Source organism: Streptomyces sp. NPDC002088, from assembly GCF_040296605.1.
Taxonomy (GTDB): domain Bacteria; phylum Actinomycetota; class Actinomycetes; order Streptomycetales; family Streptomycetaceae; genus Streptomyces.
Map to the genome: position 1 here is coordinate 280,532 of NZ_JBEOXO010000007.1, position 57,671 is coordinate 338,202.

General features: G+C 70.7%; 37 protein-coding genes and 1 pseudogene (1 of these 38 cut by a window edge). 25 read left to right on the top strand and 13 right to left on the bottom strand.

The features are described from left to right. Nucleotides 1-55: 55 nt before the first annotated feature. Both guaB and ABT114_RS17880 read left to right on the top strand, forming a co-directional pair. The gene (guaB, locus tag ABT114_RS17875) at nucleotides 56-1,558 is read left to right on the top strand and encodes an IMP dehydrogenase (RefSeq protein ID WP_351143493.1); all 1,503 of its coding nucleotides are present in this window, start codon (nucleotides 56-58) and stop codon (nucleotides 1,556-1,558) included. A 126-nt stretch (nucleotides 1,559-1,684) separates the two neighbouring features. Then, on the top strand, nucleotides 1,685-2,809 hold the full coding sequence (locus tag ABT114_RS17880) for a GuaB3 family IMP dehydrogenase-related protein (protein WP_351143495.1): 1,125 nt from the start codon (nucleotides 1,685-1,687) through the stop codon (nucleotides 2,807-2,809). A 657-nt stretch (nucleotides 2,810-3,466) separates the two neighbouring features. Here the strand turns inward: ABT114_RS17880 and ABT114_RS17885 are convergent. Next, entirely contained in the window at nucleotides 3,467-4,675 is a 1,209-nt protein-coding gene (locus ABT114_RS17885; RefSeq protein ID WP_351143497.1) for a nucleotide sugar dehydrogenase, read from the bottom strand. A 274-nt stretch (nucleotides 4,676-4,949) separates the two neighbouring features. On the opposite strand from ABT114_RS17885, the gene ABT114_RS17890 reads away from it, so the two are divergent. After that, entirely contained in the window at nucleotides 4,950-6,656 is a 1,707-nt protein-coding gene (locus ABT114_RS17890; protein WP_351143499.1) for a glycerol-3-phosphate dehydrogenase/oxidase, read from the top strand. 190 nt (nucleotides 6,657-6,846) lie between these two features. Here the strand turns inward: ABT114_RS17890 and ABT114_RS17895 are convergent, their stop codons facing one another. Continuing rightward, nucleotides 6,847-7,890: a serine hydrolase domain-containing protein gene (locus ABT114_RS17895; RefSeq protein ID WP_351143501.1), complete on the bottom strand. Its 1,044-nt coding sequence runs from the start codon at nucleotides 7,888-7,890 to the stop codon at nucleotides 6,847-6,849. A gap of 239 nt (nucleotides 7,891-8,129) precedes the next feature. Here ABT114_RS17895 and ABT114_RS17900 point away from each other — a divergent pair, with 239 nt between their 5' ends. From ABT114_RS17900 to ABT114_RS17920, 5 genes are all read left to right on the top strand, one after another. After that, nucleotides 8,130-10,199 (top strand): serine/threonine-protein kinase, encoded by a 2,070-nt coding sequence (locus tag ABT114_RS17900; protein WP_351143503.1) that lies wholly within the window; start codon nucleotides 8,130-8,132, stop codon nucleotides 10,197-10,199. Nucleotides 10,200-10,364: 165 nt separating this feature from the next. After that, nucleotides 10,365-12,917, top strand: coding sequence for a serine/threonine kinase C-terminal domain-containing protein (locus ABT114_RS17905; RefSeq protein WP_351143505.1), 2,553 nt, complete (start codon nucleotides 10,365-10,367; stop codon nucleotides 12,915-12,917). 181 nt (nucleotides 12,918-13,098) lie between these two features. Continuing rightward, the gene (locus tag ABT114_RS17910; RefSeq protein ID WP_351143507.1) at nucleotides 13,099-14,904 is read left to right on the top strand and encodes a serine/threonine-protein kinase; all 1,806 of its coding nucleotides are present in this window, start codon (nucleotides 13,099-13,101) and stop codon (nucleotides 14,902-14,904) included. 128 nt (nucleotides 14,905-15,032) lie between these two features. Continuing rightward, on the top strand, nucleotides 15,033-16,613 hold the full coding sequence (locus ABT114_RS17915; RefSeq protein WP_351143509.1) for a serine/threonine-protein kinase: 1,581 nt from the start codon (nucleotides 15,033-15,035) through the stop codon (nucleotides 16,611-16,613). Nucleotides 16,614-16,759: 146 nt separating this feature from the next. Next, nucleotides 16,760-18,397, top strand: a complete 1,638-nt coding sequence (locus ABT114_RS17920) for a serine/threonine-protein kinase (protein WP_351143511.1) — start codon at nucleotides 16,760-16,762, stop codon at nucleotides 18,395-18,397. A gap of 68 nt (nucleotides 18,398-18,465) precedes the next feature. Here the strand turns inward: ABT114_RS17920 and ABT114_RS17925 are convergent, their stop codons facing one another. Beyond that, the gene (locus tag ABT114_RS17925; RefSeq protein WP_351143513.1) at nucleotides 18,466-20,466 is read right to left on the bottom strand and encodes a glycosyltransferase family 2 protein; all 2,001 of its coding nucleotides are present in this window, start codon (nucleotides 20,464-20,466) and stop codon (nucleotides 18,466-18,468) included. 494 nt (nucleotides 20,467-20,960) lie between these two features. Here ABT114_RS17925 and ABT114_RS17930 point away from each other — a divergent pair, with 494 nt between their 5' ends. From ABT114_RS17930 to ABT114_RS17945, 4 genes are all read left to right on the top strand, one after another. Beyond that, nucleotides 20,961-22,424, top strand: a complete 1,464-nt coding sequence (locus tag ABT114_RS17930; RefSeq protein WP_351143515.1) for an integrin alpha — start codon at nucleotides 20,961-20,963, stop codon at nucleotides 22,422-22,424. Next, a complete protein-coding gene (locus ABT114_RS17935; RefSeq protein WP_351143517.1) occupies nucleotides 22,421-26,149 on the top strand; it encodes a LamG-like jellyroll fold domain-containing protein in 3,729 nt (1,242 codons plus the stop codon). The genes ABT114_RS17930 and ABT114_RS17935 overlap by 4 nt, the downstream gene beginning before the upstream one ends. A 105-nt stretch (nucleotides 26,150-26,254) precedes the next feature. After that, entirely contained in the window at nucleotides 26,255-33,115 is a 6,861-nt protein-coding gene (locus tag ABT114_RS17940; protein WP_351143519.1) for an HYD1 signature containing ADP-ribosyltransferase family protein, read from the top strand. A 5-nt stretch (nucleotides 33,116-33,120) separates the two neighbouring features. After that, the gene (locus ABT114_RS17945; protein ID WP_351143521.1) at nucleotides 33,121-33,390 is read left to right on the top strand and encodes a hypothetical protein; all 270 of its coding nucleotides are present in this window, start codon (nucleotides 33,121-33,123) and stop codon (nucleotides 33,388-33,390) included. A 223-nt stretch (nucleotides 33,391-33,613) separates the two neighbouring features. On the opposite strand, the gene ABT114_RS17950 is transcribed toward ABT114_RS17945, so the two are convergent. After that, on the bottom strand, nucleotides 33,614-33,757 hold the full coding sequence (locus ABT114_RS17950; RefSeq protein WP_351143523.1) for a hypothetical protein: 144 nt from the start codon (nucleotides 33,755-33,757) through the stop codon (nucleotides 33,614-33,616). Between ABT114_RS17950 and ABT114_RS17955 the strand changes: the two genes are divergently transcribed. Continuing rightward, nucleotides 33,756-34,235: an ATP-binding protein gene (locus ABT114_RS17955; RefSeq protein ID WP_351143525.1), complete on the top strand. Its 480-nt coding sequence runs from the start codon at nucleotides 33,756-33,758 to the stop codon at nucleotides 34,233-34,235. The two genes, ABT114_RS17950 and ABT114_RS17955, sit on opposite strands and share 2 nt — an antisense overlap. A 92-nt stretch (nucleotides 34,236-34,327) precedes the next feature. After that, the gene (locus ABT114_RS17960) at nucleotides 34,328-34,936 is read left to right on the top strand and encodes a Uma2 family endonuclease (protein WP_351143747.1); all 609 of its coding nucleotides are present in this window, start codon (nucleotides 34,328-34,330) and stop codon (nucleotides 34,934-34,936) included. Here ABT114_RS17960 and ABT114_RS17965 read toward each other — a convergent pair. After that, nucleotides 34,896-35,273: pseudogene (locus tag ABT114_RS17965) on the bottom strand (helix-turn-helix transcriptional regulator); the annotation flags it as partial. The gene ABT114_RS17960 and the pseudogene ABT114_RS17965 overlap by 41 nt on opposite strands. 111 nt (nucleotides 35,274-35,384) lie before the next feature. Here ABT114_RS17965 and ABT114_RS17970 point away from each other — a divergent pair. From ABT114_RS17970 to ABT114_RS17980, 3 genes are all read left to right on the top strand, one after another. Next, nucleotides 35,385-37,121: a serine/threonine-protein kinase gene (locus tag ABT114_RS17970; protein WP_351143530.1), complete on the top strand. Its 1,737-nt coding sequence runs from the start codon at nucleotides 35,385-35,387 to the stop codon at nucleotides 37,119-37,121. A gap of 137 nt (nucleotides 37,122-37,258) precedes the next feature. Then, nucleotides 37,259-38,896, top strand: a complete 1,638-nt coding sequence (locus tag ABT114_RS17975) for a succinic semialdehyde dehydrogenase (RefSeq protein ID WP_351143532.1) — start codon at nucleotides 37,259-37,261, stop codon at nucleotides 38,894-38,896. Between the two features lie 39 nt (nucleotides 38,897-38,935). Further along, complete coding sequence (locus ABT114_RS17980; protein ID WP_502988336.1) at nucleotides 38,936-40,795, top strand: GMC family oxidoreductase N-terminal domain-containing protein; 1,860 nt, start codon at nucleotides 38,936-38,938, stop codon at nucleotides 40,793-40,795. Nucleotides 40,796-40,980: 185 nt separating this feature from the next. On the opposite strand, the gene ABT114_RS17985 is transcribed toward ABT114_RS17980, so the two are convergent. Next, nucleotides 40,981-42,087 (bottom strand): LPXTG cell wall anchor domain-containing protein, encoded by a 1,107-nt coding sequence (locus ABT114_RS17985; RefSeq protein ID WP_351143534.1) that lies wholly within the window; start codon nucleotides 42,085-42,087, stop codon nucleotides 40,981-40,983. 223 nt (nucleotides 42,088-42,310) lie between these two features. On the opposite strand from ABT114_RS17985, the gene ABT114_RS17990 reads away from it, so the two are divergent. Next, nucleotides 42,311-43,462, top strand: coding sequence for a hypothetical protein (locus ABT114_RS17990; protein WP_351143536.1), 1,152 nt, complete (start codon nucleotides 42,311-42,313; stop codon nucleotides 43,460-43,462). A 673-nt stretch (nucleotides 43,463-44,135) separates the two neighbouring features. On the opposite strand, the gene ABT114_RS17995 is transcribed toward ABT114_RS17990, so the two are convergent. Further along, nucleotides 44,136-44,435, bottom strand: coding sequence for a chorismate mutase (locus ABT114_RS17995; protein WP_351143538.1), 300 nt, complete (start codon nucleotides 44,433-44,435; stop codon nucleotides 44,136-44,138). 334 nt (nucleotides 44,436-44,769) lie between these two features. On the opposite strand from ABT114_RS17995, the gene guaA reads away from it, so the two are divergent. After that, on the top strand, nucleotides 44,770-46,350 hold the full coding sequence (gene guaA, locus ABT114_RS18000; protein WP_351143540.1) for a glutamine-hydrolyzing GMP synthase: 1,581 nt from the start codon (nucleotides 44,770-44,772) through the stop codon (nucleotides 46,348-46,350). A 15-nt stretch (nucleotides 46,351-46,365) separates the two neighbouring features. On the opposite strand, the gene ABT114_RS18005 is transcribed toward guaA, so the two are convergent. After that, complete coding sequence (locus tag ABT114_RS18005) at nucleotides 46,366-46,833, bottom strand: pyridoxamine 5'-phosphate oxidase family protein (RefSeq protein ID WP_351143542.1); 468 nt, start codon at nucleotides 46,831-46,833, stop codon at nucleotides 46,366-46,368. 169 nt (nucleotides 46,834-47,002) lie between these two features. Between ABT114_RS18005 and ABT114_RS18010 the strand changes: the two genes are divergently transcribed. Beyond that, nucleotides 47,003-47,797, top strand: a complete 795-nt coding sequence (locus ABT114_RS18010) for a class II aldolase/adducin family protein (RefSeq protein ID WP_351143544.1) — start codon at nucleotides 47,003-47,005, stop codon at nucleotides 47,795-47,797. Here the strand turns inward: ABT114_RS18010 and ABT114_RS18015 are convergent. After that, nucleotides 47,794-48,717 carry a DUF4429 domain-containing protein gene (locus ABT114_RS18015; RefSeq protein WP_351143546.1) on the bottom strand — a complete coding sequence of 308 codons (924 nt, stop codon included), beginning with the start codon at nucleotides 48,715-48,717 and terminating at the stop codon, nucleotides 47,794-47,796. The genes ABT114_RS18010 and ABT114_RS18015 overlap by 4 nt on opposite strands. Nucleotides 48,718-48,917: 200 nt before the next feature. Between ABT114_RS18015 and ABT114_RS18020 the strand changes: the two genes are divergently transcribed. Next, entirely contained in the window at nucleotides 48,918-50,195 is a 1,278-nt protein-coding gene (locus ABT114_RS18020; RefSeq protein ID WP_351143548.1) for a hypothetical protein, read from the top strand. A 222-nt stretch (nucleotides 50,196-50,417) separates the two neighbouring features. Beyond that, complete coding sequence (locus ABT114_RS18025; protein ID WP_351143550.1) at nucleotides 50,418-50,945, top strand: DoxX family protein; 528 nt, start codon at nucleotides 50,418-50,420, stop codon at nucleotides 50,943-50,945. A gap of 25 nt (nucleotides 50,946-50,970) precedes the next feature. On the opposite strand, the gene ABT114_RS18030 is transcribed toward ABT114_RS18025, so the two are convergent. Together ABT114_RS18030 and ABT114_RS18035 are read right to left on the bottom strand one after the other, a co-directional pair. Beyond that, on the bottom strand, nucleotides 50,971-51,213 hold the full coding sequence (locus tag ABT114_RS18030; protein ID WP_351143552.1) for a hypothetical protein: 243 nt from the start codon (nucleotides 51,211-51,213) through the stop codon (nucleotides 50,971-50,973). Next, the gene (locus tag ABT114_RS18035) at nucleotides 51,200-52,729 is read right to left on the bottom strand and encodes a PspC domain-containing protein (protein ID WP_351143554.1); all 1,530 of its coding nucleotides are present in this window, start codon (nucleotides 52,727-52,729) and stop codon (nucleotides 51,200-51,202) included. Before ABT114_RS18035 ends, ABT114_RS18030 begins: the two co-directional genes overlap by 14 nt. 250 nt (nucleotides 52,730-52,979) lie before the next feature. Here ABT114_RS18035 and ABT114_RS18040 point away from each other — a divergent pair, with 250 nt between their 5' ends. Then, a complete protein-coding gene (locus ABT114_RS18040) occupies nucleotides 52,980-54,308 on the top strand; it encodes an ATP-binding protein (protein ID WP_502988337.1) in 1,329 nt (442 codons plus the stop codon). Continuing rightward, a complete protein-coding gene (locus tag ABT114_RS18045) occupies nucleotides 54,305-55,021 on the top strand; it encodes a LuxR C-terminal-related transcriptional regulator (RefSeq protein ID WP_351143558.1) in 717 nt (238 codons plus the stop codon). The genes ABT114_RS18040 and ABT114_RS18045 overlap by 4 nt, the downstream gene beginning before the upstream one ends. A 31-nt stretch (nucleotides 55,022-55,052) precedes the next feature. Here the strand turns inward: ABT114_RS18045 and ABT114_RS18050 are convergent, their stop codons facing one another. Both ABT114_RS18050 and ABT114_RS18055 read right to left on the bottom strand, forming a co-directional pair. Beyond that, nucleotides 55,053-55,820: a hypothetical protein gene (locus ABT114_RS18050; RefSeq protein WP_351143560.1), complete on the bottom strand. Its 768-nt coding sequence runs from the start codon at nucleotides 55,818-55,820 to the stop codon at nucleotides 55,053-55,055. Nucleotides 55,821-55,919: 99 nt separating this feature from the next. Beyond that, entirely contained in the window at nucleotides 55,920-56,987 is a 1,068-nt protein-coding gene (locus ABT114_RS18055) for a C40 family peptidase (RefSeq protein ID WP_351143562.1), read from the bottom strand. Between the two features lie 469 nt (nucleotides 56,988-57,456). On the opposite strand from ABT114_RS18055, the gene ABT114_RS18060 reads away from it, so the two are divergent. After that, nucleotides 57,457-57,671, top strand: partial view of a hypothetical protein gene (locus tag ABT114_RS18060; RefSeq protein WP_351143564.1) — the 5' portion only. The gene runs 139 nt beyond the window's last position; 215 of the gene's 354 nt are visible here — the first part of the coding sequence; it begins with the start codon at nucleotides 57,457-57,459; its stop codon lies beyond the right edge, outside the window.

The window sequence follows — 57,671 nt, forward strand, 5'->3', positions numbered from 1 at the left end:
CGCTTCCCGTTAGCATGGACATCCGCACCGATCAAGGCCATTTGGGGAAGGTGTCATGACTGCAAACGTCGACGGAGTGCCCGGTAAATTCGCGACACTCGGGCTGACCTACGACGACGTGCTGCTGCTGCCGGGTGCATCCGAAGTGCTCCCCAACGCGGTCGACACCTCGTCCCGGATCTCCCGCAACGTCCGGGTCAACATCCCGCTGCTGTCCGCCGCCATGGACAAGGTCACCGAATCGCGCATGGCGATCGCGATGGCCCGCCAGGGCGGTGTGGGTGTACTGCACCGCAACCTGTCCATCGAAGACCAGGTCAACCAGGTCGACCTGGTGAAGCGGTCCGAGTCCGGGATGGTCACCGACCCGATCACGGTGAACCCGGAGGCGACGCTGGCCGAGGCCGACGCACTCTGCGCCAAGTTCCGCATCAGCGGCGTCCCGGTCACCGACGGCAACGGCAAGCTGCTCGGCATCGTCACCAACCGCGACATGGCCTTCGAGAGCGACCGCTCCCGTCAGGTGCGCGAGGTCATGACGCCGATGCCGCTGGTCACGGGCAAGGTCGGCATCTCCGGCGCCGATGCCATCGAGCTCCTGCGCCGCCACAAGATCGAGAAGCTTCCCCTGGTCGACGACGAGGGCGTCCTCAAGGGCCTCATCACGGTCAAGGACTTCGTCAAGGCCGAGAAGTACCCCCACGCCGCGAAGGACGCCGAGGGCCGCCTGCTCGTCGGCGCCGCGGTGGGCGCGAGCCCCGAGGCGCTGGAGCGCGCCCAGGCCCTCGCCGAGGCCGGTGTGGACTTCCTGGTCGTCGACACCTCGCACGGCCACAACAGCAACGCCCTGAGCTGGATGGCGAAGATCAAGTCGAGCGTGCACGTCGACGTGATCGGCGGCAACGTCGCCACGCGTGACGGCGCCCAGGCGCTGATCGACGCCGGTGTCGACGGCATCAAGGTGGGTGTGGGCCCCGGCTCGATCTGCACGACGCGTGTCGTCGCCGGCATCGGTGTCCCGCAGGTCACCGCCATCTACGAGGCCTCCCTCGCGGCCCGGCCCGCCGGCGTCCCGCTGATCGGCGACGGCGGTCTGCAGTACTCCGGTGACATCGGCAAGGCGCTCGCCGCCGGCGCCGACACGGTGATGCTGGGCAGCCTCCTGGCGGGCTGCGAGGAGTCGCCCGGCGAGCTGCAGTTCATCAACGGCAAGCAGTTCAAGTCGTACCGCGGCATGGGTTCGCTCGGCGCCATGCAGTCCCGTGGCCAGGGCAGGTCGTACTCGAAGGACCGCTACTTCCAGGCCGAGGTCGCCTCCGACGACAAGCTCGTGCCCGAGGGCATCGAGGGCCAGGTGCCCTACCGCGGCCCGCTGGCCAACGTGCTGCACCAGCTCGTCGGCGGCCTGCGCCAGACCATGGGCTACGTGGGAGCGGCCACCATCGAGGAGATGGAGTCCAAGGGCCGCTTCGTCCGGATCACGTCCGCGGGTCTCAAGGAGAGCCACCCGCACGACATCCAGATGACGGTCGAGGCGCCGAACTACAGCCGTAAGTGACATCCACGCGCGCGTGAGGTGTGCCGATGTACTGCCGAGGGCGGTCCCGGAGGGTTCCGGGGCCGCCCTTGTCGTACCCGTCGGCGATACTGGAGACGCTGAAACGCAGAGGGAAAGGCCACAGACGTGACTGAGATCGAGATCGGGCGCGGCAAGCGCGGCCGCCGGGCGTACGCCTTCGACGACATCGCCGTCGTCCCCAGCCGCCGTACGCGGGACCCGAAGGAGGTCTCGATCGCCTGGCAGATCGACGCCTACCGCTTCGAGCTGCCCTTCCTGGCCGCTCCCATGGACTCGGTCGTCTCCCCGGCCACCGCGATCCGCATCGGCGAGCTCGGCGGCCTGGGCGTGCTGAACCTCGAGGGCCTGTGGACGCGGTACGAGGACCCGCAGCCGCTGCTCGACGAGATCACCGAGCTGGACGACGAGACGGCGACCCGGCGCCTCCAGGAGATCTACGCGGCGCCCATCAAGGAGGAGCTGATCGGGCAGCGCATCAAGGAGGTGCGCGACTCCGGCGTGGTCACGGCGGCCGCGCTCTCCCCGCAGCGCACGGCCCAGTTCTCCAAGGCGGTCGTGGACGCGGGCGTCGACATCTTCGTCATCCGCGGTACGACGGTGTCGGCGGAGCACGTCTCCGGCGCGCACGAGCCGCTGAACCTGAAGCAGTTCATCTACGAGCTCGACGTCCCGGTGATCGTCGGCGGCTGCGCCACCTACACGGCGGCCCTGCACCTGATGCGCACCGGCGCGGCCGGCGTCCTGGTCGGCTTCGGCGGCGGCGCCGCGCACACCACGCGCAACGTGCTGGGCATCCAGGTCCCGATGGCCACGGCCGTCGCCGACGTGGCGGCCGCCCGCCGTGACTACATGGACGAGTCCGGCGGCCGGTACGTGCACGTGATCGCGGACGGCGGCGTCGGCTGGTCCGGCGACCTGCCCAAGGCGATCGCCTGCGGCGCCGACTCGGTGATGATGGGCTCCCCGCTCGCCCGCGCCACGGACGCGCCCGGCAAGGGCCACCACTGGGGCATGGAGGCGGTCAACGAGGAGCTGCCGCGCGGCAAGAAGGTCGACCTCGGCACGGTCGGCACCCTCGAGGAAGTCCTCACCGGCCCGTCGCACACCCCGGACGGCTCGATGAACCTCTTCGGCGCCCTGCGCCGCGCCATGGCCACCACCGGCTACAGCGAGCTGAAGGAGTTCCAGCGCGTCGAGGTGACGGTGGCGGACTCGCAGCACAAGCGGTAGGTCCTACGCCGTAGGACGTCGGCAAGGGCCGGTCATCTCACATCGGTGAGGTGACCGGCCCTTGTCGATGCCCGGGCGGGCTGTGGGGGCGTGTGGTGCGGGGCGGGGGCGCACGGTTGCCTTCGAGGCGGATGTGGGCTGGTCGGCGGGGTCGCAGGCGCTAGCGTCCACATCGGCGCCCCAGGTTTCTGGAGCGCCCCCTTCCAAGGACATGGTTCCGGACCCCGGCCCTCGGGGCCCGGCCCGAGTTCCAACGGACCGTTCACCGGGCTACTGGGCGGTGTCGTGGAAGGGGGCGCCCATGGGCCGCCACCGCAAGCCCACCCGCTGGGACCGACTCCGTCTTCGGACGGTGCAGTGCCGGAGGAGGTGGATCTTGCGGCTTTTCGGATGGTGAGCGGCCGCCCCCATGACACCTAGGGGCGGACACCCGTGAACCATCAGGAGCCTGCCGCAGCTAGCCACTGCGGTGGGCTCCACCTATTTCGGATGGTGAGCGGCCGCCCCCAAGCTACCTAGGGGCGGACACTCCGTGATCCATCCAGGAGCCTGCCGCAGTAGCCCCTGCGGTGGGCTCCACCTGTTTCGTACGTTACCGGCGGGCAATGCCGTACGCCACCAAACCCCGGAGCTCGGCCCGCACCCGCACGCCCCCGTTCACAACCGGTGCGCCGCTCCCGTGGGCGTCGCGCCACGCGTGTCCAGCAGCAGCTGCGCCTTCACCGACAGGCCCTGCAGGTCGTACGTGCGGTGCTGCTGGAGGAGGATCGTCAGGTCGGCGTGGGCGGCGGCCTCGTAGAGGGAGTCCGCGCGGGGTACCGGGCGGTCCAGGACGCTCCAGGACGGGATGTGCGGGTCGTGGTAGCTGATGGAGGCGCCGAGCTCCATCAGACGGATCGCGATCTCCTGGGCCGGAGTGGCCTGCTGGTCGGCGAGGTCGGCCTTGTAGGTGACGCCGAGCAACAGTACGCGCGCGCCGCGTGCCGACTTTCCGTGCTCGTTCAGGAGGGCCCCGGCGCGCTGGACGACGTACCGGGGCATCCGGCTGTTGACCTGCTGGGCCAGCTCCACCATCCGCAGGGTGCGGCCCGCGTGGGCGGTCAGGTCCTGGGGGACGGCGTGGCCGCCGACGCCGGGGCCGGGGCGGAAGGCCTGGAAGCCGAACGGCTTGGTCTCCGCGCAGCGGATGACGTCCCACAGGTCGACGCCCAGGTCGTGGCACAGGACGGCCATCTCGTTGACGAGGGCGATGTTGACGTGGCGGTAGTTGGTCTCCAGGAGTTGCACGGTTTCGGCTTCACGGGGTCCACGCGCGCGTACCACCTTGTCGGTGAGCCGGCCGTAGAAGGCGGCGGCCGACTCGGTACAGGCGGGTGTGAGGCCGCCGATGACCTTGGGGGTGTTGGCCGGGGTGAAGTCGCGGTTGCCGGGGTCCACCCGGCCGGGCGAGTAGGCGAGGTGGAAGTCGCGGCCGGCCCGTAGCCCCGAGCCCTCCTCGAGCAGTGGGCGCAGGAGCTCCTCGGTCGTCCCGGGGTACACGGGCGACTCCAGGATCACGGTGGTGTGCGGGCGCAGGCGTTCGGCGAGGGTGCGGGCGGCCGTCTCCACCTGGCTCAGGTCGAGCCCGCCGTCGGCGCCGCGTGGGGTCGGCGCGCAGATGACCGCGGTGCGGACGCGGCCGAGCTCAGCCGGGTTGGTGGCGGTCCGGAAGCCCCCCGAGAGCATCCGGCGCAGTTCGGCGGGGCTGAGGGAACCGGCCTCCGGGCCAGTCCGGTAACCGAGCGTGGCGACGCCGGCGGCGACGGCTGCCTGGGCCAGGGGCAGGCCGAGAGGACCGAGTCCGATGACGGCGAGATCTGCGGGCATGGCGTGGGCCGTCCTTCCCAGTAGCCGAAGCGGGACAGGTGCGCAAGCCCTGTGGACAGGATGAGCGGAGCGCGATGTCAGACTAGGAGTAAATATGACCGTTATGCGGGATTGACCGGCTGTGTTGTTCGGCAGTCCCGCGAATGTTGTCCACAGGCTGGGGGGTGACTGGTGGCTGAAGTCGGGCATCCCGGTCAGGATTGGGGCATGGGGGATATGAACCGGGCCTCGCCCCACGGGTGCGGCCGGCGCGACCGATGAGCGGGAGGCAACGGTGAGGACAGCGACACTGGGACCGGCGCAGCGCGTCGAGTCACTGGCATCCATGGCCGAGCGCGAGCTGGACGTGCTGGTCGTCGGTGGCGGCGTCGTCGGCGCGGGCACCGCGCTCGACGCCGTGACGCGCGGCCTGTCCACGGGACTTGTCGAGGCGCGCGACTGGGCGTCGGGCACGTCGAGCAGGTCCAGCAAGCTGATCCACGGCGGACTGCGCTATCTGGAGATGCTCGACTTCGCGCTGGTCCGGGAGGCGCTGAAGGAGCGCGGCCTGCTGCTGGAGCGGCTCGCGCCGCACCTGGTCAAACCAGTGCCGTTCCTGTATCCGTTGCAGCACCAGGGCTGGGAGCGCCTGTACGCCGGTTCGGGCGTCGCGCTCTACGACGCCATGTCGACGGCCCGCGGCCACGGCCGTGGCCTGCCCACGCACCGCCACCTGACCCGCAGTCACGCCCTGCGTGTCGCCCCGTGCCTGAAGAAGGACGCGCTGGTCGGCGCGCTCCAGTACTACGACGCCCAGATGGACGACGCCCGGTACGTGGCCACGCTGGTGCGCACGGCCGCCTCGTACGGCGCCCATGTCGCCAACCGCGCGCGCGTGACCGGCTTCCTGCGCGAGGGTGAACGCGTGGTCGGCGCCCGGGTCAAGGATGTCGAAGGGGGTGCGGAGTACGAGGTCCGCGCCAAGCAGGTCGTCAACGCGACCGGCGTGTGGACCGACGACACGCAGGCAATGGTGGGGGAGCGCGGACAGTTCCACGTCCGGGCGTCCAAGGGTATTCACCTGGTCGTACCCAAGGACCGCGTCAACTCCTCGACCGGCCTGATCCTGCGCACGGAGAAGTCCGTCCTCTTCGTCATCCCGTGGGGCCGGCACTGGATCATCGGTACCACCGACACCGACTGGAACCTCGACAAGGCCCACCCGGCCGCCTCCAGCGCCGACATCGACTATCTGCTGGAGCACGTGAACTCGGTGCTCTCGGTGCCGCTGACGCGCGACGACGTCGAGGGTGTGTACGCGGGACTGCGCCCGCTGCTGGCCGGCGAGTCGGACGCCACCAGCAAGCTGTCGCGCGAGCACACCGTGGCGCATCCCGTGCCGGGGCTCGTGGTCGTGGCGGGCGGCAAGTACACCACCTACCGGGTGATGGCCAAGGACGCGGTCGACGAGGCCGTGCACGGGCTCGACCTGAGGGTCGCCGAGTGCGTCACCGAGGACGTTCCGCTGCTGGGCGCGGAGGGTTACCGGGCGCTGTGGAACGCGCGGGCGCGGATCGCCGCGCAGACCGGGCTGCACGTGGTGCGTGTGGAGCACCTGCTGAACCGTTTCGGTTCGGCGGCGCAGGAAGTGCTCGACCTCATCGTGGCCGATCCCTCGCTGGGCGAGCCCCTGCAGGCGGCCGACGACTACCTGCGCGCCGAGATCGTCTACGGGGCCTCGCACGAGGGCGCCCGCCACCTGGACGACGTGCTGACCCGGCGCACCCGCATCTCCATCGAGACCTTCGACCGGGGGACGCGCAGCGCCCGCGAGGCCGCGGAGCTGATGGCGCCGGTGCTCGGCTGGGACAAGGGCCAGATCGAGCGCGAGGTCGAGCATTACGAGAAGCGGGTGGAGGCGGAGCGGGAGTCGCAGCTCCAGCCGGACGACCAGACGGCGGACGCGGCGCGGTTGGGGGCGCCGGACATCGTGCCGCTGTAGTTGTGGCGCTGTGGTCGTGCTGCTGCGCTGGTGGCGCGGCACTCGTGCCGCTGCACTTGTGGCGCTGTGGCCGGGCCGTTGTGGTCGCGCCGTTGTGGTCGTGCCCTCGTAGTGGGTCCCGGCCGGGAATCTGACGACATCACCCGAACGAGTGTCGTGAAGCGGGATATCCGCTCGCACCCCGCGCGTTCTACGGGGTGCGAGGGCAGAACTCGGCGGCGAGCAGGGCCGGTTCGAGGTCGGGGTCTGCGATCGCGGTCGTGTTCACCCGGAAGGTGAGGACGCGACGGCCGTCCACGGTGGCTGCGGTGCGCACGTAGCTGCCCGAGATGCGCCCGTTGTGCCCCCACACCGTGGTCCCGCAGGGCAGCTTCACGGGGAACAGACCCATGCCGTACGAGCCGTGTGCGGCACGGGTGTCGAGCATCTCGCGCAGCCGGCGCGAGGGCAGCAACTCACCGCCGAGCAGCGCCGCGAAGAAGCGGTTCAGGTCGGCGAGCGTGGTCACCAGCTCACCCGCGGCCCCGGCCACCCGCGGGTCGAGTTCGGTGACGTCGGACCCGTCGGCGGCGTAGGCGCGGCCGTGCGGGGAGGGGAGGGACGTGCGGGATCCGGGAAAGGAGGTGCCCGTCAGGCCCAGCGGAGCGATGATGCGGCGCTCGGCCTCAGTGGCGTACGAGTGGCCGGTGACCTGCTCAATGACCAAACCGAGCAGGACGTAGTTGGTGTTCGAGTAGGCGAGGCGGCCGCGGTGGGCCGGAGGGTGGGTGAGTGCGATTCGGACGGACTGAAGAGGAGTGACGGGGACGATGCCCCCGGTGTCCCGGGTGAAGTCGTACAGGCCGCTGGTGTGAGTGAGCAGGGAACGCAGGGTCAGCGCCCGCCCGTCATTGCCCGCTCCGCGCACCAGGCCGGGCAGGTGCTGCTCCACGGTGTCGGACAGGGACAGCAGGTGTTCGTCAGCCAGTTGCAGGACGACCGTCGCGACGAAGGTCTTCGTGATGCTGCCGGCGCGGAAGTGGTCGGCACGGGAGATTCCCGGACCGGCCTGGGCGTAGCGGGTGTCCGTCTCCTCACGGGCCAGCAGGGCCGCGGCGGGTGCTGCGCCCCGGCTGACCAGCAGCGGAAGGACCGCGTCCGTGGGCGGGGCGGAGTGCGCCTGCGAGCCGGCCGGAGCCAGCCAGAGGAGGGCCAGGGACACGGGCACGGCCAGTAGCGTCCGTAGTGGCGGCATCGCGGTCCTCCCTTGTCGCGGCCCATCATGCAGGGCCGCGGAACGCGGGCTTCGCCGGGTCCCCCGGGCAGGCGGGAGCCCGGGCCGGGAGCTGCGTCCGGGATCAGTGACCGGCATCCGTGGGGCCTCGGCGGGGGCGCGCGGACTCCGTGGTGCCGTGAGGGGCACCCTGGGCGTCGAGCACTTGTCGGGTGAGGGACAATGGAGGCTCTGTCAGGGCGGGTTGCATGAGGGGACGCATGTCGGAGGCGGAGCGGGCGGGGACATCCCGTCAGGACAAGAGCGCACGTCTCCTCGCCGGGCGGTACCGGCTGGGAGGAGTGCTCGGCCGCGGCGGCATGGGTACGGTGTGGCGCGCCGAGGACGAGACCCTCGGCCGGACGGTCGCGGTCAAGGAGCTGCGGTTCCCGTCGAGCATCGACGACGAGGAGAAGCGCCGGCTGATCACGCGGACGCTGCGCGAGGCCAAGGCCATCGCCCGGATCCGCAACAACAGCGCGGTGACGGTCTTCGACGTGGTCGACGAGGACGACCGGCCGTGGATCGTGATGGAGCTCGTCGAGGGCAAGTCGCTCGCCGAGGCCATCCGCGAGGACGGTCTGCTGGAGCCGAAGCGCGCGGCGGAGGTCGGCCTGGCGATCCTGGACGTGCTGCGTTCGGCGCACCGCGAGGGCATCCTGCACCGCGACGTGAAGCCGTCGAACGTGCTGATCGCCGAGGACGGCCGGGTCGTGCTCACCGACTTCGGCATCGCCCAGGTCGAGGGCGACCCGTCCATCACCTCCACCGGGATGCTCGTCGGGGCCCCCTCCTACATCTCCCCGGAGCGCGCCCGCGGCCACAAGCCCGGTCCCGCCGCCGACCTGTGGTCGCTCGGCGGGCTGCTGTACGCGGCGGTCGAGGGCGCTCCGCCGTACGACAAGGGTTCCGCGATAGCGACGCTCACGGCGGTGATGACCGAGCCGCTGGAGGAGCCGAAGAACGCGGGGCCGCTGAAGGACGTCATCTACGGGTTGCTCACCAAGGATCCGGCGCAGCGACTCGACGACGCGGGCGCGCGGGTCATGCTGAACAAGGTGATCCACGCACCCGAGCGCAAGGACTCCGCATCCGAGCCCGCGGACGCGACGAAGGTGGTGCCGCTGCCGGCCCAGCCGGACGCGCCCGCGGACAAGGGGGGCTCGGGCTCGGCCGAGGCCGGGAGTAAGCGCGGCGAGGAGGCGGCGGAGAAGCTGCGCGGGGCGCTGCGTTCCGTCCGCAAGGCCGCCGTCGCGGCCGGCGCGGCCACCTCGGCGGCCGCAACGCGCACCAAGTCCGCCGACAGCGGGACGGCCACGGAGAGTGCGGCAGGGGCGAAGACGACAGCTGTTTCGGCGTCGGCTTCCGCGCCGGCGTCCGGAGGCGCGGCGGCCAAGGCGGCGGCCGGTGCCGATGCCGGTGCTGGTGAGCGGGGTACGCAGGGGAGCGGTACCGCGGGTGCGCGTGGGCGCAGTTCGGGGTGGCCCGTGATGCCGCCGCCGGATCTGCCGCCGCGGCCCGTGCCCAGGGCGCCGCTCACCGACGTGGTGCCGAAGCGGACCTTGGCGATCATCGCCGTGGTGGTGGTGCTCGCGGTGATCGGCATCGTGCTGGCCCTCACGCTCGGCGGGGACGACAGCAGTGCCGACGGCTCCAAGAGCGGCGGCGGTTCGAAGGCCGTGGCCAGTGAGAGCGCGAGCGCCGACACCAAGGAGGACACGAGCGGCGGGGCCCGTGCGGACGGCGACGCGACCCAGTCCGCCGCGGCGGGTGCGGGGTCGGGCTCCACGGCGGGCTCGACGTCGGGCAGCTCGTCCGACACCGGCGCGAGCACCAGTACCTCCGGTGCCACCGACAGCGCGGTGGCGTCGACGTACAAGGGCGGGCAGGGGTACTCGATAGGGCTGCCCGACGGGTGGAAGTTCCAGTCCTCGGGCTCCGCGGGGGATCGTTTCACCGGGCCCGACGGGCAGAAGCTGCTGGTCGCCTGGACGACCACGCCGAAGGACGACCCGAAGGCGGACTGGGAGAACCAGGAGCGCTACATGACGCGCTCGCAGTACAAGAAGATCGAGATCAAGAAGGTGGAGTACCGCGGCTGGAACACCGCCGACTGGGAGTTCACCTACGTGGAGAGCGGCACGAAGTACCGGACCGTCGACCGCGGGTTCGTCGTCAACGACCACCTCGGATACGCCCTGATGTACACGGCGAAGGCGTCGGACTGGGACGGCGAACTGCGCAAGAGCACCTGGCAGACGCTGGCGGAGACCTTCGAGCCGAAGAAGTGACCCCTGCGGCCCGCGGGTTTGGGTCCTGAGATCGGTCAACCCCTCTTTGCAGGTTGTCTCCGGCACGTATCGTGAGTGCTTGCGGACCGTACGCAGCCGACTGTGCGGCCGGAACGAGCCGCGAAGCGAACGGAATTGACCAACCGGGCGGCCGGGGGAGGCACAGTGGACGACTACGCGGGTCGGGTGCTCGCCGACCGCTACCGCCTGCCGCTGCCGCCCTCCGACGAGTACGAACTCACCGAGACCCGCGCCTTCGACACCTACAGCGGACAGGAAGTCCTCGTCAGGCAGGTGCCGTTGCCGGAGGTCGTCGAGGCGGAGGTGCTCGACGCGGAGGGGCTGCCCGCGGGGTTCACGGCGCGTGACGACGGGGCACGACGACCGGCGGCGCGCTCGCGCACGGGTGCGAGCACGCGACGGCCGGCCGATCCCGTCGTGCGACGTGCGGTGGAGGCCGCGCAGGCCGCCGCCAGGATCCCCGACCATCCGCGGCTCGACCAGGTATTCGACGTGTTCGCCGAGGCCGGTTCGCTCTGGATCGTCAGCGAGCTGGTGGCCGCGCGGCCGCTGGCGGCGCTGCTCGCCGAGAAGCCGCTGTCGCCGTACCGGGCGGCCGAGGTCGCCTCCGATGTGCTCATGGCCCTGCGGGTGCTGCACGCGCACGGCTGGGTCCACCGCAACATCACCGCCCGCACGGTGCTCGTCTGCGACGACGGCCGGGTCATGCTGACCGGGCTCGCGGTCGGCGCGGCGGAGGAGGCACTGTGCGGGTACGACCCCGTGCCGGCCGAGGAAGGCGGCGCGGGCGGCGGGACCGGTGGGCCGGGAGTCATGGACGGGACCGGTGGCTCCACGGTCCCGAGGGGCCGTGTCACTGGGCCTGATGGCACCGGTACCAGTGCCGGTGCCAGTGCTGCGGATGCCGAGGCTGCTCGGCGAGCCGCCATCGAGGCGCGGGCTGCCGGAGGGTTGCCCGCGGCCGGTGCCGCCGGCGCGGAGGGGGCAAACGGGACGCGCGGGTCGAACGCGGCCTCGGCCGCCGTCGCCCGCAGGGCGGCCGTGGAGAGCGGCGGAGACATCAGGGCCGCGCGCGCCGGCGCGATCGCCGCGTATCGCGCGGGCGCGCGGGCGGCGGCTCGCGTGCAGGAGGCGCAGCAGAACGGCCGGGCGGCACTGCCCGGGGCCCGGTCGGCCCCCGACGGCGACGCCACGGCCGACGGCCGGCCGCAGTCGCCGTACGCCGCCGGGAGCAGTGAGCAGAGCACGGCCGGCAGCGTGCCGCCGGCCCAGACAGCCGACCCCTACGGGGTACGCGGCACGCCCTGGCAGGAGGCGGCGCCCCGCGCCGCGGCCCCGTCGCCCGGCGGCAGTCTTCCCGTCGACACCTCACAGCATCCGGCCCGTTGGGACGACCTCGCCGCCGGTGCCCCCGCGCGTCGCGGGCCGGCGACCGCGCTGGCCGCCGAGCGGGCGCGGCAGGCGCGGATGGCGCTCGTGGGACCCGTGACCGAGCGGTGGGCCCCGGAGCAGGCGGGACCCGTGCACGAGAACTGGCAGCTGGCCGCGCCCATCGGGCCCGCGACCGACCTGTGGGCGCTGGGCGCGCTGCTCTTCAGAGCCGTACAGGGGCATGCGCCGTACCCGGAGGAGTCGACCGCCGAGCTGGTGCAGATGGTGTGCGCGGAGCCGCCCGCCTTCGCCGAGGAGTGCGGACCGCTGCGGCCGGTCGTGGAATCGCTGCTGCGTCAGGACCCCACCGAGCGGCTCGACTTCGAGGAGCTGAGTGGCTGGCTGCGTTCGCTGGTGCGCTCGGCGCCGGAGCCGGACGCCGGCGTGCACGTCGTCGCCGCGCCGCCCGTCGACCCGAGTCGGCTGCCGATCGTGCGGCGGCGGGGTGAGCTGGTGCGCAGGCGGCGCGCCGGACTGCCCGCCACCAGTGCGCACGGGCGGCACAAGCGGGCCAAACAGGAGGCCTCCCGCTCACCGCGCAGCCTGGGTCGCGTCCTGCTTCTGCTGATACTGCTCGTGCTGGCCGGGGCGGTCGCGTACGCCGTGCTGTTCATGCCGAAGGCGAAGGACACCGGGTCGGCCGGCGCCGGCAGGCCGGTGGTTCCGGTACAGACTCAAGGGGACGCGGACACCGACGCGAGCAGCGAGCCCCGGACCGAGCAGACCTCGCCCGGGCAGACCTCGCCCGGGCAGGACAACAGCGCCTCCGCGTCCGCCGGTTCCAGCGAGACGCAGACCACCGGCACCGACGTCGCCGACGGCTTCACCCTGCGCAAGGACTCCGAGGGCTTCCGCGTCGCCGTGGCGAACGGCTGGGACCGCACGCCGAAGAACGGTCTCGGGCAGGTGGTGTACGCGCACGGGGACTTCGAGCTGATCGTCGTACCCGGCCGGGACCGAGCGTCGACGTACGGCACCGACCCGATGGTCTACCAGCGCGAGAAGGAGTACGAGTTGGGGCCGTACCGCGAGTCCAGCTGGGCCACCTCCGGCGGGCTGCGCACGATCGAGGTGGGCGGACGGACCATGGCCGAGGGGCAGTTCACCTGGACCGACGACAGCGGGCGCGAGCTGTTCGTGCGCAACCTGGCGATCCTCATCGACGGTCGGTACCACGTGGTGCAGGTGCGCGGTCCGGAGGCTGAGCGGGACGAGGTGACGCGGTTGTACGAGCAGGCGTCGGCTACCTATCAGTTCACCGGCTGATCCGGTTCGCGGCTCGCCGGCCGGCTTCGGTCCTCGATCGATCACCTGACTTCGGTTCCCACCAGCCGCCAGAAGCGACAACCGTCACAGTGCGGTTTCCTTGGCGCCCCGCTGGTTCCCTGGACGTGGACCGGTCCTTAGTCTGAGCCTGTCAAGAGCATTGCGGGGCAACGTGAATCAGATGCAGGGCCTGCTCCTCGCGGGCCGGTACCGGCTCGCCGAATCGATCGGCAGCGGCGGCATGGGCCGCGTGTGGCGCGCGCACGACGAGCTGCTGCACCGGGCTGTCGCGATCAAGGAACTGACCGCCGCGCTCTACGTCTCCGAGAGCGACCAGGGCGTGCTGCTCGCGCGCACCCGCGCGGAGGCCCGGGCTGCCGCGCGGATCAACCACTCGGCCGTCGTCACCGTGCACGACGTCCTCGAGCACGACGGCCGGCCGTGGATCGTGATGGAGCTGGTCGAGGGCCGCTCGCTGGCCGACGAGGTCAAGGAGCAGGGGCGCGTCGAGCCCACCGAGGCCGCGCGGATCGGCCTGTGGGTGCTGCGCGCCCTGACCGCCGCGCACACCGCCGGTGTCCTGCACCGGGACGTCAAGCCCGGCAACGTCCTGCTCGGCCACGACGGCCGCGTCCTGCTCACCGACTTCGGCATCGCTCAGATAGAGGGCGACACCACCATCACCCGCACCGGAGAGGTCGTCGGCTCGGTCGACTACCTGGCCCCCGAGCGCGTCCGCGGCCACGACCCCGGGCCCTCCTCCGACCTGTGGGCGCTGGGCGCGACGCTGTACACGGCGGTGGAGGGGCGGTCGCCGTTCCGCCGCACCTCACCGCTGACCACCATGCAGGCGGTCGTCGAGGAGGAGGCCGCCGCATCGCGGTACGCCGGCCCGCTCGAGCCCGTCATCAGCGCTCTCCTGCGCAAGGATCCCGCCACCCGGCCGGACGCGGCCCAGGCCGAGCACATGCTCGCCGAGGCGGCGGAGGGGCGGCGGTCCAGCGCCGCGCAGGCGTTCGTGCCGACGCAGTACGGCGGGCCCCGACAGGCACTCCAGCAGGAGACGGGGGCCGACGCGGCGTCGTACGGGCCGTCGGCCGGTTCGGCGTACGGCCCGTCGACCGATTCGGCGTACGGCCCGTCGGCCGGTGTGCCGTACGGTCCGGAGACGGCGACGCCGCACCGTTCCGTGACGGGTCCGACGGCCATGGGTCCGACGGCCATGGGTCCGACGGCCATGGGTCCGTCGGGCACCGGGGGAAACCCCGCGGGGCCGACCGGGATCGGCCCGTCCGCGTCTCAGCGACCCAAGGGCCGCCGCCTGCGCTCGCTCGCCCTGGTGGTCGTGCTGGCCGCCCTCGTCGGCGGGGCCACGGCGGTGGGCCTGCAGAAGTGGGACGAGGGGCGGCAGCAGCACGGTGGTGCCTCCGCCTCCTCCGCCTCCTCCTCTCCCGACCCGACGGCGACGGCGACGGGGACGGCGACGAGCACCCCGAGCCCCGGAGCGGAGACGGTCCCCGACAACTGGGTGCCCATCACCGACCCGCTGGGCTTCGGCCTCTCCCTGCCCAAGGGCTGGAAGCGGGAGGTCTTCAGCGACGACGGCGACCTGCAGCAGATCGACTACACGCCCGACGGCGGCGAGCACTTCGTCCGTATCGCCGTCGACGCGCAGCCCGACTTCGCCGACCCCTACCAGCACCAGCGTGACCTGGACCAGCAGCTCACACGGCTGGTCGACTACAACCGGCTGCAGCTGGAGGTCAACACCTACCGCGACCGCAGGGCTTCGCTGTGGGAGTACACGTGGACCGCGCAGGCGAAGGACACGAAGTTCCCCGGGCCGCGCCGCGCGATCGACGAGGCGTACATCGCCCGGAACGGCGTCGAGTACGCGATCTACATGTCCTCGCCCGCCGAGGACTGGTCGACCACGCGGGAGCAGTTCAAGGCGGTGCTGCAGAGCTGGCAGCCCGAGGCGTCGTAACCGGTCCGTCGTAACCCGCCCGGCGTAATCGGCTCGTCGAGACCGACCTGTCGTAACCGGCCGGCGTCGCGGGGCTTGGCCGGTCGGCTACCCGGAGGGCGGCCGTCCGGTGCGGCATGATGGGCCTCATGGGGACCGAGGGGGACGACCTCCGTGTGATCGCGGGCCGTTACCGGCTGGAGGCGAGGCTGGGGCGCGGCGGCATGGGCGTCGTCTGGCGTGCCACCGACCAGTTGCTCGGCCGGCAGGTGGCGGTCAAGGAGCTCGCCTTCGACGAGGCACTCTCCCCGGAGGAGGCCCGACGGCAGCGCGACCGGACGCTGCGCGAGGCCCGCGCGGTCGCCCAGCTGCGCCATCCGCACATCATCGTCGTCCACGACGTCGTCGAGCAGGACGAACGCCCGTACATCGTCATGGAGTTGATCGATGGGGGCTCGCTGGCCGACCGGATCTCCCGGCGCGGCCCGGTCGACGTCGGTGAGGCCGCCCGGATCGGCATCGCCCTGCTGAGCGCGCTGCGCGCGGCGCACGCGGCCGGTGTGCTGCACCGGGACATCAAGCCCGCGAACGTCCTGGTCGCCGAGGACGGCCGGGTCGTCCTCACCGACTTCGGTATCGCCCAGGTCGCGGGCGCCACCACGATCACCGACACCGGCGCCTTCGTCGGCTCGCCCGAGTACACCGCGCCCGAGCGGATGTCCGGCGCCGGCACCGGACCCGCCTCCGACCTGTGGTCGCTGGGCGCGCTGCTGTGTACGGTCCTCAGCGGCGAATCACTGTTCCGGCGCGACTCGTTGGGCGGCATCCTGCACGCCGTGGTCTTCGCCGACATCCGTACGCCCGCGCAGGCCGCGCCGCTGCTTCCCGTCGTACGGGGGCTGCTCGAACGCGATCCGGAACGGCGGCTGGACGCGGCGGAGGCGGAGCGGATGCTGCGGGGCTTCCTGGAGTCGGGCCGTACGCCGCAGCCGGCGCCGTCCGGGTACACGCCGACACAGCGGGACGTGCCCCTCCAGCCGGCCCCCGCCCCGACGCGCGCGGCGCCCTCCAAGCGGGGTGTGCTGGTGGCCGCGCTGCTGGTCGCCGCGATGGCGGGGGCGGGCGTGTCCGCGGCGGCGCTGCTGATGGACCGGGGCGGTGACGGGAACGGGACGCCGGTGAGTTCGGCACCGCGGAGTTCTCCACCGCGGAGTTCCGCGAGCTTCTCGCCCTCACCTACCGTCACCATGACCCGCACCCCGTCCAACGCGTCCGACGACCGCCCCACCGCCCCCTCCGGCTACCGCGTCTCCGACGACCCCGCCGGCTTCTCGCTCGCCGTACCGGAGGACTTCACCCGCAAACCCCAGGGCGAGCGGATCTTCTACGTGTCGGCGGGGGAGACCTTCCGCATCGGCATCAGGGTCGCCGACCCCGAACAGGGCGGCCCGCTCGCGGTGATGCGGCGCGCGGCAGCCAAAGGCCCCGACACGAACCCCGGTTACCACGACGGCCGGGTCATCGAGACCGCGCACGACGGACGGCCTGCCGCCCTCTGGGAGTTCACCTGGAAGGGCTTCAGCACCGCCGAGGGCCCCCGGCACACCTACGACCTGTGCTGGGAGGAGAACGGGCGGATGTACGACGTGTGGGTGTCGGCGCCGGTCGGGAAGGTGCGGGAGGCCCGGGAGTACTTCGACGTCGCGGTCGACACGTTCGTACGGGCCTGAAAAGGGCTTGTACGGACGGGAAAAGGGTTTGTACGGACCCGAGAATCCGCATAAGTGGGAGATAAGTGACCGCTTGGGTCACGGGTCTGTGACCGGTGTGCGTTCGATGTGGATGCGGGAGCTCATGGCGCGATATGGATGGACTCATGAGCAGCAACGGGGGAGCCCGCCACGGAGCCGATGAGCCGACGAGTTTCGGTCTGCAACCGCCCAACCCACCTGCGGCTGTGCCGCATCCGAACAACCCGTACGCGGCGGCGGCGCCGGCCGAGGTCGTGCCGCCGCAGGCCCAGGACGGCGGCACCGGGCGGCTCATCTGCGGCCGGTACCGTCTGTTGGCCAAGCTCGGACATGGTGGCATGGGCACGGTATGGCGGGCCAAGGACGAGACGGTGGATCGCGAGGTCGCCGTGAAGGAACCGCGCGTCCCGGACACCCTTCCCGAACGCGAACGCGACAAAGCCTTCGAGCGGATGCGTCGTGAGGCGCGCGCCGCGGCCCGGCTGGACCATCCGGCTGTCGTGAACGTGTACGACGTGGCGGTGGTCGACGACCGGCCCTGGATCGTGATGGAGCTGGTGCGGGGTCGTTCGCTCGGCGACGCCCTCCAGGAGGGCACGCTCGGCGCGCGCGAGGCGGCCAGGCTCGGCCTGGAGGTGCTGGGCGCGCTGGAGGCCGCGCACGCGGCGGGCGTCCTGCACCGGGACGTCAAGCCGGACAACGTGCTGCTCGGCCGGCACGACCGGGTCGTCCTCACCGACTTCGGCATCGCCCAGATCGAGGGCGAGACGAACCTGACGGACACCGGTGGCTTCGTCGGCTCGCCCGAGTACATCGCGCCGGAGCGGGTGCTGGGCCAGCGGCCCGGCCCGGCCTCGGACCTCTGGTCGCTGGGCGTGGTGCTGTACGCGGCCACGGAGGGCGTCTCGCCCTTCCGCCGCAGCAACACGCCCGCCACCCTCCAGTCCGTCCTCAACGCCACGCCCGCCCCGCCCGCCTCCGCGCAGGGCCCGCTCGCCGAGGCCATCAACGGCCTGCTCCAGAAGGACCCGGCCCGCCGCCCGGGCCCCGCCCAGGTCCGCGCCCTGCTGGAAGCGGCCGTGAACCCGCCCGCGCCCGAGCCCACCCAGGTCGTGCGCTACGAGGAAGGCCCGCGCAAGGGCCTCCGGCTCGGCCGTACGGCGTGGCTCGGCCTCGGTGCGGCGGTGGTCGCGGCGGCTGCGGTGACGTATCTGCTCGTCGCCGACCCGTTCGCGGGCCCGCTGCCCGACGGCTGGAGCACGCACAAGGAGAAGGACGTCGCCGCGACGCTCGCGGTGCCCGACGGCTACCAGCGCGGGCTTCCCGACCGGAAGACGGACCGGAGCCACTGGGTCACGTACACCGACTGGAGCGGCAGCATCTCGATCGGTCTCTCCCTCGACAAGAAGGCCGAGGACACGAGCAGCAACATCGCGGGCTCCGCGGCGGCCGAGATGTACGACGACGACACCAAGTTCAAGCAGCAGGGCAGCTACGACCTCGACATGCCCGAGGGCCCGAAGACCAGCCCCGAGGGCGACAAGACGTACCAGGGCAAGAAGGCCGCCGAGAACACGATCGTCTACAGGACCGACGACAGCCAGCATTCGCTCCCCCGTGAGCTGCAGATCTTCTACTACCGGAACTCCGTCGGCGACATGTACAAGCTCACCGTGAGCTACCCGGGCAAGGGGGACTTCACGGAGCGGGGGCAGCAGGTGGCGAGGGCGGCGATCGCGAATCTGGACGTCGACACACTCTGACGCACCCGCCGCCTCGAGAGTGGAGTGGGGCTGCGGTCGAATCTTGTGGGTCTCAGGGCTTCAGGGCTTCAGGGCTTCAGACGGCTCGCGATCGCCTTGACCACGCTGGTCTGGGCCACCCGCAGTCCGAACTTCTTCCCGTCGCCGCCGGAGGCCGGCTTGGCGTACCAGGTCCGGCCGCGCCGGCGCCACTTGGCGGGCGGCAGCGTCTTCGGGAGTGCCGGAAGCGGCGCTGCCCAGTCGCCGAGGCGGAGTTCGCCGCGCCAGAGACCGGCGGGCAGCTCGGACACCTGGACATGGGCGGTGAAGTTGTCCCTGTGCGCGGTGCGTTCGGCGGGGAAGTCCACGGTGGACTTGCCGTCCCCGGTGAGTACGACGGTGAGGTCGCCGTCCGGGTAGGCGCCGAGCGTGCTCTGTCCGGTGACCACCAGTCGGCCGGGGTCGCCCGTGGACCAGCGGAAGGCCTCGACCGGCAGGCGTGACATGACCCGGTGCTTCTGCTCGCCGAGGTCGATCGTGTAGTTGCCGTGCGGCTTGGTGGTGTACAGGGTGACGGCCCGGGCACCCCGGGTGGTCTCCACGACCCGTACGTCCGGCTTGCCGTCCAGGTCCTTGTCCCGCTTGCTGCCGATGCGGGCCTCACGGGACAGACCCTGCGCGCCGACGGTCAGACAGATGTCCCAGAGGCCGTCGGCGAGGGGCTTGCCGTCGGCCGCGGTGTCGATGTCGACGACGGCCTCGAAGCCGGCCTGCTCGTAGGCGAAGTGCCCCGCGTCCTGGTCGGCACCGAGGCCCGGCGTCGGGGTGTGCGTGACGGGGAGCCGGTACTCGACCTTGCTGTCGCGTTCGCGTAGGAGGACAGCGGTGGTCACCTCGTCGGTCGCCACGCGGTGCAGGTAGGCGTGTCCGGCCAAGCGCAGTTCGGTGCCGCGCAGTTCGGCGCGGGAGACGTGGTGGCGGGTGCCGATCCGGTCGGTGACGTCGTAGTAGGCGTCGGGGACGGAGCGGGCCGGGTCGCGCAGGAAGGGGTGCCGGACGTAGGCGCGGCCGTTGTCGATCAGCAGCGGGGTGGCGGACTTCGACGCGCTCTCCTGAGTCTCGAAGCGGTTGACTTCGAGGAGTTCGTCGAGCATCCGTTCCCGGATGAAGTGCAGGCGCAGCCAGGCCAGCCCCGTGATCCGCTCGCGCAGGCCCTCGTGGACCAGCGGGTCGATGATCTCGGCGAGCCGGGCGAGGGTCTTCACCTGCTGCTCGCGGGGCTCCCGCGCGAGGTGCCAGCGGACCAGGGTGCGCACCTCGACGGTCAGGTGCCGGTGCGCCAGGTGGTCGCGGTTCGGGCCGGCCGGGACGCTGTCGATCATCATGTCGACCATGCGCGCGAGATAGCGCAGCCGGGGCTCCGAACCGGAGGTGGTCTTGGTGACGTTGTTGCCGTCGTCCCGCAGCACCCAGAACACGCAGTCGTAGTCGGCGACTATGGAGATGCCCGACGCCTCCAGGTACGCCTTGCCCACGAACGGCTGGTCCTCGCCGGTGCGCAGGTCGGTCGGGAAGCGCAGTTCGAGCCGCTTCAGGAGGCTGTGGCGGAACAGCTTCATGGGGCTGAGGGTCCACCAGGCCCGGGAGCTGAAGACGTCTGTCTTCGGCTGGTCGCGCTGGAACATCGACTTGGGTGCGCCACGGCCGCCGACGCCGACCATCTTGCCGAGGACGACATCGGTGCCGTTCTCCTCGGCCATGGCCACCATGCGCGCCAGGGCCTCGGGGCCGAGGTAGTCGTCGGCGTCCAGGAAGAAGACGTACTTGCCGCGCGCGAGTTCGAGACCGGCGTTGCGGGGGGCCGCGGGGCCGCCGGAGTTCTCCTGGTGGACGACGCGCAGCAGCTTTGGGTACACGGCGGCCAGGCGTTCGAGTTCGGCCGGGGTCGTGTCGGTGGAACCGTCGTTGACGGCGATGACTTCCAGCTGCTCACGGCCGATGGTCTGGTCCGCGACGGACTCGATACAACGCGTCAGATAGGGCATCGCGTTGTACGCAGCGATGATCACCGAAACGGTGGGGCCGGCCATCGTCACGCTCTCCAAGAATAGGGGGCACGCCCCGGATCATGGTCGGCTTCGCAGACGCTGGCTCAGCCTCCGTTTGCTCGGGGGAAGGTGCCGGAAGGAATGTGAAGATACCATGAGCCGCCGATGACTACCCGGTGTCCAGAATGAGAAACCTCTTCTTTACCGGCACGTGACGCAGGTCGCCCAACAGCGCCTGACTTGTCCGTTGTTTGCGCTCATATTGCATTCCGAAACGTTGCACCGAGAAGGCGCCAAAAGGTCACGGCCTGTGCGTGTGCTGTGTGCAAGTAGTTGATCGAAAGTCATTGACACCCTTTACTCAGGGCATATTTAGTCAGCGCTCATAGCGTTCACAGACGGGCCGTCAGGTCCCGTCCGGGGTGGGAACGGGGTGGAGTGTGCGTACGCGTACACGGCTGGCCGGAGCTTTGGCTGCGACAGCAAGCGCTTTCTTGGTGGCTGCGGGGGTGGTGTCGCTCGGCGCGCACCAAGCCGTGGCTGCTGCAACCTGTACGGCAGGGACGACAGGTGACTTCAACGGCGACGGCGTCGGCGACACGGTCTTCGCCGATCCGAACGCCACAGTGAACGGGGCCAAGAACGCCGGCCTCGTACGTGTGGTGCTCGGCGGCGGCAAGGGCGTCTCCGAGATCTCCCAGGCCACCAGCGGAATGTCCGCGACGCCGGAGACCGGTGACGGCTTCGGGACCTCGTACGCGTCCTACGACGCCGACGGGGACGGCTGCACCGACCTGGTGGTCGGCGCGCCCTACGAGGACATCCTCAGGGACGGTACGCAGCTCTACGACGCCGGAGCGATCTACGTCATCCATGGCACGCCGACCGGCATCGGCGCCGGTTCCACGATCGAGGCGTACAGCCAGGACGGGTTCGACTCGGGCACGACGACCGAGGCGTACGACTGGTTCGGCTACGCGCTCAAGGCGGGCACGACCGCGAGTGACGCGCCCTACCTGGTCGTCGGAGTCCCCGGCGAGAACGTCACCACGGGCGGCAAGACCTACTCGGACGCCGGCTGCATCGAGTACATCCAGGGCACCACCAAGGTCCCGCTCAACCAGGACGACCCGGGCATCCCCGGCGAGGTGGAGTCGCAGGACCGCTTCGGCTCCTCGCTGGCCGGGACGAACCGTTACTTCGCGGTCGGCGCTCCGGGCGAGGCGATCGGCGACGAGCAGTTCGCCGGCGGTGTCGCCGTCTTCAGTCACACGCTGTCGAGCGGTATGCCGACCCCGTTGGTCGGGCTCGACCAGGACGCCACCGGCGTCAGCGGCGCCGCCGAGGCGGGCGACGGGTTCGGCACCTCGATCTCCATGACGGGCTACCGGCCGAGCGACCAGACGTACAACTCGGATGTGCTCCTCGCCGTTGGCCTCCCGGGCGAGGACATCGGGACGACGGCGGACGCGGGTGCCGCGGCCGTCTTCCGTATCCAGCCCTCCGGCGCGTACACGCAGGTCGCGGGGATCGACGCCAACGGCACGGACGTCGAGGGCGATCCGGTCGCCGGCGACTTCATGGGACAGCGCGTGGCGATCACCAACACCGACACGAGCGTCGTCACCAGCTCCGCGAACATCCGGCTCGCCGTCGGTGAGCCGGGCAAGGACACCGCCACTGTCAAGGACGCGGGCGCCGTCCACATCTTCCGGCCGCTCGACGCGTCACTCGGCACGGCTGACAAGGTCCTCACCCGCGGCTCCGGGCTCCCCGGCACCGCCACCGTCCGTGACTACACCGGCGTCGCCCTGACGGCAGGCTCTGTCAACCTCTACGTCGGCGTGCCCTACAGCAAGGACTCGGGCACCTCGAAGGGCGTGGTCTACGTCCAGCCGTGGACGGACGTCGACGGCACGACGAGCACCGGGACCACCGCCTACCAGCCCGGCGCGGGCGGTCTGCCCGACGCGGGCGCGGCGTTCGGATCGATGCGATGAGCGACATGACCGGCCACAAGACCGGCCACAAGACAGGGGAGCACAGCACGATGAAGCTCCGTAGGAGCTCCCGGCGCCGTACCGCCGCCGCTGCCGTGGCCCTCACGGCACTGCTGGCGACGGTCATGACCGGCGTACCCGCCTCCGTCGAGCAGGCGAGCGCCGCGGGGCAGAGCGACGGCACGGCCGAGGCCGCCCCGGCGCTGACCGCGTCCGCCGCGCAGGCCGAGGCGGCGAAGTCCGGCAAGGCGGTCGAGATCACCAGCCTGCGCGACGAGCGCAGCACCACCGTCGCCAACCCCGACGGCACGTTCACCACCACCGAGTACGTCCAGCCCGTCCGCACCCGCAAGAACGGCGCGTGGACGGACATCGACACCACGCTCGTCGAGCAGAAGAACGGCACCTACGCTCCGAAGGCCGCGCTGACCGCCATGTCCTTCTCCGGCGGCGGAGACAGCACGTTCGCCGCCATCGAGAAGGACGGGCACGCGCTGTCCCTCGACTGGCCGGACAAGCTGCCGAAGCCGAAGGTCGACGGCTCGACCGCCACCTACGCGAACGTCCTGCCCGGCGTCGACCTGAAGGTCACCGCGAGCGCCGAGGGCTTCTCGCACGTGCTGGTGGTCAAGAACGCGAAGGCGGCCGCCAACCCGGAACTGGCCGAGCTGCAGCTTCCCGTCGACACCTCGTCGTTGCAGGTCAAGGAGAACGCGGGCGGCGGGCTGACCGCCACCGACACCGGCTCCGGCGGAGCTGTCTTCGAGGCGCCGCAGCCGGTGATGTGGGACTCCGGCAACGGGACGGTGGCAACCGAGCCGTCCGCCTCCGCTTCCCCGTCCGCCTCCGCCTCCGCCTCCGCCTCCGCCTCCCCCTCCGCCTCGGCCACCGACGTGACCCCGCCCGAGGGCGCCCGCGTCGCCGACGTCGGCGTGGACGTGTCCGCCGGCACCATGACCCTCACCCCCGACGCGGACCTGCTCACCGACACGGACACGGTCTACCCCGTCTACATCGACCCCGTGGTCAAGACCGCCAACCGCAGCGCGTGGACCATGGTGTCCTCGTACTACTCGACGGCCGAGTTCTGGAAGTTCGACGACGACGAGGGCGTGGGCCGCTGCCCGTCCGACGTCTCGTACCGCTGCGCCAGCGGAGACGACGTCAAGCGGCAGTTCTTCGCGATCCCGACCGGCAGCTTCGAGGGCAAGGACATCGTCAGCGCCGAGTTCGCGGTGACGCTGGTGCACAGCTACAGCGACTCCGCGCGCGAGGTGCAGCTCGGCCGGGTCAACAGCACCGGGGCCAGCGCGATCAGCTCCTCGACGAACTGGTCGAACCAGCCGTCCCTGAAGGACGCGATCGCCACCAAGTCGCCTACGGACACGGCCGGTTCGTGCACCACGACCAACCAGAACGTGCGGTTCGGCGTGACGAGCACGATCCAGTCGGCCGCCGACAAGGGCTGGGACACCACCACGTTCCGCCTCAAGGCCGGCAGCGAGTCCGACACGTCGTACTGGAAGCGCTTCTGTGGCAACGCCCACCTCGAGGTCACCTACAACCGGCCGCCGCTGGTGCCCGACCAGGACGACCTCCAGATGAAGCCGGGCGGGTCCTGCGAGTACGGCAGCGCCACCGAGCACTACGTCACCGAGGCGCCGCGCGTCACCGCCGTGATCAAGGACTACGACCACAACGACACCGGCTCCAACACGGAGACGCTCCAGGCGCAGTTCAAGGTCTGGTGGACGAACAGCTCCGGTGACGAGGTGGTCCACTACGCGACGACCGCCAAGAAGACCACGGTCGGCGTGACCAAGGGCAGCCAGACCGGCCAGGCCACCTTCTACTACACCATCGGTTCTGACGTCTCCGGCGACGGCGAGGCGGGATTCACCATCCCGTCGGGCGTCACGGTCGCCTGGGCGGTGCAGGGTTACGACCAGCAGTCCTACGGCGGCTGGTCCACCGACGGCGACCAGACCCGCTGCGAGTTCATCTACGACACCACCAAGCCCAAGTCGGCCACGATCACCTCGACCGAGTATCCGGACGACGAGGCCTGGCACGCGGGCGTCGGCGACTACGGCAACTTCACCATGGACTCGCCGTCCACCGACGTGACGAGCTACTCGTACTACTTCACCGGCCCGCAGGCCGACAACACGAAGAAGACGGTGGCCGCCGAGTCGACCGGCGGTCCGGCGACCGTGCGCTGGATGCCGCCGAGCGAGGGCTCGTACACCCTGCACGTCACCGCCGTCGACGGCGCGGGCAACCCGCAGAAGACCCCGACGACCCATGTCTTCCTGGTCAGCGACGGCCGCGCGCCGGTCGCGGCCTGGACGCTGGGTGACGCCAAGGGCTCGGCGAAGGCGGCAGGCAGCAGCGGGGCGCCCGACGCCACCGCCGGTTCCGGAGTGACGTTCGGCGTCGAGGGGCCGCTCGGCGCCACCGACACCGCGGCCTCCTTCGACGGCACGGACAACGCCTACCTCGACGCGGGCGAGCCCGCCGTGGACACCGGCGGCACCTTCTCCGTGAGCGCCTGGGTGATGCTGCCGTCGAAGCCCACCGAGAACATGACCGTGGTCAGCCAGGACGGCACGGCGCTGCCGGGCTTCGAGCTCGGCTACGACGTGGACAGCGTGTCCTGGACCTTCCGCATCCCGATCAGCGACATGGAGTCCCTCGGCACCTGGAAGGTGTCCGGCGCGACGGCCGTCGTCGGCAGCTGGACCCACCTCATCGGGGTGTACGACAACGAGCTCGGCAAGATGATGCTCTACGTCAACGGCGTCCTCGTCGCCGACGACGTCCAGGCCCGGCACACCACCTGGAGCTCCTCGGGCGCCGTACAGGTCGGCCGCCGGCTGGCCCAGGACGGCTACACGGCTCCCCTCAAGGGCAGCGTCGCCGACGTCAAGCTCTACGACCGGGTCGTCCCGCCCACCGAGGGCCAGGAGATCGGCGGTATCCAGCCCCACCAGCTCGCCTACTGGCAGCTGGACGAGGCGACGGCCGGACTCTCGCCGGAGACGGCGGGCGGCACCGGGCTGACCCTCGGCGGCGGCGCCTCGGTCTACGTGCCGGACGACTCCTGCGACCCCGAGGTCGACCCGGACTGCGTGCCCCCGGCCGAGCCCCTGTGGGGCGACGGGCACCTGGCCCTCAACGGCACCGACGCCTACGCCACCCGCGCGGCGGCCGGACCGCTCTCCGCGCAGGACAGCTTCACCCTGACCGCCCGCGCCCGGCTGGCCTCCGCGAACCCGACCACGGACGAGACGGTGCTGTCGCTGACCGGCGCCAACGGCAGCGCGATCAAGGTGAAGTACCAGGCCTCCAGCGCCCGTTGGCAGCTGGTGGTGACGGCCGCGGACGCCGCGTCCCCGGTGACGACGACGCTCCTCGACGCGGGCGACCTGCCCAGCTCCGAGGGCGACGGCGACCACCTGGCGCTGGTCTACAACGCGGTCTTCGGTGACGTGCTCCTGTACGTCAACGGCATCGCGGTGGCCGACGCGGCCTGGGACAACACCTGGGACTTCAGCACCACGAGTGTCCAGATCGGCCGGACGCTGACGGGCAGCACCGCGAGCGAGTACTTCTCGGGCGCCGTGGACGAAGTCCGGATGTACCAGGGTCCGTTGGACGCCTCGCTGGTGACGCTGGTGGCGGTCATGCCGGCCGGCTCCAGCATCGACGAGACCTCGGCGTAACACCCGTAACACCCCGACCGACGTGGGCGGGCGGCACTCCAGCCGCCCGCCCACGCTTCGGCCTGCCCATTTTCCGATTCCGATTCCGACTCCGATGGAGATGTCATGTCCTCGCCCCCTTGGTACCGGTCGGCCCGACCGGCCTGGCGGAGCGGTCGCAGACGGGCCGCGCTGATACTCGGCCTGGCCCTGTCGATCGGCCTGCTCCCGCAGTACGCCCCGCAGGCAAGCGCCGCCGACGGCCTGACCCAGCCCAAGACCCAGACGAACCTTGACGACCCGGTCCGGGGCAAGAACGCCAAGGCCAAGACACTCAAGCAGACCGACGAAGCCGGGAAGGCGGCGGTCAAGCAGGCCGACGAGACGCACTGGCCGAAGGCGGGCAGCGCCGAGGTCGAGCTGTCCGGGAAGGCGACCGAGGCGGAGGGGCTCCCCCTCACCGCGAAGGCGGCTGCCAAGGGCGCCGACTCCGTCCGCGTAGAGGTTCTCGGCCGCAAGGCGACCGAGGCCGCAGGCATCGACGGCGTCCTGTTCACGGTCGCCCGCACCGACGGCGAGACCACCAAGGGCGCCGCTCAGGTCACCCTGGACTACAGCGACTTCGCGGATGCCTACGGCGGCGGCTATGGCTCACGCCTCCGGCTCGCCCAGTACCCGGCGTGCGTCCTGACGACGCCGGAGAAGAAGGGCTGCTCGACACCGACGTACCTGAAGAGCAGCAACAACGCCGAGAAGCAGACGATCACGGCGACGGTACAGGCGGGCGGTGACACGTCGGGCGCGCAGACGCAGCTGCTGCGCAGCGCCGAGTCGGCCACCGCCTCCGCCACCGTCCTCGCGGCCACCGCGAGCAGCGGCGGCGACGGCGGCGACTACAAGGCGACCAGCCTGGCACCGTCCTCCGAGTGGGGCGTGGACACCTCGTCCGGCGCCTTCACCTGGAACTACCCGATGACGGTCCCGCCGGTCCCCGGCGGCGCGCAGCCGACCGTCGGCCTGAGCTACAACTCCCAGTCGATCGACGGCCAGACCGCCACGACGAACAACCAGGGTTCGTGGATCGGCCAGGGCTTCTCCTACGACCCCGGCTACATCGAGCGCAGCTACAAGGGGTGCGCCGACGACGGCCACGACGACACCAACGGCGACCAGTGCTGGGCGTTCGACAACGCCACGCTCTCGCTCACCGGCGGTGCCTCGGGTCAGATCATCAAGGACGACACGACCGGCGAGTGGCGGATCAGCTCCGACGACAACTCCAAGGTCGAGCACCTGACCGGCACCACCAACGGTGACAACAACGGCGAGTACTGGAAGGTCACGACCTCCGACGGCACCCAGTACTTCTTCGGCCTCAACCGTCTGCCGGGCTACGCCAGCGGCAACGAGGAGACCAGCTCCACCTGGACCGAGCCGGTCTACGGCGACGACTCCGGCGAGCCCTGCTACAACTCGACCTTCGCCGACGCCTACTGCACCCAGGCCTGGCGCTGGAACCTCGACTACGTCGTCGACCCGCACGGCAACGCCATGTCGTACTACTACGGCACCGAGACGAACTACTACACGCAGGGCCTGAAGACCACGGAGAACGGCAAGTCCTACATCCGCGGTGGCTACCTCAAGCGCATCGACTACGGCCAGCGCGCGGGCAGTGTCTACTCCACCAAGCCGGCCGCCCAGGTCGTCTTCACCACCGCCGAGCGCTGCATCGGCTCCCTGACCGACTGCGAGGCCTCCGACCTCACCGACGACACGGCCGCCGACTGGCCGGACGTGCCGTGGGACCAGAACTGCAAGGCCGACACCAAGTGCGAGGGTCAGAACTCGCCGACGTTCTGGACCCGCAAGAAGCTCACGAAGATCACCACGCAGATCCGCACCGGTGACTCGACGTACTCCCCGGTCGACGTGTGGAGCCTGTCCCACGTCTTCACCGACAACGGCGACGGCTCCAAGTCCCTGTGGCTCAACGCCATCGACCACACCGGCAAGGTCGGCACCGACGTCTCGGTCCCGTCCGTGGAGCTGTACGGTCAGCAGCTGGCCAACCGCGTCGATGAGACCGGCGACAACCTGCAGCCGTTCTACCGCTTCCGCCTCTCCGCGGTGAAGAACGAGAGCGGCGGCACGCTCAGCGTCAACTACGCGGCCCCGCAGTGCACCACCAGCAACCTTCCGGCCGAGGACTCCTCCACCAAGCGCTGTTTCCCGGTGAAGTGGAACCCGCCGGGTGCCACGGACCCGATCGTGGACTGGTTCCACAAGTACGTCGTCGAATCGGTCGTCCAGACCGACCTGACCGGCGGCAACGCCGACCAGGTCACGACGTACACCTACCTCGGCGACGCGGGCTGGCGGAAGACGCCGGCCGACGGCATCAGCAAGTCCGAGTACCGCACCTGGGGCGACTGGCGCGGCTACGGCCGGGTCCGGGTCGTCACCTCCGACGGCACGAACTCCGCGTCCAACACCAAGACCGAGCACGTCTTCTTCCGCGGCCTCGACGGCGACGTGGACAAGGACGGCAACAGCCGCTCCGCCACCGTGACCGACTCCGACGGCGTCTCCTACGACGACTCCGACTGGAAGGCCGGCCAGGAGCTGGAGACGATCACCTACAACGGCTCCGACATCACGCAGCGATCGGTGACGGTACCGCGGACGGCGGTGACCGCGACCCAGACCGAGGACTTCGGCACCCGCAAGGCCCGCTATGTGGCGCGGGGTTCGGCCGACACGTATGTCGCGCTCGCGTCCGGCGGCTGGCGCCACACGAAGTCCACCACCACGTACGACGACTACGGCCGTGCCGTCCAGGTGGACGACGACGGCGAGGTCGGCGTCGCCGACAACGAGTGCACCCGCACCGAGTACGCGGACAGTACGAGCCTGCACCTGTACTCGTACGTGTCGCGGGTGGAGAAGGTCGGCGTCGACTGCGCGAGCACCCCGGACCGCAGCAAGGACGTCATCTCCGACGACCTGACCTACTACGACGGGGCGACGACGCTGGGCGCGGCCCCGACGAAGGGCGACCCGACCACGGTCAAGCGCCTGCAGTCGCACAACGGCACGACGGCGACGTACCAGACGACCGCCGTGACCACGTACGACGACTACGGACGTCCGCTGGTGGTGAAGGACGCGCAGACGGCGTCCTCGTCGACGGCGTACACGTCCTCCACGACGTACACGGACACCTACGGCCTGGCGACCAAGGAGATCACCACCAACCGGCTCGGCTGGACGACGTCCACCGAGTACGCCCCGCAGTGGGGGCTGCCGAGCGCGAAGGTGGACCAGAACAGCAAGCGCACCGAACTCGCCTACGACGGCCTGGGCCGCCTGACCTCCGTCTGGCTCCCGGACCGCATCGGGCTGACCGCATCGATCAAGTACGAGTACCTGATCCGCAACACCGCCCCGACCGCCATCCACACCCTGAAGATCGAGAACGACGGAACCTCGTACGGCAGCGAATGGTCGCTGTACGACGGCTTCCTGAGGCCTCGCCAGGAACAGACGGAGGGCGCGGACGGCGGCCGCATGGTCGCCGACACGCTGTACGACGGCTCCGGCCGCATCGTGAAGTCGAACGACACCTACTACGCCTCGGGCGCCCCGTCCTCGACGCTCTTCGAGCCGGTCAACGCCGACCTCGACGCCCAGACGGTGACGGAGTACGACGGCGCGGGCCGCACCACGGCGTCGGTCTTCAAGGTCCAGGGCACGGAGAAGTACCGCACGACGTACACGTACGGCGGCGACCGCGTCACGACCACGCCTCCCACCGGCGACACCAAGACGACGGTCGTGAAGGACGCCCGGGACCGGACGTCGACCCAGATCGAGTACCCGACGGACGGTGACGCGGTCACCACGTCCTACGGCTACGACGACGCGGGCCGGCTGACGAAGGTCACGGACGACGCGGACAACGTGTGGTCCTACACCTACAACCAGCTGGGCCTGAAGCAGACGGCCGAGGACCCGGACACGGGCTCCTCCTCGTACACCTACGACGAGCTGGACCGGCAGACCTCGGCCACGGTCAACGGCGACAAGACGTCGACGGTCTACGACGAACTGGGCCGCGAGGTCTCGACCTGGCAGGGCGAGGCGACCACCGGCACCAAGCTGTCGGTGACCAAGTACGACACGGCCGTCAAGGGCGAGCTGTACGGCGTCTACACCTACAAGGACGGCGCGGTCTACTCGTCGGTGACCTACCCGGTCCTCGACGCGGACAACGACTACAAGCCGACCTCGACGAAGTACTACCTGTCGAAGACGGCGGAACCGCAGCTGGGCGGGACGTACGAGTACACGACCCAGTACAACGACGACGGCACGGTACAGGGCGAGGGCCTGCCGGCGGCGGGTGACCTGTCGGGGGAGGCGCTGTCCTACTCCTACGACGACCTCCAGCGCCCCGTCGGTGTGAACACCTCGCTGTCCGGCGGCAGTTACGTCACCGACGCCTCGTACTCCCCGACGTCGAACCTGGAGCAGATCGAGCTGTCCACGGGCGTCTCCTCGACGCCCAAGACGTGGATCACGAACACCTACGAGCAGGGCACCGACCGCCTGACCAACTCGCGGGTGGACGTGGAGGGCGCGTCGAGCGTCGCGTACGACGCGGACTACACGTACGACGCGGCCGGTGACATCCTCTCCATCGCGGACACGCCGAGCGGTGGCGCGAGCGACGTGCAGTGCTTCACGTACGACGGTCTGCGCCGGCTCACCGACACCTGGACGTCGTCGGTGACGTCGAACGGCGCGTCGGGCACGGGCGGCACGGACGCCGCGTGCTCGTCAGGGGCGTCCTCCTCGACGGTCGGCGGGACGTCCCCGTACTGGACCGAGTACGGCTACGACTCGATCGGCAACCGCACCAGCGAGGTGCGGCACGGGCTGAACGGGACGGCGACGTCGAGCCGGACGTACAAGTACGGCGAGACGGGCTCCGGCCCGGACGGTTCCGCCTCCGGCCCGCACACGGTGTCGTCCGTCGTCGAGAACACCGAGGCGACGAGCACGACCCCGGAGGTCACCTCCCAGGACACCTACACCTACGACGCGTCCGGCAGCACCACCACGCGCGTCCTGTCCGGCGACACACAGACGCTGGGCTGGGACAAGCAGGGCGAGCTGACCACGGTCACGAACGCCGACAACTCGGTGACGTCGTACAAGTACGACGCGGCCGGTGAGCGGATTCTCCGGGACACCCCGGACGAGAAGACGTTCTACCTGCCCGGCATGGAGCTGCACCTGGACAAGTCGACGTCCAAGGTGACGACGACGCGCTACTACGGCTTCGGCGGCACGACGGTCGCGATGCGGGAGGCGGACGGCGTCCACTTCCTCGCCTCCGACCACCAGGGCACGGCGGAGCTGGCGGTCGACGCGACGACAGGTACGACGACGCGCCGCCGATCGGACCCGTTCGGCAACGCGCGGGACGAGTCCTCGTCCTCGTCCTCCGGCTGGGTCAACGACAAGGGCTTCGTGGGCGGCACGATCCAGGAGTCCACGGGTCTGACCACGCTGGGGGCACGCGAGTACGACGCGGACACGGGCCGGTTCATCTCGGCGGACCCGGTCGTCGACTACACCGACCCGCAGCAGATCAACGGCTACGCCTACTCGAACAACAACCCGGTCACCTTCAGCGATGCCTCGGGCCTGCGGCTCGCGGACTGCGTCGGCGGCTGGAACGAGTGCGGACCGGGCCCGTCGAAGCACCGGGGCGCGGTGGACACCCACGACAGCGGCGGCTCCGTCACGGACAACACCGGCGGCACCTACACCGAGGCCGACGCGAAGGCCGACCTCGCCCGCGACGCCGAGAAGGAGGCCAAGCAGCGCGCCATCGCCATCGCCAAGGAACTCGGCAAGATCATCGCCGACGAACTGGGCATCACGGACGCGCTGGACTGCTTCACGACAGGAAGCCTGGGCTCCTGCGGCGCGACCGCCGCGAACGTCGTCACGTCGCTCATCGGTGGCGGCCCGGTCGGCAAGCTGGTCTCGAAGTACTGGTACCGCGTCGACAAGGCGTACGCCCTGGGCAAGCGCATCGTCGGACTCGGCAGGAAGCTGTGGGACGGCTTCAAGGACTGGAGGAAGAGCAAGAAGGCGGCGGAGGCGGCCGGGGAGGCCGCGGAGTGTGTGGTCAAGAAGCCGAACAGCTTCACGCCCGGCACCCGGGTGCTGATGGCTGACGGCTCGACCAAGAAGATCGAGGACGTCGACATCGGGGACAAGGTCCTCGCCACCGATCCGGAGACGGGCGAGACCAAGACCGAGACGGTCACCGCCGAGATCAAGGGCAAGGGCCTCAAGCACCTGGTCAAGGTCACGATCGACCTCGACGGGGAGAAGGGTTCGAGGACGGCTTCGGTCACGGCCACGGACAAGCACCCCTTCTGGGTGCCCGAGCTCGGCGCATGGCTCAAGGCCACGGACCTCACGTCCGGGGACTGGCTGCGCACCAGCACGGGCACCATGGTCCAGGTCACTGCGGTGCAGCGCTGGACGGCTCTTGACGCCACGGTGCACAACCTCACGGTCAGTGAGCTGCACACCTACTACGTGGTGGTGGGAACCACTCCCGTACTCGTCCACAACTGTCCTACAGGCGGTGATGACGCCGCTGAAGAGTTGGTTCGGATGCGGCACTACACCAATGCCCGGGGGAAGGCGGGCATCAAGCAGAGTGGCGTCATTCGCGCGAGCGACCAGAACAAGGTCTTCATGGTTCCGGCCAAGGGGAAGCCGTGGAGCCCCCGTGATGCCGAGGCCAAGCTGGGGATCGGGCGCGGCCGAGGAAACCACGTGCTTGAATTCGACGTGCCGGCCGGGCGAGTAAAGTCGAGATACAATGCGACGATGGGCATCACGGAATGGGTTGCGGATGGCGATCTCGCGGTTCAGAATATTCGAGTGGTGAGGTGACGGGCGTGACCCAGAGCATTCCAGTGGAGCTGGCGGGATTCACCGACCTGTTCCGAGACCTGGAGGAGTACGTGGTCTCTCTGGATCGAGTACTGTCACGCATCGGAGCAGGCGAAGATCCCCACATACTCCTTGAGTATGTGGTGGAGTACGGTCTCCCCGCACGACTGGCTCGAGCCCGTGAATTTGTGGGCGATTCTCTGGAGAGCGTCATCGGAGCGGATGCCCTGGAGGAAATCGCCGAACAGGTAGAGGGGTATAGAGACCGAAAGTGAGGCGGGTAGCCCCGTTGAAATTCTGACGTCGGATTTTCGACGAGGCTCCGGAGGGCCCACCAATAGTGATATTGGTGGGCCCTTTCCGATTTCTCGGGAAACCTCGGAAATTAATCCGTCCGGCATCTGAACGTGGCGCCCGCGCGAGTCCGGCATACCACTGTCGTGGCCGAGTGCACATCAGGGGCGTCCATATGAGCCGGCCGAGGCACGGCACGCTGCATCACATCGAGCTGTAGGCCAGGGAGCACGTCACGAGCATGGATTTGCGGTGCGGGCTTCGGAGGGTGACTATCAGGCGCGCGAGTTGGCCGGGGCCGGTGGTGAGGATCGTGTCGGGTTCGTCGCTCTCGCGGAAGGCATTCATGCTCACCGTATCCCCGTCGAAGTGCGAAGCGTCCCCAACTTGGGCGTACGCCCTCCAACTGCTCCACGATCCACGAGCCGCGCGCATCGACCGCGTCACCCTGCGTGCCGTCCTTGCCAGGCGCGGTGTCGCCCAACTCGCGGACACCGCCGAGCTCTTGGCCTCGGAACTCGTCACCAACGCCTACCGTCACTCCACCGGCCCCGCCACCCTCCGCCTCCGTGCCCTGCCCGGCACCCGTCTGCGCGTGAGCGTGTGGGACGCCAACCCGCACATTCCGCCTCCCTTCGACAAGAGTCGAGGCGCGCTCCGGCCCGTCCCGACCGAGGCGGACCGCGGGCGCGGGCTGTTCCTCGTATGCCATTACGCGGACGCGTGGGGCGGCTACCCGCTCGGGGGCGATTTCTTCGGGCGGGGCGGGAAGCTGCTGTGGTGCGAGGTGGGGGTGCAGACCGTGGACCGGACGGCTGCGGCATGAGGGCGGTCGAGGAGCGGGCGACCGGAGTGGCCCAGCGCTATCGTAGGAAGGGCGACACGCTCTGTAACCAATGGAGGACCGTGGTGACCACCATGACCGAGCGCCCGGCGGCCATAGACGTTCCTCCGGCCGGAACCTTCGAGGACATGCTCCGGATCGTCGAGGAGCTGAACACGCCTGCCGGCTACAAGGCCGAGCTCATCCGGGGGAAGATCGTCGTGTCGCCGTGGTCGAAGTTGCGCTACCTGCGTCCCATGCGAAGGCTGCGCGCACAGGTAGAGGCCCATGCTCCCGAGGGGCACGTCACTGAGACCTCGCCCTTCCTCTTCGTGTTCCCTCCCTCCGAGCGAGGGTTCGGCCCCGATCTCTTCGTCGCCGACGAATCCGCCTTCGACGCCGATGGCCGTCACGCCGACGGCGCCGCCCTCTCCCTCGTGGCCGAGCTGACCTCGGACTCCACCAAGGACGTGGACTGGCTCGACAAGCTGGACACGTATGGGCGGATCGTGCCCGTGTATCTCCTGCTCGACATGAAGATCCAGGAGATCAGCGCGTTCTGGGACCCCTCTCCCAAGGGGTACCGGTCCCGCACGAACATCCCCTTCGGGCGGCCGCTGCACGTGCCCGCGCCCTTCGACTTCGAGCTGGACACGTCGGAGTTCACCCTCCCTGAGCCGGAAGCCGGTACTTCCCCGGAGTGACGCCGAACTCCCGGCTGAACGCGTGGGAGAGAGCGTACGGACTGCTGTATCCGGCCTCGCGCGCCACCGAAGCCAGTGGCGCGTCGGAGTCCCGGAGCAGCGCCGCCGCCAGGGTCAGCCGCCACCAGGTGAGATACGCCATCGGCGGCCGGCCCACGAGGGCGGTGAAGCGGCGGGCCGGCGTGGCGCGGGAGACGCCCGCCTCGGCGGCCAGACGGTCGTTGGTCCAGGGCGCCGCCGGGTCGGAGTGCAGGGCGCGCAGGGCGGCGGTGGCCACCGGGTCGCTCAGCGCCGGCCAGGCGCCCGCCTCCGCCTCCGACATCCACGCGCGGATCATGCGGTACGGGGGTGATGGAGGTGCGGCGACAGGGCGGCACGTTCGCGCCCGTCCCGTGGGCGGGGTAGGCCCGCGTCGACAAGGAGGCGTCCCGCACGGTAGTCATGGGGCATGAGTGACGGCGGCGAACACCAGGGCGGCGGACGTCTGGTCGGCGGGCGCTACCGGCTGATCGAGCGCATCGGCTCCGGCGGCATGGGCACCGTATGGCGGGCGCTCGACGAGCTGGTGGAGCGGGAAGTCGCCGTCAAGCAGCCGCGGTTGCCCGGTGACCCGGAGGACGTGAGCCGCCAGCGGGCCGCCCACCGTCTCTACCGCGAGGCCCGGGCCGCCGCCCGGGTCGATCATCCCTCCGCCGTCTCCATCTACGACGTCGTCGTGGAAGAGGAGGACGGACTGCCCTGGATCGTCATGGAGTTGGTCCGCGGGGAATCCATGCACGAACTGCTCCAGCGCGGGCCCCTCGAACCCGCCGAGTCCGCCCGAGTCGGCCTCGCCGTCCTCGGCGCCCTGCGGGCCGCGCACGCCGTCGGCATCGTCCACCGCGACGTGAAGCCGGCCAACGTGCTGCTGGGACGCCATGGCCGCGTCGTCCTCTCCGACTTCGGTATCGCCCATGTCCAGGGCGAGGAATCCCTCACCGTCAGCGGCGAGTTCATCGGCTCGCTGGAGTTCATCGCGCCCGAGCGGATGTCCGGCCGGGGCGCCGGCCCCGCCTCCGACCTGTGGTCGCTCGGCGTGCTGCTGTACGCGGCCGTCGAGGGCTGGTCCCCGTTCCGCCGTACGACGCTGGAGTCCACGCTCGCCGCGATCCTTGCCGCAGAAACGCCCGAGCCGAAGCAGGCGGGGCCGCTCGGGCCGCTCATCGTGCGGCTGCTGGAGAAGGACCCCGAGCGTCGGCCGGACGCGGAAGAGGTCGGTACGGTACTGGAGGCGGTGGCGGAGGGGTGGCCCGGGCCGGGCGTGGCACGCGGGGTGGCCGCGGAGCCCCAGGACGCCTCCGACCTGACGGAGTTCGGCGACGACGCCGGGACGGTACGGCTGGGAGCGCCGCCGGCGGAGGCCGCACGCGGTACGAACCCGGACGACCCCGCACACGTACCGGCCCCCTCTTCCAGACGTGTGCGGGGTCGGGCCCACGAGCCGCAGCCGTCCACCGCATCGTCTTCCGGGCCCGAGCCCCAGATCACCACCCCACCCGAGCCGCAGACCCCCACCGCACCCACCCCGGCGCCGAAACCCCGCCGCCGCCTCGCCATCCCCGTTCTCCTCGCCACCGCCCTTCTCGCGGGCGCCACCTGGCTGGGCGTCTCCTACCTCGGCGACCCCGACAGCGGAGCTGTCACGGAGTACTCCGGTACCTACGTCCCGCTGGACAGCGCAGATCCCACCACCTCCGCCCCCGAGACCTGGACCACCCACCCCGAGAAGGCCATGGACGCCCTCCTCTCCCTCCCGGCCGGCTACACGGAGTTCGCCCGGCAGGGCGGCGCGCACTCCCAGCCCCGCCTGGTGGTCTACTCGGCCGGCAGCGTCGACGTCCGCCTCACCCAGTGGGACAAGGCCCCCCGCTCCCCGATGGGCCAGGCGCAGGAGGCGCACGACGGCTGGGACTCCTACGACGGGGACGCGCGGACGCAGTACACCCGCACCAGCTTCCACGGCGACGAGGCCGTCCTCGCCGACACGACCTACAGCCTGGGCCGAGTCATGGAGCTGATGATCCGCACCGACGACGACCGCATGTACGAGCTGCGCGTGGACATGCCCAAGGGCACGGCCGACGAGAAGAAGGGCACCGCGGTCTTCAAGGGCGCCCGCGACCGCCTCGAGATCGGACGTGACTGAAGCGTGGCTGATCACCGCCGCACAACGGCCTGATCAGCACGTTCGTTGCCAGTGATCACTGGCGATGTGTGAGCACTCGGTGAATCCCGATTACCGACGGGTACCCAAAGTTTCCGCTCCGGCATACCCTGCGGCTCATGACGGACTCGCAGGCCCCGGAGAAGACCGGCACGGGCACACCCGAACAGACCGGAACCAACCCTCTCGCCCCCGCTCCCACGGGCGCCCGTACCGCCGCCGACGTGGTCACCCCCGAGCTGGTCGCCCAGCTCACCAAGGGTGTGGTCGGCTCGGGCCGGACCGCCAACCACACGCCGTTCACCGGCGAGAAGCTCGCCGACCTGCCCGAGTCCACCCCCGAGGACGTGCGAGAGGCCTTCGAGGCGGCCCGTGCCGCCCAGGCCGTCTGGGCGCAGACTCCGGTACGGCAGCGCGCCGCCGTCCTGCTCCGCTTCCACGACCTCGTCCTCGCCCGCCAGGCCGAGGTGCTCGACCTGATCCAGCTGGAGACCGGCAAGGCACGCCTGCACGCCCACGAGGAGGTGCAGGCCGTCGCCGTCGCGGCCCGCCACTACGGCCGCAAGGCCCCCGCCTACCTCAAGCCCAAGCGGCACGCGGGCGCCATGCCCACCCTCACCAAGGTCACCGAGCTGCGCCACCCGCGCGGTGTCGTCGGCCAGATCGCCCCCTGGAACTACCCCCTCGAACTCTCCGTCGGCGACGCGCTCCCGGCCTTCGTCGCGGGCAACGCCGTCGTGATGAAGCCGGACACCGAAACGTGTCTCACCGCCCTGTGGGCCCGGGACCTCCTCATCGAGGCCGGACTGCCCGCCGAGGTGTTCCAGGTCGTCATCGGCGACGGACCGGTCGTCGGCCCCGAGGTCGTCAAGCACGCCGACTACGTCTCCTTCACCGGCTCCACCCGCACCGGCCGCGAGGTCGCCCAGGGCGCCGCCGCCCGCCTGGTCGGCGTCTCCCTCGAACTCGGCGGCAAGAACGCCATGCTGGTCCTGGCGGACGCCGACATCGAGAAGGCCGCCGCGGGCGCCGTCCGCGCCTGCTTCTCCTCCGCCGGGCAGCTCTGCATCTCCATCGAGCGGTTGTACGTCCACGAGTCGATCGCGGACGCCTTCCTCGAGCGCTTCGCCGCCCGCACCAAGGCCATGCGGCTCGGTACGTCCCTCGCGTACGGCGCCGACATGGGCTCCCTGGTCGGCGAACGCCAGCTGGAGACCGTCAAGCGGCATGTGGAGGAGGCCGTCGCCAAGGGCGCGAAGGTCGTCGCCGGCGGGGTCGCCCGCCCGGACATCGGCCCGTACTTCTTCGAGCCCACCATCCTCGACGGCGTCGAGGCCCCCATGTCCGTGTGCACGGAGGAGACCTTCGGCCCGGTCGTCTCCCTCTACCGCTTCACGTCCGACGACGAGGCGGTCGAGCACGCCAACTCCACGCCGTACGGCCTGAACTCCTCCGTCTGGACGAAGGACAGCCGGCGCGGCCGCGCGGTCGCCGCCCGCCTGCGCACCGGCACGGTCAACGTCAACGAGGGCTACGCCCCTGCCTACGGCAGCGTCCAGTCGCCCATGGGCGGCATGAAGGACTCCGGCCTCGGCCGCCGTCACGGCTCCGAGGGCATCCTCAAGTACACCGAGGCCCAGACGGTCGCCCAGCAGCGACTGCTGCCGATGGCCCCCTCGCTGGGGATGGACGACGAGAAGTACGCGGAGTTCATGAGCCGCAGCCTGCGGCTGATGAAGGCGTTCCGTTTCCGCTAGACCCCGCCGTACACCGGCAGTTCTCAACGAGGAGAGCACGTGTCACAGGAGAACTCTGTCCGCACGCAGGACGACGACCCGGGCCCCGGCGACGCGGGCTACGACGACCCGGGCCACGACGACTCGGACTACGACTACGACGTCATCGTCGTCGGCTCCGGCTTCGGCGGCTCCGTCACCGCCCTGCGCCTGACCGAGAAGGGCTACCGCGTCGGAGTCCTGGAAGCCGGCCGGCGCTTCACCCGGGAGTCCCTGCCCAAGAACTCCTGGGACCTGAAGAACTACCTGTGGGCCCCCAAGCTCGGCATGTACGGCATCCAGCGCATCCACCTGCTGGGCAACGTCATGGTCCTGGCCGGCGCAGGCGTCGGCGGCGGCTCCCTCAACTACGCCAACACCCTCTACGTACCGCCGAAGCCCTTCTTCGACGATCCCCAGTGGCGTGACATCACCGACTGGCAGGAGGAGCTGGAGCCGTACTACGACCAGGCCCGCCGCATGCTCGGCGTACGGCTCAACCCGACCATGACCCCGTCCGACGTCCACCTCAAGGCGGCGGCGCAGCGGATGGGCGTGGGCGACACCTTCCACATGGCGCCGGTCGGGGTGTTCTTCGGGGACGGCCAGGACGCCGGCGGCGAGGCGAAGGCCAAGCCCGGTGAGCAGGTGGCCGACCCGTACTTCGGCGGGGCGGGCCCGGCGCGCAAGGCCTGTACCGAGTGCGGCGAGTGCATGACGGGCTGCCGGCACGGCGCGAAGAACACCCTCAACGAGAACTACCTCCACCTCGCCGAGAAGGCGGGCGCGGTCGTGCACCCCATGACCACGGTCATGTCCGTCACGGACGACTCGCGGGGCGGCTACGCGGTCGCCACGCTCCCCACGGACCGGAAGAAGAAGGGCGAGGGCCGCACCTTCACGGCCCGCCGGGTCGTCCTCGCCGCCGGTACGTACGGCACCCAGACGCTGCTGCACCGCATGAAGGCGGGCCGGCAGCTGCCGTACATCTCGGAGAAGCTGGGCGAACTGACCCGCACCAACTCCGAAGCGCTGGTCGGCGCCCAGACCGACAACCGCCGCTACCGCAGGGCCACCGGCGAACCGAAGGTCGACTTCACTCGCGGGGTCGCCATCACGTCCTCGGTCCACCCCGACGAGAACACCCACATCGAGCCGGTCCGCTACGGCAAGGGCTCCAACTCGATGGGTGGCCTGTCGATCCTCCAGGTGCCCTATGTGGAGGGCTCGTCGCGGGTGGGCGCCTGGCTGGCGAACGCGGCCCGCCATCCGCTTCTCGTCCTGCGCTCCCTCTCCAACCGCCGCTGGTCGGAGAAGACCATCATCGGCCTGGTCATGCAGTCCCTGGACAACTCGCTGACCACATACCTGAAACCGTCCGGCGTCGGCAAGGGCCTGCTCACCGCCCGGCAGGGCCACGGCGCCCCCAACCCCAAGCAGATCAGGGCCGCGTCCGAGGCGGCGTCGGCCGTCGCCGCCGAGATCAACGGCTTCGCGGGCTCGAACGTGGGCGAACTGATGGGCACCCCGCTCACCGCCCACTTCCTCGGCGGCTGCCCGATCGGCGCCACCCGCGAAACCGGCGTCATCGACCCCTACCACCGCCTCTACGGCCACGCCGGCATCTCGGTCGTCGACGGCGCGGCGGTCTCCGCGAACCTCGGCGTGAACCCGTCCCTGACGATCACCGCCCAGGCCGAGCGCGCGATGTCGTACTGGCCCAACAAGGGCGAGGCGGACCCGCGCCCCGCGCAGGGAGCCGCGTACGAACGTCTGCAGCCGGTCGAGCCGAAGTCGCCGGCGGTCCCGGCGGAGGCGTTCGGCGCGCTGCGGCTGCCCTTCCTGGGAGTGCCGGTGGTTCCGCCGAAGCCGAAGGAGTAACCAGAAACGGGAAGGGACCTGAGCCCCCCTCCGAGCCCAGGTCCCTCTCCGCTGCCGGCGTCACGCGCCACGTCTTACGCGTCACGCGGTCCCGCCGTACGTCTCACTCCGTACGTCTCACTCCGTACGGCGTGACTCCGTACGTCGCTTCGTACGGCGTGACTCCGTACGTCGCTTCGTACGCCTCACGCCTGCGCGTCGACCTTCCGGCGCCGCACCATGAACAGCGCACCGCCACCGGCCACGACGGCGACACCGCCGACCAGGCCGATCACCGGGAGGGCGGAGCTGGAGCCGGTCGAGGCGAGGCTGCCCGTGGCCGGGATCTCGTCGGCGCCGCCCTGCGGCTGCTTGCCGCCGGCCGGCTTGTCGCCCTTGCCCGGCTTGGCCTCGCCCGGGTCGTCGTTGCTGCTGCCGGGCTTGAGGACCGTGAACTCGTAGAGAGAGTAGGAGCTGTGCACGCAGTTCTTCTCGGCGTCCACGTATCCGCCCAGGCCCACGGTGAAGCCGTCACCGGCGGGAGCCTTGGCGGTGATGTCGACGCGCAGCTTGATGCCGACGGTCTCCTTGGGGCCGAGCTCCGTCTCACCGAAGTAGAAGCCGTTGCCGATCTCGTCAGCGATCGACTCCCAGGCCTTGGTCTTCGGGTTGAAGTACTCGATCTTGGCGTAGGTGCCCAGCCAGTCCTTCTCGTCGTCGCTCAGCGAGTCGTTGTCGATGATCGCGAGCCACTGCACCGTGCCGAGCGACGTGTCGCTGTGGTTGGCGGCGGTGAGCTTGAAGTTGTGCCAGCCGCTGCCCGCGACGATCTTGCCGGGCAGGCCGTCGACGGAGAGGCTCAGCTGGGAGTCGGCGTCGACGCCGTCCTCGTCGACCGGGCAGTCCTCGGGCCACTCGGACGGCTCGCCGCTGGGCGTGGCCGTCGTCGATGTGCTGGAGCTGCTGCTGGCCGTGCCGGTGCCGGCCACGGGGGCCTTGTCGGAGTCGGCGTCGGAGCCGGTGTCGGCGGCGGTGTCGGAGCCCGAGCCGCTGTCGTCGCCGGCCGAGTCGTCCTCGCCGGCCGCGGAGCCACTGTCGTCGCCGGCGGTGTCCTCGCTGCCGGCCGCCTGGCTGCTCTGGTCCGCCGCAGGGGTGCTCTCGTCGGAGGTGGGAGTGCTCTGCTCCGCCGCCGGGGCGGTCGTGGATGTGTCGGGAGTGCCGTCCGACGCGAAGGCGACGGGGGCCGACAGCAGGGCGAGCGGCGCTATGACCGCTGTCGCGGCCGCGGTGGCCAGAGCTCGGCGAATCTTCATGAAGACCTCGGTATGTCCGTGGCGCTGCGACTCGTGCTATCCCGGTTCACAGCAGGCATGGGGGGAGGCCTTCCGCGTGTGGGGCGCGGGATGGCCCGTGTTACGGCTGGTTTGATTCGCGACGCCTGTGAATGGTTGTACGCCGTTCACAGGTTTTTGAGTGCCGTAACCTCTCCTCCTCGACAGCCGACCGGAGCTGACTCAGAGAAAGGCACGCGGCGCCGTGGCCGACAGACCGTCCGAAGAGCCGAGACCCGGTTCCGGGGAGTCCATACCCGACGAGGTGTGGGAGAAGTTCGTACGGGACACCGAGGGCAAGATTCGTGACTCGGCGCCGAAGGAGCCGTCCGCGCGGGCCCGCATGGTCACCGCAAGGCTGCGGGAGCAGGAGGCGCGGGGGGAGTTGCCCGAGGGGTGGCGCACCGGGTCGGCGGCCTGGCAGGAGACGAACAGGCGGGCGGCCCGGCGCCGGAAGCTGTGGGCGGTTCTCGGTGTGCCCGTCGCTATCGCTGTGGCCGTGGTCGCGGTGCGGCCGTCGCTGCTGCCGGGCGATCCCTTCGGCACGGCGGAGTCGCAGGCCGCCGCGGCACCGCTTCCGCCCGAGACCGCGGCCCCGACCGCCCCGCCGGAGTCGGCGGATCCTGAGACCCCGACCCTGGACAATCCGTTCGCCGGTTCCCCGGCCCTGCGCTGGGCCGAGGGTGAGGCGGGCATCGTCGTGCCGAAGGCGACACCGGTCGGATCGCTGTCCGAGGCGCAGGTGGGGCAGGCGCTCCAGCAGACCAGGCAGCTCCTGGTCGACGCGAACCTCGACCAGGCCACCCTGCGTGGCGGGCGCCCGGAGACCGCGCTCGCGGTGATCGATCCCCGGCAGACGGACCTGCTCGGCCGGCTGGACAGGTCGCTGCGCAAGCCGGACAAGGACCACGACCCGCTGTTGATGTTCAGCCGCTTCGACCCCGACGAGCTGCGGCCGGTCGGTGACGTGGTCAAGACACGTGGGCGCATGACGTTCAAGGCGGGCAAGCGTGCCTCCGTCGTCGTGCACGCCGACTACACCTTCGTCTACCCGGTGGTGCGCACCGAGGACGGCGCGAGCGAGGTGGCCCGCACCATCGTGCGCCGCGTGCTCGACGTCGAGCTCTCCGACCCGGCGAAGTACCAGGTCACCCCGGGGAAGATCGCCGTCGTGAGGTACGACCAGGAGATCGGCAACTCGGCCTGCGACGTCTACGACGGCTATCTCCACCCCCAGTTCTCGACGGCCGAGCCCACGGGCGCAGCCCCGACCGGCCCGACCACGGACCCGTACGACCGCAGCCAGGACATCGACACGAACCGCGAGGAGGGCTGCGGGACGGTTTCCCGCACCTGACCCGACCCCCCGCGGCATGAGGTGCCCCCGGCATGAGGTGCCTGGCCCTTACACGGGGGCGGACATGGCGAAGGGCCCCGCGGACGGAGTCGCGGGGCCCTTCTTCCGTCAGCACCGACGTCAGGGCAGCGCCGGTGCCTGGGAGCGGCGCCGGGGGGTTGCGCCGCTTGCCATGAACCGCCCTCGAACCGCTCCCGGTCGGCGCCCCGGCGCACTCGGGGCGCACGGCTGGTCTCGACCTCTGGCGATCGGGCAGTGCCATGCCGTGCCATGCAATGCCGTGCAATGCAGTTGTCTGCGGCGGGACTTGGGGGGTTTCGGCGAAGCTTGGGGAGGACTTGGGTGGGGACTCGGGGCTTTCTACGCATCGTGCTGGATGGACGCGGCCTCCGCAACCGTTTCACCCGGCATTGTGCATGTTGCATTTCCCGCCGGTCGGCCCCGGGCGTCCCCGGAGCCGACCGTTCTCTTGGGTGACCGGGCTGCTGTCCCCTGCCGTCCGGTCACCTCCCTGGAGCGAGGTCCCACGACGCACGGCACGATCCGTACGCCTCAGCGCTCCAGCAAGCCACGCGTGGGCTTTCGGGCCCGCCCCTGGCTGGCACGGACACCGGGACCAACGAAGCGGTTCGAGAGGCGGTCACGCGCCGTACGGGTGAGAACGGGCCCGAACTCAGATACGACCCCGGCACAGCTCCAGGAGCAACATCGCGAGAGACGTACCGGGCTTGCCCAGCGCCTCCCTGTAATGGCCGAGGATCTCCATCTCGCGGGAGAGGTTCACGCGCCGGCCGCCAGAGGCGATCCGCGCCTCCTGGATGACGGCGGAGACGGCCACCCGTTCCTGGACGAGACCGATGATCCGGTCGTCGAGGGCGTCGATGCGCTCACGGGCACCGGTGATCACGTCGGCGGCCTCGTCGGTCCGGGCGCCGGTCTTGTCGAGTACGTCGGCCATGGTGGGGCTCCTCATCGGTTCGGGTGCGGTGTGGTGCCCCGGAGCGGCAGGACCCGGAAACGCCAGACGCCCCGGGCCTTGTCGGCCCGGGGCGCCTGGGAAGTCGCTTGTCAGTTGCTCAAGCAGCACGACCATGGCAGCCGGTGGGCCGGTTGCCATAGGTAAAGACGAAGGTCGTGTGCGTGAGCATGGGATCAGTATGCCACGGCGCCTTCTGCCCGGCCGGGTCGGGTGGCGGGTGTCACAGGCCGGGGGCCAGGGGGGAACTCCCAGTACACGGGAGGTGACCCACTCGCACCCCGGTAGAATTGGTGCCGAGACCCCCCGCCCAGCCGCCGGAAGGCAACCCGTGTCATCAGCGACTCCCGCTGCCGCCGCCCCCGACACCGTCCTGGTCGTCGACTTCGGCGCGCAGTACGCCCAGCTCATCGCCCGCCGCGTCCGCGAGGCCCGGGTCTACAGCGAGATCGTGCCCAGCACCATGCCGGTCGCGGAGATGCTCGCCAAGAACCCGGCAGCGATCATCCTCTCCGGCGGCCCCTCGTCGGTCTACCAGGAGGGCGCCCCGACCGTCGACCGCGCCCTCTTCGAGGCCGGCGTCCCGGTCTTCGGTATGTGCTACGGCTTCCAGCTGATGGCGACGACCCTCGGCGGCACGGTCGACAACACCGGCGCCCGCGAGTACGGCCGTACGCCCCTGCACGTCAGCAAGCCCGCCTCGACCCTCTTCGAGGGCACCCCGGACGAGCAGTCGGTGTGGATGTCGCACGGCGACGCCTGCTCCGCCGCGCCCGAGGGCTTCACCGTCACGGCCTCCACGGACGTCGTCCCGGTCGCCGCGTTCGAGAACGACGAGAAGAAGCTGTACGGCGTCCAGTACCACCCCGAGGTGATGCACTCCACACACGGCCAGCTGGTGCTGGAGCACTTCCTCTACCGTGGCGCGGGCCTCACCCCCTCCTGGACCACCGGCAACGTGATCGAGGAGCAGGTCGCCGCGATCCGCGAGCAGGTCGGCGACAAGCGCGCCATCTGCGGCCTGTCCGGCGGCGTGGACTCCGCCGTGGCCGCCGCCCTCGTGCAGAAGGCCATCGGTTCCCAGCTGACCTGCGTGTACGTCGACCATGGTCTGATGCGCAAGGGCGAGAGCGAGCAGGTCGAGAAGGACTTCGTGGCCTCGACCGGCGTGCAGCTGAAGGTCGTGGACGCGGAGGAGCGGTTCCTCAACGCGCTCAAGGGTGTCTCGGACCCCGAGGAGAAGCGGAAGATCATCGGCCGCGAGTTCATCCGGGTCTTCGAGCAGGCCCAGGCGGAGATCATCGCGGACGAGGGCCCCGAGGTCGCCTTCCTGGTCCAGGGCACGCTCTACCCGGACGTGGTCGAGTCCGGTGGCGGCACCGGCACCGCGAACATCAAGTCCCACCACAACGTGGGCGGCCTCCCCGAGGACCTGGAGTTCCAGCTCATCGAGCCGCTCCGCAAGCTCTTCAAGGACGAGGTGCGGATGGTCGGCCAGGAGCTCGGCCTCCCGGACGAGATCGTCCAGCGCCAGCCCTTCCCCGGCCCCGGCCTCGGCATCCGTATCGTCGGCGAGGTCACCAAGGACCGTCTCGACCTCCTTCGCGAGGCCGACGCCATCGCCCGCGAGGAGCTGACGGCGGCCGGCCTCGACCGCGACATCTGGCAGTGCCCGGTGGTCCTGCTCGCGGACGTCCGCAGCGTCGGCGTCCAGGGCGACGGCCGCACCTACGGCCACCCGATCGTCCTGCGCCCGGTCTCCTCCGAGGACGCGATGACCGCCGACTGGTCCCGCCTCCCGTACGAGGTCCTCGGGAAGATCTCCACCCGCATCACGAACGAGGTCCGCGACGTCAACCGAGTCGTCCTCGACGTGACCTCGAAGCCCCCGGGCACCATCGAGTGGGAGTAAGCCCCTTTACGGGGTTCAGGTCCGCTTGAGAGCCCGCACCGGCTCTCCGGGCTGCCAGACCTGGACGACCAGATGCGTGTCGTCCTCGACGTAGGTCCGTACGACCTCCGTCAGCTCGGTGCGGAAGAGGTGGAACGGCTGCGGCGGTTCCACCTCTTTCACATACGCGCCCTTCGTCGCGGGGTCGTCCACCTCGATCGCACGCCCGCTGATCCGCACGTCCCCGCCGCCCATCCCGGTGCCCTCCCCGGGGTTCGCCTGGAGCGCGAAGCGCGGGTCGCGGCGCAGGTCGAGCGCCTTGAGCGAGCCCGGCATCATGCCGAGCCACAGTTCGCCGTTCAGGAAGCGCACCTCGAGGCCACTGGTGCGCGGGGAGCCGTCCTTGCGCAGGGTCGCGAGAACGTGATGCGTGAAGGCGCCGAACCGCTCTTCTACGGTTCTGGCGAGATCAGGTTCCGCCGCGGAGAAATCTGCCCAGTTCATACACGCCAGTCTTCCCTGGATACCGGACACCCGCTGTCCGGTATCCGCGACACGGCCTCCGCGGTGCCGAATTTCTGCTGCGCACGTCTTCTTTGCACGACATCCCTGTTCTCCTGCGCTGACCGAGGGTAACTTCCGCCCCGTAAAGCAACTCAGTGCTGGAGGACCTATGCACGGGCCCACCCCGCCCCTGCCCCTGCCCACGGACCAGCTGCAGTTCGCGATGCCGCCGATGCACGACTCGCTCGACGACGAGCGCAGGCACCGCAAGGAGCGGCTGGCGGGTGCGCTGCGTATCTTCGGGCGGCTCGGCTTCGAGGACGGCGTCTCAGGGCACATCACCGCACGCGACCCCGAGTTCACCGACTGCTTCTGGGTCAACCCGTTCGGCATGCCGTTCAAGCACGTCACGGTGAGCGACCTGGTGCTGGCCAACGAGGACGGGCAGGTGATCGAGGGCCGCTACCACGTGAACCAGGCCGCGTTCACCGTGCACTCCCAGGTCCACGCCGCCCGCCCCGACGTCGTCGCCGTCGCCCACTGCCACTCGGTGCACGGCCGCGCCCTGTCGGCGCTCGGCGATCTCCTGGACCCGATCACTCAGGAGAGCTGCGCCTTCTACGAGGACCACGCCCTCTACGACGCCTACACCGGCGTCGCCGTCGACGCCGAGGAGGGCCGGCGCATCGCGGACGCGCTCGGCTCGCGCAAGGCACTCGTCCTGCGCAACCACGGCCTGCTGACCGTAGGCGACTCGGTGGACGCGGCGGCCTGGTGGTTCCTGTCGCTGGAACGGTCCTGCCAGGTGCAGCTGCTGGCGAAGGCGGCCGGCCGGCCGATGCCCATCGACCACAAGATGGCGGTGGCGACCCGGGAGCAGCTCGGCGGCGACCTGGTGGCCTGGATCAACTACCAGCCGATGTGGCAGGACATCAGCCGGAGCGAACCGGACCTGCTGAGCTAGCGATCCAGCTGGAACCCGCTGAGTACGGCCGCCTTCGTCATCGCGAACTCCTCGTCCGTGAGTACCCCGTCCCGGTGCAGCTCGCCCAGCTCCCGCAGACGACGCAGGAGCACGTCGTGGTGGTCGGCCTGGGGCGGGACGGCGGGCCCCGGATGCCGGGGGCGGCCGACGTGGCGGTCGGCAGGGCGGTCGGCGTACGCGCCGCCCGTGCGGGCGGAAGGGTGCGGCAGCCGGGCGGTGACCGCGGTCGCCACGAGCGCGGTGAGCAGGTCGCGGCGGGCGCTGCCCCACAGGTCCAGGGCGTACGGGTCCTTTTCGGTCGGCAGCTTGGAGAACGCCGTCTCGCGCGTGACGAAGCGCAGGAAGCCGTCCTCGTAACCGGAGTTGGGCAGCCACTCGACGTCGACGAGATCGCCGACGGCGATGATCCGCGGCCCGGTGGCCCGCTTGACCCGGTCGGAGGTGTCGGACCAGTCGATACGCACCTGGCTGCCGTCGAACGACACCGTCCCGTCGGAGGACCGCACCGAGACCGGAACCGGCGGTCCGGGCAGCAGATAGGCCTTGGTCGGCTCCTTGGGGACCTGATCGAGCAGCAGCGCGTGCCGGATCTCCTCGGCCACGTACTCGGCGACCCCGGAACGGTCGATGTCCACCACCAGCCGGTACGGATCCGCCGCATCAGGCAGCCGGCCCCCCGTCGCCTGGAGCAGCGGATCGGCCCCCTCGCGCAGCCGCATACGCAGCCGGCCGCGCTTGCGTTCCGGCTCGTAGACGACACCCGCGACCGCTTCGAGCGGCACGGCGACCTCCCCGTACGTCTGCCGGAACAGCGGCACGGAGCGGTGGAGTCCCGGCGTGATCCGGACCGTTGTGCCGTCGAAGGCCCAGGTCCCGTCACGCTGGATGATCTCGGCCATACGGAAATTCTCGCAGCCAGGTCAACACGGCCGACCGCGCTTCACCCGCCCTGACCAGACCTGCCGGACACACACCGTGTGCCGTAGGGCACAATTCGCTGACGTCGCGGGGGAGTTGTTCGAAGACCGGCGGCGGTGTCCGGGCTCTGCGGAGAGCCGCCGGTCGGTTGGTTGTGGTCGCGGGAAGGCGGGCGTCGGGCGTGGCGGTGCAGGAGGCGAGACAGGGCGCGGAAGCGGGCGCGCACGCGGGTGGCTGCACCTGCGGGGACTGCCCACACGGGGCCCGTGAGGGGCATCGGCGCGCGGTCGCCGAATTCCTGGTGAAGCGGGACGAGTTCGCCGCTGGGCAGGGCCTGCCGGCGGCCGTGGCGCACTCGGCCTCGGCCTCCCGCCAGTGGGTCTCGGAGGAGCTGACGCAGTCCGCGGAAGCCGTCGCCGAACGCGGCCGCGCCGAGGGCGGGGCCTGGCTGGCCCGGCTGTGGCGCCGCACCGCCTGCGCCGTGTGGGGGACGGTCGTCGCGCTGCTGCTGGCACAGTCGCTGACGGCGATCGGCGCGGGCTGGACTACGGCCCGCACGGCCGGGCTGCTGGCGGCACTGGTGGTGGCCGGTGCACTGACCGCCGCGTCGTGGTTCCACCGGGCACGCGGCGGGGCGCTGGCCCCCGTCATCGGCGACGACAACCGCCTGTCCACCTCACGTGCGGTGGCGGCGGCCTGGGTGCTGTTCGTGGCCTACGCCGTCCTCGTGCTGGTGGGCCGACTGGCCTCGGCCTCCGGCCACGCCGAGCGCGACGCGCTGATCTCCGGTTTCGAACTCGCCCGCGGGGCGGGTGTCGTGACCGTACTCGCCGTGGTGTGCGGGATCGCGGTACTGGTGCGCCGGGTCGTCGGGCTGCGGGTGCTGGGACAGAAGCTGCAGAAGGTGCGTGCGTATCGCCCACGCGCGGCCGACCTGCTGACCGACGACGCCGGGCGCGGCACCTTCGCCGACATCCAGTACGTCGTGATCAGTGCGGTCGCCCTGCTGTTCGCCGCGGTACGGCTGGCCCGCCGCCCCGACCAGCTGCCCGACCTGCCCTGGGGCCTCGCCGTGGTGGTCCTGGTGTCGGCCGCGACCTACCTGGCCGGCAAGTACGCCGAGGGCGGCCGCCCGGTGGTCCTCTCCGTCGTACGGTCCCGTGAGGCCGGCGACCTGGACGCCCCCATCCGCACGGGCGATGACATCGAGATCCGCGGGGCCGGCTTCGTACCGCCGGGCGCCCAGGGGGCCGACCGGCTGTCCCGGATGGTCGTCCGCATCGGCCCGGTCCACGTCCATGTCCCCCTGGTCCCGGTCACCGGCGGCTTCAGCAACCCCACGGACGCCCTCCTCACCGTCCCCGTCCCGGCGGACGTGGAACCGGGACGGGTGGAGGTACAGGTGGTCACCGCCGCCGGGGTGGAGACCAACCGGTACGAGATCGATGTGACGGACTGACGGACTGACGGACTGACGGACTGACGGACTGACGGACTGACGGACTGACGGACGGACTGACGGGCTGCCAGACAGGGGCGTCGGCCTGGCGGATGCGTCGGCCGGGTGTGCCGCTGGGGTGGAACCGGGGAATTGGCGGCGACGGGGTTGAGCGGGACGCCCGTTTCGTACGTATGGTCTGTCGAGGGGCCACGTCAGCGCGGCGAGAGGCGGCTACGAGCGATGACTCACGGCATTCGTACGGACACGCACTCCCCTTATTTCAACAGCGGCCGATCCTGGCGGGACACCGCCTCCCGCTATGCCCTGCTCCCACTCCGCGTCTTCCTCGGCGTCACCTTCATCTACGCCGGGCTCGACAAACTCACCGACAGCGCCTTCATGAAGGCCTCCGGCACGGGCTCGATCGGCGAAACGATGCGCGCCGTCCGCGACTCCTCGGCCATCCCGGCCCTGGTCGACCTTGCCCTGAAGAGCCCTGTCGGCTTCGGCTACACCATCGCCTTCGGTGAACTCGCCGTCGGCATCGGCACCCTGCTGGGCCTCCTGTCACGCCTCGCCGCGCTCGGCGGCGCGCTGATCTCCCTCAGCCTCTGGCTGACCGTGAGCTGGTCCACCGACCCCTACTACTTCGGCAACGACCTCGCCTACCTGATGGCCTGGCTGCCCCTGGTCCTCGCGGGCGCCCCCATGCTCTCCCTGGACGCCGCCCTACGCGCACGGCGGCGACGAGGTGGCGGGTACCTGTAGCCGGCGGTTTTCGGCGCCCGCCCGGTCAGACCGGAGCCTCCTGCTGTGTCTCCCCGCTGAGGCTCCGGTCCCGGCCACGGCGTCTGCGTATGCCCTTGGCCAGGACCCCGACGGCACCTGCCAGGCAGAGGCCGCCCACGACCAGCGGGATCATCACGAACCACGGGGTGTCCCAGAGCCCGCCCGCGTCACCGGCGTACACGGTGCCCGCGACGATCAGGAAGACCCCCGCGACCAGCTTCCCCGGCTGGAACTCATGACGCAGCACGCGTCACCTCCGCCTGTCCCACGCCCACCTGGAGATCCAGGTCGAGCGTGCCGGCATTCGTGCCGCCCGAGATCGGGGGCAGGGTCACCTGCTTGTGCTTGCCCGGTTCCACGTCCACGTCCTTCGCCTCGTCGCCCGGCAACTGAATGTCGCCCACCCCTACATCGATGTTCAGCTTCACGGTCACGTCCGGCGGCAGGATCACCCGCAGCCGGCCCACCCCGACACTGGCGTCCGTCGACACCGTCCGGCCCTTGGCCAGGTCCAGCCGGGACAGGTCCAGGGTCCCGACGCCGTTCCCGAGGTCGTACTTCTGTTTGACGTCCGCCACCGCGGCGGGCCGCCACGTCGTGCGTATCCAATGCGTGCCGATGTCCTTGGGGAGAGCCGTCGCCCCCGCGAGCAGGGCAGCCGTGACGATCGCCAGGAAGACCGACCCCGCCCCTGTACGGCCCAGGACCGCACTGACCGCGATGCCTACACCGAACACGAGGAGCGCACCGGCCAGTCCCGTCTGCAGACTCGTGCCGAGCGGCTGGTCCTGCCAGGTCAGGCCCGTGCCGAGACCAGCCGCGAGCAGGGCGAGCAGGAAGATCCAACCGCCGATCCAGCGGGGCCCGCGCGGCCTGGGCTGTCGGGCGCCCGGGGAGCGTATGTCGGCGTGGCTGCTTCCATGGGCGCCGAGGCTGATGTTGACGGCCGCCGCGATGTCGCGCTCGCGCGAGTCCCGGGGGCCCCAGAGATAGCCCGTGCCACCGACATGCGTTCCGTCCTTGACGATCGGGTCGCGCCACCAGGACGGGTAGGCGGTCGGGACCGGCGGCGCCTGGGCCTCCGGTGGTGCGTCGGCCACGGCCTGGGCGGCCAGCGGATCGGGGTCGGAGGCGCCGCGCCGCTGCGACCAGTACCCCGCACCCGCGAGGAGGAAGGAGAGGACGACGGCGAAGGCCAGCACACTGCCGTTGTTCAGCATCGACAGGAACACCCCGCAGCCGACCAGCGCGAACAGCACGGCAGCCAGCGCCTGGCCGTCGACACGGCCGGTCAGGAGCTTGCGTACCTCGTTCTCCTCCTCGTCCTCGTACGGGACGAGGAGCCAGGCGAAGCCGTAGAAGATCAGGCCGATGCCGCCGGTCGCGGCGAGCACCGCGAGCGTGATCCGGAAGATCACCGGATCCATGTCGAAGTGCCGCCCGAGCCCGGAGCACACCCCGGCGAGCGTCTTGTACTGCCGATCACGCCGGAATCCGTGGGGCGTCCCAGACGCCTCGGACTCCTCGGCTTCCGAGGGCTTTTCGGCGTCCGTGTTCTTCCCGGCTCCGCTGCCCGGAGTCGGTTCCTCGGCCCTCCCCGTCAAGCCGGCCATCACCGCCTCCTCGGCCACGCTCGTCCTTTCCCCCGCTCCTGCCTGCTCGCGTGCGCGCGGTTTCTCACCTGCGGTGGCCGTGTCGGCGTCCGTGCCGGACGAGGCGTTCTCGTCGGGCACGGCGTCCGCGGCGTGCTGGTGATCAGTCATGAGTCCATGGTGCCGGGCGAGCCGCCGCCGCGGCAGTCGGGATGACCCTGGCCCGCCCCTGATATCGGCCCTGAGCCGCGGCGGGGAAGCGTTCGACGGACCGCGAGCCGGAGAGACAGGACCGCGAGACGGCCTGCGAGATGGATTCGTGAGACGACGGAGCTGCGAGACGGCCCGCGAGACGGCCCCGGGGGTCCGGCCTGCCGGAGATCCGCGCCGGAGATCAGGGGAGTCTCGGGGCTCGACCCTGATGCCCTGGTCCGCCGTTCGTGTGACCATCATTGGCATGCCGGAAGCCGCAGCAGCGCCACTCGTCGAACCGCGGCCCCCGCGCAAGCTCTACCGCAGCAGCGACGGACGCTGGCTCGGAGGCGTGGCGCGGGGGCTCGCCGGGCATCTCGGACTGCCCGTGATCTGGGTGCGGCTCGTCTTCGTCGGCCTGTTGATGGCCGACGGCCTCGGCGCCCTGCTGTATGCCGCGTTCTGGTTCTTCGTCCCCCTCGGCGTGGGCGGCGTGGGCGGCCAGAAGCCCCCGTCCCTCGTCAGCGCCGAGACCTCGCCCGACGGCCGCCGCAGACTCATCGCCCGCAAGCCGGACAAGGGGCAGATCGTCGCTCTGCTGCTCATGGTCGCCGTGGCCATGGTCTTCGTCAGCAGTGTGAACCTGGGCAACGGCGCCAAGGCGTATCTCCTGCCGGCCGTCCTGGTCGGCGCGGGCGTCGCTCTTGTCTGGCGCCAGGCGGACAACGCCCGGCGGGCCCGCTGGGTCGAGGTCGGGCGCCGCCGGCGCACGCTGAGCCTGCTGCGTGCCGTGGGTGGTGTGCTGCTGGTCACCGCGGGCGTCTCGGGCATCTTCGTGCTCCAGGGCTCCGCCGCCCACCTCGGCTCGGTGCTCCAGGCGGCCCTCGCGGTCCTCGTCGGCATAACGCTCCTCGCGGGGCCCTACCTAGTCCGCATGACCCAGGATCTCTCCGAGGAGCGCCTGATGCGCATCCGCGCCCAGGAGCGTGCGGAGGTCGCCGCCCACGTCCACGACTCGGTGCTGCACACCCTGACCCTGATCCAGCGCAACGCGGAGAACGCGAGCGAGGTGCGCCGGCTCGCCCGCGCCCAGGAGCGCGATCTGCGCACCTGGCTCTACAAACCCGAGGGCACCGGCAAGGACGAGGCCGACGAGCCGACCACCCTCGCCGACGCGGTGCGGCGCAACGCCGCCGAGGTCGAGGACAAGCACGGCGTCCCCATCGAGGTGGTCGTCGTCGGCGACTGCCCGCTCGACGAGAGGACCGGCGCACAGATGCAGGCCGCGCGGGAAGCAATGGTGAACGCCGCCAAGTACGGTGGCGAGGGCGGCGCCGTACAGGTCTACGCCGAAGTCGAGGGAAAGACGGTCTTCGTGTCCGTCCGGGACCGCGGTCCCGGCTTCGACCTCGACTCGATACCCACCGACCGCATGGGCGTCAGAGAATCGATCATCGGCCGCATGGAGCGTCACGGCGGCACGGCCCGGCTGCGGGCGGTGCCGAGCGGCGGCACGGAGGTCGAGCTGGAGATGGAGAGGGCGGAGAAGACGTCATGAGCGACCCGACCGGGGCGAACGGTACCGCGGGGGCGGAACAGCAGGCGGCCGGGCGCCACGTGCGCGTGGTTCTCGTCGACGACCACCGCATGTTCCGTACAGGTGTACAGGCCGAGATCGGACGGACCGACGAGACCGGTGTCGAGGTCGTCGGCGAGGCCGCGGACGTCGACCAGGCGGTCACGGTCATCACCGCGACGCGGCCCGAGGTGGTCCTCCTCGACGTCCATCTCCCGGGCGGCGGCGGGGTCGAAGTGCTGCGCCGCTGCGCCCCGTTGATGACCGACGCCGAGCAGCCCGTCCGCTTCCTCGCCCTGTCCGTCTCGGACGCGGCGGAGGACGTGATCGGCGTGATCCGTGGCGGCGCGCGGGGATACGTGACGAAGACGATCACCGGCACCGACCTGGTCGACTCCGTCTTCCGTGTCCAGGAGGGCGACGCGGTCTTCTCCCCGCGACTGGCGGGCTTCGTCCTCGACGCCTTCGCCTCCACCGACGCCCCGCCGGTCGACGAGGACCTCGACCGCCTCACCCAGCGCGAACGCGAGGTGCTGCGGCTCATCGCTCGCGGTTACGCCTACAAGGAGATCGCCAAGCAACTCTTCATCTCGGTGAAGACGGTCGAGTCCCATGTCTCAGCCGTCCTCAGGAAGCTCCAGCTCTCCAACCGGCACGAGCTGACTCGGTGGGCGACGGCGCGCCGGCTGGTGTGAGCTGCGGGCGCCGGGGCCGCGGAGGTCGTCCCTAGCGGTGCCCCGGCGCCGGCGCCGGCCCCAGCACCCGCAGCGCCCACCGGTAATGCCGTACGGCCTTCACCACGCCGATCAGGCCCGTCAGCCACAGGATCGTGCCGATGCCCATCCCGAGTGCCACATCGTTGTAGGCCGAGCGGCCGGGCTCCGCGCCCGCCGAGGCCGCGAGGGACGCCCACAGGCCGGTCGCACAGACCGCGAGAGACGAGAGCAGCCAGAAGAGGCTCAGGCCGGGGGAGCGTAGACAGGCGTCCGTCGGCGGGTGGCTGTCCAGGGCGAGCCAGGCGTCGAGGAGTCGGCGTATCTGGCTGTCCCGGCGGATGGCGAGGGCGACGGCGATGACCGGCGGGGCGAGGGCGGCGAGGCCGAGGATCACGAACACGGGACCGAGGAGGAAACCCGTCGGGTCCTCCTCCTCGATCTGCTGGAGCGGCAGCACCAGCAGGGACCAGCCGATGATCGCCGCGAGCGCGAGGAGCCACAGCAGCAGCACCCGGTGCACACCGAGGCTGCGCCGCCTCAGTTCCTCCAGTGCCCGCCCCCGGTCGGCCAGCAGCGCTCCCCGGTCCGGCCAGGTCCGGACATGAGGTGGTGGCGGAGGCGGCGGCAGCATGGACCGGGACATCGGGACCCTCTCGGACGGCGCCGGGGCGGCGGCGGAACCGCGGACGGCGTACGGGCGGCCCACTGCCGCTTCGCGCGCCGACGCTACCGTGCCACCGCGCTCGTGCCAGTCCCGCGCCGCCCCGCCCGGCCTCATCAGGCCATCCCCGAGCGGCTCTTGCCCCCCCCTCAGCGCACCTTCTTGCCCTTCGAGCCCTTAACGCCCTTCATACCTTTTGTGCCTCTTGCGGCCACGTCACGCGACCCGCGTGGCCCCCGCGAACGGCATCTCGTCGATGGGCGCCAGCCGTACCGGTGCCGAGGGGTTCGGGGCGTGGATCATCTGTCCGTTGCCCACGTAGATGCCGACGTGAGTGATGCCCGAGTAGAAGAACACCAGGTCGCCCGGGAGTAGTTCGGAGCGGGAGACGCGGCGGCCCGCGTCGATCTGCGCGTACGTCGTGCGTGGCAGGGAGATGCCGGCGTCGCGGTACGCGGCCTGGGCGAGGCCCGAGCAGTCGAAGGCGTCCGGGCCGGTGGCGCCCCACACATAGGGGCTGCCGAGCTTCGAGTAGGCGTAGGAGACGGCCGCCGCCGCACGGGAGTTGGGCGCCGCGGCCGTCGCGGCCCCGGGCGCCTGAAGGCTGTCGCGTCCGGCCGCCGACGCCCGCGAGGCCCGGCCCGTGCCGTCGGCGCCGCCCAGTCGCGCGCGCTCCGCGGCCGTCAGCTGGGACAGCAGCTGACGTGCCGCGTCCAGCTTTCCGGTGATTGTCTGCTTGTGCCGCCGCAGCTCCGCCTGCCGCGATCTGAGCGAGGTCAGCTCGACGCGCGCGGCCCCGCGTAACTGCTCGATCTCCCGCAGCTGCTTGCGGACGCGCGCGACGGCGCCCGCCTGCCGGTCGCCGGCCCGTTCGGCGAGGGCGGCGCCCTCGAGGTACTGGTCGGGGTTGTCGGAGAGCGCGAGTTGCAGCGCGGGGTCCATGCCGCCGTCGCGGTACTGCGCGGCGGCGACCGAACCCAGCGCGTCCCGCGCCGCGTTGAGCCGCTCCTCCCGGCGGGCCGCCTCATCCTGCAGCGTCTCCAGCCGCTCCTCGGCCGCCTGCGCCTTCTCCTTGGCGCCGTTGTACTTCTCGGTGGCCGCCTCGGCCTCCTGGTACAGCTTGTCCACCTTGGCCTTGACCTGCGACGGTGTCAGATTCGGCTCGGCGTGTCCGGTCCCGTCGAAGGCCGTCGCGGTCGCCGCGCCCGCAAGGGCGAGCGTGGCGGCGGTACGGGCCGTATTGCCGCTGAGCGAGCGCTGACGGGGCTTGCGGTGCGCTGCCACGTGGACTTGCACGTCCTTTCGTACGACCGCCGGGTCCGTACGGCCGCCAAGCGGACGTACGGCCGCCCGGGAGAGCGGATGCATGGCCGCCCGGGGCGGTCTTCGCGTCCGGCGGCGGCCCGCACAGGGGGGAGAGGGCCGCCGCCGGACCTTCTCGGCGGTGGTGTCCGACTGCCGCCCCTGGCCCGGGCGGCGGTGGGGAGCCGGTCACCTGGGGGAGGACGCTAGGCCTGTCTGTGTCGGCTTGGTAACGCGATGTGCGGAACTGGCGCGAGCGGACCGAATGGTGACCTCAGGTGACCGTGATCCGCGCGCGGAGCCGTCAACTTCACGCAGTGTGATGACCGATGTCGGGATTCCTGGACACGTTCGGGTGACATGGTGCTATGGGGCGCATATATGCAGGCGCTGTCCTATGTGGTGGGCCGGTGTCGGAGGGCTCAAGCGGACCTGGTTAGGCTCCGGCCTCATGGACGTACTCATCCATCTCTTCGTCGGCCTGCACATCATCGGCATCGCCTCGCTCCTCGGCGGCTTCCTCACCCAGATGAAGGCGATGGGCCAGGGCACCGCCCGCTTCGTCCCCGCGATGCTGCACGGCGCGGCGACAATGCTGGTCACCGGCGTGATCCTGGTCGGCCTCGACCAGGCCGACGATCATCCGGTCAACAACATCAAGATCGG

What these genes read in the sequence shown, in the direction of transcription:
- guaB (WP_351143493.1), top strand. Translation starts at nt 56, where the DNA reads ATGACTGCAAACGTCGACGGAGTGCCCGGTAAATTCGCGACACTCGGG.
- ABT114_RS17885 (WP_351143497.1), bottom strand. Translation starts at nt 4,675, where the DNA reads ATGCCCGCAGATCTCGCCGTCATCGGACTCGGTCCTCTCGGCCTGCCC.
- ABT114_RS17895 (WP_351143501.1), bottom strand. Translation starts at nt 7,890, where the DNA reads ATGCCGCCACTACGGACGCTACTGGCCGTGCCCGTGTCCCTGGCCCTC.
- ABT114_RS17900 (WP_351143503.1), top strand. Translation starts at nt 8,130, where the DNA reads ATGTCGGAGGCGGAGCGGGCGGGGACATCCCGTCAGGACAAGAGCGCA.
- ABT114_RS17910 (WP_351143507.1), top strand. Translation starts at nt 13,099, where the DNA reads ATGCAGGGCCTGCTCCTCGCGGGCCGGTACCGGCTCGCCGAATCGATC.
- ABT114_RS17915 (WP_351143509.1), top strand. Translation starts at nt 15,033, where the DNA reads ATGGGGACCGAGGGGGACGACCTCCGTGTGATCGCGGGCCGTTACCGG.
- ABT114_RS17920 (WP_351143511.1), top strand. Translation starts at nt 16,760, where the DNA reads ATGAGCAGCAACGGGGGAGCCCGCCACGGAGCCGATGAGCCGACGAGT.
- ABT114_RS17925 (WP_351143513.1), bottom strand. Translation starts at nt 20,466, where the DNA reads ATGGCCGGCCCCACCGTTTCGGTGATCATCGCTGCGTACAACGCGATG.
- ABT114_RS17935 (WP_351143517.1), top strand. Translation starts at nt 22,421, where the DNA reads ATGAGCGACATGACCGGCCACAAGACCGGCCACAAGACAGGGGAGCAC.
- ABT114_RS17940 (WP_351143519.1), top strand. Translation starts at nt 26,255, where the DNA reads ATGTCCTCGCCCCCTTGGTACCGGTCGGCCCGACCGGCCTGGCGGAGC.
- ABT114_RS17955 (WP_351143525.1), top strand. Translation starts at nt 33,756, where the DNA reads ATGCTCACCGTATCCCCGTCGAAGTGCGAAGCGTCCCCAACTTGGGCG.
- ABT114_RS17950 (WP_351143523.1), bottom strand. Translation starts at nt 33,757, where the DNA reads ATGAATGCCTTCCGCGAGAGCGACGAACCCGACACGATCCTCACCACC.
- ABT114_RS17960 (WP_351143747.1), top strand. Translation starts at nt 34,328, where the DNA reads ATGACCGAGCGCCCGGCGGCCATAGACGTTCCTCCGGCCGGAACCTTC.
- ABT114_RS17970 (WP_351143530.1), top strand. Translation starts at nt 35,385, where the DNA reads ATGAGTGACGGCGGCGAACACCAGGGCGGCGGACGTCTGGTCGGCGGG.
- ABT114_RS17975 (WP_351143532.1), top strand. Translation starts at nt 37,259, where the DNA reads ATGACGGACTCGCAGGCCCCGGAGAAGACCGGCACGGGCACACCCGAA.
- ABT114_RS17985 (WP_351143534.1), bottom strand. Translation starts at nt 42,087, where the DNA reads ATGAAGATTCGCCGAGCTCTGGCCACCGCGGCCGCGACAGCGGTCATA.
- ABT114_RS17995 (WP_351143538.1), bottom strand. Translation starts at nt 44,435, where the DNA reads ATGAGGAGCCCCACCATGGCCGACGTACTCGACAAGACCGGCGCCCGG.
- ABT114_RS18005 (WP_351143542.1), bottom strand. Translation starts at nt 46,833, where the DNA reads ATGAACTGGGCAGATTTCTCCGCGGCGGAACCTGATCTCGCCAGAACC.
- ABT114_RS18010 (WP_351143544.1), top strand. Translation starts at nt 47,003, where the DNA reads ATGCACGGGCCCACCCCGCCCCTGCCCCTGCCCACGGACCAGCTGCAG.
- ABT114_RS18015 (WP_351143546.1), bottom strand. Translation starts at nt 48,717, where the DNA reads ATGGCCGAGATCATCCAGCGTGACGGGACCTGGGCCTTCGACGGCACA.
- ABT114_RS18025 (WP_351143550.1), top strand. Translation starts at nt 50,418, where the DNA reads ATGACTCACGGCATTCGTACGGACACGCACTCCCCTTATTTCAACAGC.
- ABT114_RS18035 (WP_351143554.1), bottom strand. Translation starts at nt 52,729, where the DNA reads ATGACTGATCACCAGCACGCCGCGGACGCCGTGCCCGACGAGAACGCC.
- ABT114_RS18040 (WP_502988337.1), top strand. Translation starts at nt 52,980, where the DNA reads ATGCCCTGGTCCGCCGTTCGTGTGACCATCATTGGCATGCCGGAAGCC.
- ABT114_RS18045 (WP_351143558.1), top strand. Translation starts at nt 54,305, where the DNA reads ATGAGCGACCCGACCGGGGCGAACGGTACCGCGGGGGCGGAACAGCAG.
- ABT114_RS18050 (WP_351143560.1), bottom strand. Translation starts at nt 55,820, where the DNA reads ATGAGGCCGGGCGGGGCGGCGCGGGACTGGCACGAGCGCGGTGGCACG.